Origin of the sequence: Pseudolactococcus reticulitermitis, from assembly GCF_002260845.1 — a bacterium.
In the GTDB taxonomy this organism is placed as follows: domain Bacteria; phylum Bacillota; class Bacilli; order Lactobacillales; family Streptococcaceae; genus Pseudolactococcus; species Pseudolactococcus reticulitermitis.
Genome location: NZ_BEDT01000002.1, coordinates 343,637 through 400,655, shown reverse-complemented (window position 1 = coordinate 400,655; position 57,019 = coordinate 343,637). Strand labels below are relative to the sequence as shown.

Annotated in this window: 60 protein-coding genes, 1 pseudogene, 1 riboswitch and 1 other annotated feature (2 of these 63 cut by a window edge); of the genes and pseudogenes, 28 read left to right on the top strand and 33 right to left on the bottom strand. The window is 39.7% G+C overall.

What is annotated here, in order from left to right; all coding sequences use genetic code 11:
* From RsY01_RS05825 to plsY, 5 genes are all read right to left on the bottom strand, one after another.
* Positions 1-233, bottom strand: the start of a protein-coding gene (locus RsY01_RS05825) for an HAD-IIB family hydrolase (protein ID WP_238594953.1). Its footprint begins 466 nt before the window's first position; 233 of the gene's 699 nt are visible here — the first part of the coding sequence; its start codon is at positions 231-233; its stop codon lies off the left edge, out of view.
* A gap of 7 nt (positions 234-240) precedes the next feature.
* Positions 241-2,394, bottom strand: coding sequence for a class 1b ribonucleoside-diphosphate reductase subunit alpha (nrdE, locus tag RsY01_RS05820; protein ID WP_094784606.1), 2,154 nt, complete (start codon positions 2,392-2,394; stop codon positions 241-243).
* Positions 2,395-2,397: 3 nt separating this feature from the next.
* Positions 2,398-2,754: a class Ib ribonucleoside-diphosphate reductase assembly flavoprotein NrdI gene (gene nrdI / locus RsY01_RS05815; RefSeq protein WP_094784605.1), complete on the bottom strand. Its 357-nt coding sequence runs from the start codon at positions 2,752-2,754 to the stop codon at positions 2,398-2,400.
* Positions 2,751-2,969, bottom strand: a complete 219-nt coding sequence (gene nrdH, locus RsY01_RS05810) for a glutaredoxin-like protein NrdH (protein WP_094784604.1) — start codon at positions 2,967-2,969, stop codon at positions 2,751-2,753. The genes nrdI and nrdH overlap by 4 nt, the downstream gene beginning before the upstream one ends.
* Before the next feature lie 103 nt (positions 2,970-3,072).
* Positions 3,073-3,750, bottom strand: coding sequence for a glycerol-3-phosphate 1-O-acyltransferase PlsY (gene plsY, locus RsY01_RS05805; protein ID WP_094784603.1), 678 nt, complete (start codon positions 3,748-3,750; stop codon positions 3,073-3,075).
* A gap of 99 nt (positions 3,751-3,849) precedes the next feature.
* Between plsY and RsY01_RS05800 the strand changes: the two genes are divergently transcribed.
* From RsY01_RS05800 to RsY01_RS05785, 4 genes are all read left to right on the top strand, one after another.
* Positions 3,850-4,542 carry an XRE family transcriptional regulator gene (locus tag RsY01_RS05800; protein ID WP_094784602.1) on the top strand — a complete coding sequence of 231 codons (693 nt, stop codon included), beginning with the start codon at positions 3,850-3,852 and terminating at the stop codon, positions 4,540-4,542.
* A 121-nt stretch (positions 4,543-4,663) separates the two neighbouring features.
* Positions 4,664-6,481 carry a glutamine--fructose-6-phosphate transaminase (isomerizing) gene (glmS, locus tag RsY01_RS05795; protein ID WP_094784601.1) on the top strand — a complete coding sequence of 606 codons (1,818 nt, stop codon included), beginning with the start codon at positions 4,664-4,666 and terminating at the stop codon, positions 6,479-6,481.
* Positions 6,482-6,618: 137 nt separating this feature from the next.
* Positions 6,619-7,809, top strand: a complete 1,191-nt coding sequence (locus tag RsY01_RS05790) for an MFS transporter (RefSeq protein ID WP_094784600.1) — start codon at positions 6,619-6,621, stop codon at positions 7,807-7,809.
* 11 nt (positions 7,810-7,820) lie between these two features.
* Positions 7,821-8,129, top strand: a complete 309-nt coding sequence (locus tag RsY01_RS05785) for a hypothetical protein (protein WP_094784680.1) — start codon at positions 7,821-7,823, stop codon at positions 8,127-8,129.
* Positions 8,130-8,167: 38 nt separating this feature from the next.
* Here the strand turns inward: RsY01_RS05785 and gatD are convergent, their stop codons facing one another.
* Positions 8,168-8,944, bottom strand: coding sequence for a lipid II isoglutaminyl synthase subunit GatD (gatD, locus tag RsY01_RS05780; RefSeq protein WP_094784599.1), 777 nt, complete (start codon positions 8,942-8,944; stop codon positions 8,168-8,170).
* On the bottom strand, positions 8,941-10,287 hold the full coding sequence (murT, locus tag RsY01_RS05775; RefSeq protein ID WP_094784598.1) for a lipid II isoglutaminyl synthase subunit MurT: 1,347 nt from the start codon (positions 10,285-10,287) through the stop codon (positions 8,941-8,943). The genes gatD and murT overlap by 4 nt, the downstream gene beginning before the upstream one ends.
* Positions 10,288-10,344: 57 nt before the next feature.
* On the opposite strand from murT, the gene RsY01_RS05770 reads away from it, so the two are divergent.
* From RsY01_RS05770 to RsY01_RS05730, 9 genes and pseudogenes are all read left to right on the top strand, one after another.
* Entirely contained in the window at positions 10,345-11,211 is an 867-nt protein-coding gene (locus tag RsY01_RS05770; protein WP_174655192.1) for an NAD(P)-dependent oxidoreductase, read from the top strand.
* Positions 11,212-11,385: 174 nt separating this feature from the next.
* Positions 11,386-11,931: a 5-bromo-4-chloroindolyl phosphate hydrolysis family protein gene (locus tag RsY01_RS05765; protein ID WP_094784596.1), complete on the top strand. Its 546-nt coding sequence runs from the start codon at positions 11,386-11,388 to the stop codon at positions 11,929-11,931.
* Between the two features lies 1 nt (position 11,932).
* On the top strand, positions 11,933-12,937 hold the full coding sequence (locus tag RsY01_RS05760; protein WP_094784595.1) for a hypothetical protein: 1,005 nt from the start codon (positions 11,933-11,935) through the stop codon (positions 12,935-12,937).
* Between the two features lie 133 nt (positions 12,938-13,070).
* Positions 13,071-13,568: a GNAT family N-acetyltransferase gene (locus tag RsY01_RS05755; protein WP_094784594.1), complete on the top strand. Its 498-nt coding sequence runs from the start codon at positions 13,071-13,073 to the stop codon at positions 13,566-13,568.
* A gap of 179 nt (positions 13,569-13,747) precedes the next feature.
* Positions 13,748-14,746: an ABC transporter ATP-binding protein gene (locus tag RsY01_RS05750; RefSeq protein ID WP_167373235.1), complete on the top strand. Its 999-nt coding sequence runs from the start codon at positions 13,748-13,750 to the stop codon at positions 14,744-14,746.
* A complete protein-coding gene (locus RsY01_RS05745; protein ID WP_094784592.1) occupies positions 14,739-15,557 on the top strand; it encodes an ABC transporter permease in 819 nt (272 codons plus the stop codon). The genes RsY01_RS05750 and RsY01_RS05745 overlap by 8 nt, the downstream gene beginning before the upstream one ends.
* 2 nt (positions 15,558-15,559) lie before the next feature.
* A complete protein-coding gene (locus RsY01_RS05740; protein WP_094784591.1) occupies positions 15,560-16,345 on the top strand; it encodes an ABC transporter permease in 786 nt (261 codons plus the stop codon).
* 44 nt (positions 16,346-16,389) lie between these two features.
* A pseudogene (locus tag RsY01_RS05735) lies at positions 16,390-17,237 on the top strand (putative PEP-binding protein).
* Between the two features lie 241 nt (positions 17,238-17,478).
* Positions 17,479-17,991 carry a GNAT family N-acetyltransferase gene (locus RsY01_RS05730; RefSeq protein ID WP_094784679.1) on the top strand — a complete coding sequence of 171 codons (513 nt, stop codon included), beginning with the start codon at positions 17,479-17,481 and terminating at the stop codon, positions 17,989-17,991.
* A 217-nt stretch (positions 17,992-18,208) separates the two neighbouring features.
* On the opposite strand, the gene RsY01_RS05725 is transcribed toward RsY01_RS05730, so the two are convergent.
* Positions 18,209-19,783: an IS1182 family transposase gene (locus RsY01_RS05725; RefSeq protein ID WP_094784590.1), complete on the bottom strand. Its 1,575-nt coding sequence runs from the start codon at positions 19,781-19,783 to the stop codon at positions 18,209-18,211.
* 376 nt (positions 19,784-20,159) lie between these two features.
* On the opposite strand from RsY01_RS05725, the gene RsY01_RS05720 reads away from it, so the two are divergent.
* The 13 genes from RsY01_RS05720 to rnhB all read left to right on the top strand — a co-directional run bounded on the left by RsY01_RS05720 (position 20,160) and on the right by rnhB (position 33,045).
* On the top strand, positions 20,160-21,638 hold the full coding sequence (locus tag RsY01_RS05720) for an aryl-sulfate sulfotransferase (protein ID WP_094784589.1): 1,479 nt from the start codon (positions 20,160-20,162) through the stop codon (positions 21,636-21,638).
* Positions 21,639-21,667: 29 nt separating this feature from the next.
* Complete coding sequence (locus RsY01_RS05715) at positions 21,668-22,732, top strand: ABC transporter substrate-binding protein (RefSeq protein ID WP_094784588.1); 1,065 nt, start codon at positions 21,668-21,670, stop codon at positions 22,730-22,732.
* Positions 22,719-23,501, top strand: coding sequence for an ABC transporter permease (locus tag RsY01_RS05710; RefSeq protein WP_202971655.1), 783 nt, complete (start codon positions 22,719-22,721; stop codon positions 23,499-23,501). The genes RsY01_RS05715 and RsY01_RS05710 overlap by 14 nt, the downstream gene beginning before the upstream one ends.
* Before the next feature lie 12 nt (positions 23,502-23,513).
* Complete coding sequence (locus RsY01_RS05705) at positions 23,514-24,284, top strand: ABC transporter ATP-binding protein (protein WP_094784586.1); 771 nt, start codon at positions 23,514-23,516, stop codon at positions 24,282-24,284.
* Between the two features lie 168 nt (positions 24,285-24,452).
* Positions 24,453-26,069 carry a nitrite/sulfite reductase gene (locus tag RsY01_RS05700; RefSeq protein ID WP_094784585.1) on the top strand — a complete coding sequence of 539 codons (1,617 nt, stop codon included), beginning with the start codon at positions 24,453-24,455 and terminating at the stop codon, positions 26,067-26,069.
* Positions 26,059-27,048, top strand: a complete 990-nt coding sequence (cobA, locus tag RsY01_RS05695; protein ID WP_094784584.1) for a uroporphyrinogen-III C-methyltransferase — start codon at positions 26,059-26,061, stop codon at positions 27,046-27,048. The genes RsY01_RS05700 and cobA overlap by 11 nt, the downstream gene beginning before the upstream one ends.
* Positions 27,045-28,544 (top strand): amino acid permease, encoded by a 1,500-nt coding sequence (locus tag RsY01_RS05690; RefSeq protein ID WP_094784583.1) that lies wholly within the window; start codon positions 27,045-27,047, stop codon positions 28,542-28,544. Before cobA ends, RsY01_RS05690 begins: the two co-directional genes overlap by 4 nt.
* Before the next feature lie 32 nt (positions 28,545-28,576).
* Entirely contained in the window at positions 28,577-29,314 is a 738-nt protein-coding gene (locus RsY01_RS05685) for a sirohydrochlorin chelatase (protein WP_094784582.1), read from the top strand.
* Entirely contained in the window at positions 29,286-29,726 is a 441-nt protein-coding gene (locus RsY01_RS05680; RefSeq protein WP_094784581.1) for a precorrin-2 dehydrogenase/sirohydrochlorin ferrochelatase family protein, read from the top strand. The genes RsY01_RS05685 and RsY01_RS05680 overlap by 29 nt, the downstream gene beginning before the upstream one ends.
* On the top strand, positions 29,713-30,606 hold the full coding sequence (gene hemC / locus RsY01_RS05675) for a hydroxymethylbilane synthase (protein WP_094784580.1): 894 nt from the start codon (positions 29,713-29,715) through the stop codon (positions 30,604-30,606). Before RsY01_RS05680 ends, hemC begins: the two co-directional genes overlap by 14 nt.
* The gene (locus tag RsY01_RS05670) at positions 30,594-31,193 is read left to right on the top strand and encodes a uroporphyrinogen-III synthase (RefSeq protein ID WP_094784579.1); all 600 of its coding nucleotides are present in this window, start codon (positions 30,594-30,596) and stop codon (positions 31,191-31,193) included. The genes hemC and RsY01_RS05670 overlap by 13 nt, the downstream gene beginning before the upstream one ends.
* Positions 31,194-31,412: 219 nt before the next feature.
* The gene (gene ylqF, locus RsY01_RS05665; RefSeq protein WP_094784578.1) at positions 31,413-32,288 is read left to right on the top strand and encodes a ribosome biogenesis GTPase YlqF; all 876 of its coding nucleotides are present in this window, start codon (positions 31,413-31,415) and stop codon (positions 32,286-32,288) included.
* On the top strand, positions 32,275-33,045 hold the full coding sequence (gene rnhB, locus RsY01_RS05660) for a ribonuclease HII (protein ID WP_094784577.1): 771 nt from the start codon (positions 32,275-32,277) through the stop codon (positions 33,043-33,045). The genes ylqF and rnhB overlap by 14 nt, the downstream gene beginning before the upstream one ends.
* On the opposite strand, the gene RsY01_RS05655 is transcribed toward rnhB, so the two are convergent.
* The gene (locus RsY01_RS05655; RefSeq protein WP_094784576.1) at positions 33,042-33,788 is read right to left on the bottom strand and encodes a mechanosensitive ion channel family protein; all 747 of its coding nucleotides are present in this window, start codon (positions 33,786-33,788) and stop codon (positions 33,042-33,044) included. The genes rnhB and RsY01_RS05655 overlap by 4 nt on opposite strands.
* Before the next feature lie 143 nt (positions 33,789-33,931).
* Here RsY01_RS05655 and RsY01_RS05650 point away from each other — a divergent pair, with 143 nt between their 5' ends.
* Positions 33,932-34,963, top strand: a complete 1,032-nt coding sequence (locus tag RsY01_RS05650; RefSeq protein WP_094784575.1) for a branched-chain amino acid aminotransferase — start codon at positions 33,932-33,934, stop codon at positions 34,961-34,963.
* 153 nt (positions 34,964-35,116) lie between these two features.
* Positions 35,117-36,460, top strand: a complete 1,344-nt coding sequence (gene brnQ / locus RsY01_RS05645; protein ID WP_094784574.1) for a branched-chain amino acid transport system II carrier protein — start codon at positions 35,117-35,119, stop codon at positions 36,458-36,460.
* A gap of 53 nt (positions 36,461-36,513) precedes the next feature.
* Here brnQ and RsY01_RS05640 read toward each other — a convergent pair whose 3' ends face one another.
* From RsY01_RS05640 to trmFO, 24 genes are all read right to left on the bottom strand, one after another.
* Positions 36,514-37,152, bottom strand: coding sequence for a VTT domain-containing protein (locus tag RsY01_RS05640; RefSeq protein ID WP_094784678.1), 639 nt, complete (start codon positions 37,150-37,152; stop codon positions 36,514-36,516).
* Positions 37,153-37,253: 101 nt separating this feature from the next.
* Complete coding sequence (gene xerS, locus RsY01_RS05635) at positions 37,254-38,324, bottom strand: tyrosine recombinase XerS (protein ID WP_094784573.1); 1,071 nt, start codon at positions 38,322-38,324, stop codon at positions 37,254-37,256.
* A gap of 128 nt (positions 38,325-38,452) precedes the next feature.
* Positions 38,453-38,758 carry a nucleoside triphosphate pyrophosphohydrolase family protein gene (locus tag RsY01_RS05630; protein ID WP_094784572.1) on the bottom strand — a complete coding sequence of 102 codons (306 nt, stop codon included), beginning with the start codon at positions 38,756-38,758 and terminating at the stop codon, positions 38,453-38,455.
* A 25-nt stretch (positions 38,759-38,783) separates the two neighbouring features.
* A complete protein-coding gene (locus RsY01_RS05625) occupies positions 38,784-39,047 on the bottom strand; it encodes a TfoX/Sxy family DNA transformation protein (RefSeq protein ID WP_094784571.1) in 264 nt (87 codons plus the stop codon).
* Between the two features lie 135 nt (positions 39,048-39,182).
* On the bottom strand, positions 39,183-41,792 hold the full coding sequence (locus RsY01_RS05620) for a WxL domain-containing protein (RefSeq protein WP_094784570.1): 2,610 nt from the start codon (positions 41,790-41,792) through the stop codon (positions 39,183-39,185).
* Positions 41,773-42,099 carry a hypothetical protein gene (locus tag RsY01_RS05615; RefSeq protein WP_094784569.1) on the bottom strand — a complete coding sequence of 109 codons (327 nt, stop codon included), beginning with the start codon at positions 42,097-42,099 and terminating at the stop codon, positions 41,773-41,775. Before RsY01_RS05615 ends, RsY01_RS05620 begins: the two co-directional genes overlap by 20 nt.
* 95 nt (positions 42,100-42,194) lie before the next feature.
* A complete protein-coding gene (locus tag RsY01_RS05610) occupies positions 42,195-43,310 on the bottom strand; it encodes a WxLIP family cell surface protein (protein WP_094784568.1) in 1,116 nt (371 codons plus the stop codon).
* A 37-nt stretch (positions 43,311-43,347) separates the two neighbouring features.
* Positions 43,348-44,127, bottom strand: a complete 780-nt coding sequence (locus RsY01_RS05605) for a WxL domain-containing protein (RefSeq protein ID WP_094784567.1) — start codon at positions 44,125-44,127, stop codon at positions 43,348-43,350.
* Between the two features lie 44 nt (positions 44,128-44,171).
* The gene (locus RsY01_RS05600) at positions 44,172-44,936 is read right to left on the bottom strand and encodes a WxL domain-containing protein (RefSeq protein WP_094784566.1); all 765 of its coding nucleotides are present in this window, start codon (positions 44,934-44,936) and stop codon (positions 44,172-44,174) included.
* A 312-nt stretch (positions 44,937-45,248) separates the two neighbouring features.
* Positions 45,249-46,712 (bottom strand): helix-turn-helix domain-containing protein, encoded by a 1,464-nt coding sequence (locus RsY01_RS05595; RefSeq protein WP_094784565.1) that lies wholly within the window; start codon positions 46,710-46,712, stop codon positions 45,249-45,251.
* A 250-nt stretch (positions 46,713-46,962) separates the two neighbouring features.
* Positions 46,963-47,328 carry a 50S ribosomal protein L7/L12 gene (gene rplL / locus RsY01_RS05590; protein WP_031365550.1) on the bottom strand — a complete coding sequence of 122 codons (366 nt, stop codon included), beginning with the start codon at positions 47,326-47,328 and terminating at the stop codon, positions 46,963-46,965.
* Between the two features lie 103 nt (positions 47,329-47,431).
* The gene (gene rplJ / locus RsY01_RS05585; protein WP_003140120.1) at positions 47,432-47,932 is read right to left on the bottom strand and encodes a 50S ribosomal protein L10; all 501 of its coding nucleotides are present in this window, start codon (positions 47,930-47,932) and stop codon (positions 47,432-47,434) included.
* 26 nt (positions 47,933-47,958) lie between these two features.
* Positions 47,959-48,093 (bottom strand) — a sequence feature (ribosomal protein L10 leader region).
* A 57-nt stretch (positions 48,094-48,150) separates the two neighbouring features.
* The gene (locus RsY01_RS05580; protein WP_094784564.1) at positions 48,151-48,744 is read right to left on the bottom strand and encodes an ECF transporter S component; all 594 of its coding nucleotides are present in this window, start codon (positions 48,742-48,744) and stop codon (positions 48,151-48,153) included.
* A 64-nt stretch (positions 48,745-48,808) separates the two neighbouring features.
* A riboswitch (FMN riboswitch) is annotated at positions 48,809-48,937 on the bottom strand.
* A gap of 102 nt (positions 48,938-49,039) precedes the next feature.
* A complete protein-coding gene (locus RsY01_RS05575) occupies positions 49,040-49,756 on the bottom strand; it encodes a pseudouridine synthase (protein ID WP_094784563.1) in 717 nt (238 codons plus the stop codon).
* A complete protein-coding gene (scpB, locus tag RsY01_RS05570; protein WP_094784562.1) occupies positions 49,746-50,318 on the bottom strand; it encodes an SMC-Scp complex subunit ScpB in 573 nt (190 codons plus the stop codon). Before scpB ends, RsY01_RS05575 begins: the two co-directional genes overlap by 11 nt.
* Positions 50,311-51,060, bottom strand: coding sequence for a segregation/condensation protein A (locus RsY01_RS05565; RefSeq protein ID WP_094784561.1), 750 nt, complete (start codon positions 51,058-51,060; stop codon positions 50,311-50,313). The genes scpB and RsY01_RS05565 overlap by 8 nt, the downstream gene beginning before the upstream one ends.
* A gap of 15 nt (positions 51,061-51,075) precedes the next feature.
* The gene (gene xerD / locus RsY01_RS05560) at positions 51,076-51,798 is read right to left on the bottom strand and encodes a site-specific tyrosine recombinase XerD (protein WP_157905784.1); all 723 of its coding nucleotides are present in this window, start codon (positions 51,796-51,798) and stop codon (positions 51,076-51,078) included.
* Positions 51,779-52,246 (bottom strand): cyclic-di-AMP-binding protein CbpB, encoded by a 468-nt coding sequence (cbpB, locus tag RsY01_RS05555; protein ID WP_094784559.1) that lies wholly within the window; start codon positions 52,244-52,246, stop codon positions 51,779-51,781. The genes xerD and cbpB overlap by 20 nt, the downstream gene beginning before the upstream one ends.
* Positions 52,243-52,761, bottom strand: coding sequence for a metallophosphoesterase (locus RsY01_RS05550; protein ID WP_094784558.1), 519 nt, complete (start codon positions 52,759-52,761; stop codon positions 52,243-52,245). Before RsY01_RS05550 ends, cbpB begins: the two co-directional genes overlap by 4 nt.
* Before the next feature lie 7 nt (positions 52,762-52,768).
* Positions 52,769-53,695: a nucleoside-triphosphate diphosphatase gene (locus tag RsY01_RS05545; RefSeq protein WP_094784557.1), complete on the bottom strand. Its 927-nt coding sequence runs from the start codon at positions 53,693-53,695 to the stop codon at positions 52,769-52,771.
* Complete coding sequence (gene racE, locus RsY01_RS05540; protein ID WP_094784556.1) at positions 53,692-54,486, bottom strand: glutamate racemase; 795 nt, start codon at positions 54,484-54,486, stop codon at positions 53,692-53,694. Before racE ends, RsY01_RS05545 begins: the two co-directional genes overlap by 4 nt.
* 162 nt (positions 54,487-54,648) lie before the next feature.
* Positions 54,649-54,885 carry a YneF family protein gene (locus RsY01_RS05535; protein ID WP_003140136.1) on the bottom strand — a complete coding sequence of 79 codons (237 nt, stop codon included), beginning with the start codon at positions 54,883-54,885 and terminating at the stop codon, positions 54,649-54,651.
* Positions 54,886-54,949: 64 nt separating this feature from the next.
* Positions 54,950-56,200: a diaminopimelate decarboxylase gene (locus tag RsY01_RS05530; protein WP_094784555.1), complete on the bottom strand. Its 1,251-nt coding sequence runs from the start codon at positions 56,198-56,200 to the stop codon at positions 54,950-54,952.
* Between the two features lie 88 nt (positions 56,201-56,288).
* Positions 56,289-57,019, bottom strand: the 3' portion of a protein-coding gene (gene trmFO, locus RsY01_RS05525) for a methylenetetrahydrofolate--tRNA-(uracil(54)-C(5))-methyltransferase (FADH(2)-oxidizing) TrmFO (protein ID WP_094784554.1). The gene runs 616 nt beyond the window's last position; 731 of the gene's 1,347 nt are visible here — the last part of the coding sequence; the start codon falls outside the window, past its right edge; it ends in the stop codon at positions 56,289-56,291.

Genomic DNA, 57,019 nt, shown 5'->3' with positions numbered 1-57,019 from the left:
CTCGCTGTAACCTCAATACAACCCTTTTGTCGAATCATGCTACCATTGCCACCAATCAAATCATTATCAGGAAAATCAGGCAGTAGCGGGAGCATATCCCGAATAGGGCGGGCGGATGCGAAAATAATCTCGTAGCGTTGGTTCAACGCCTTTAAAATCGCTAGAAGATCCGGCTTAATCTGAATCCCGTCAAAGACAATCGTGCCGTCGAGGTCAAAAACTAAAATGTCCACAGTCACCTTAAATCACACAAGATTCACATTGGTTAGCGCCGACTTCATCACCGTTATCGGTAAAGGTGCGGATGTAGTAAATCGATTTAACCCCTTTGTGATGGGCATAATTACGCAGAATGTTCAGATCACGCGTCGTTTGCTTGGTATCCGTTTTCCACTCATAAAGCCCAACAGGCATCTCGCTACGCAAGAATAGCGTCATTGACAAGCCTTGATCGACATGTTTCGTAGCCGCCGCATAAACATCAATCACGCGCCGCATATCCATATCATAAGCGCTCGTATAGTAAGGAATCGTATCCGTCGCTAAATCGCGCGCAGGATAGTAGATTTTCCCCGTTTTCTTTTCTTGGCGTTCTTCGATCCGTTGGGTAATGGGGTGAATACTTGCAGAAACGTCGTTGATATATGAAATCGAACCATTTGGCGCCACTGCTAGACGGTTTTGGTGGTAGAGACCGTGTGTCATAACATTTTGACGCAGCTCACGCCAGTCCTCAGCAGTCGGAATAGGAATACCTTCAAATAAAGTCGCAACTTTATCAGAAAGGTGTTTGTCTTCGATATATTGGTCGAAATAAGTGCCATCAGCATAAGCCGATTTGTCAAAATCAGCAAAAGTTTGCCCCTTTTGACGTGCCAAATTCATAGACGATTTCAACGTATAGAAATTCAGCAACATAAAGTAGACGTCTGTAAACTCAATAGATTCAGGCGAGCCATAAACCAGATGATGTTTGGCGAAGTAGGAGTGAAGTCCCATGGCACCAAGCCCAATCGTATGCGCTTTACGGTTGCCATTTTTAATGGTTGGCACAGCATCAATCTCAGAATGATCCGTGACAAAAGTCAAGGCTTTCACCATGCTATCGATTGATTTCTCAAAATTAGGCGATTGCATGAGGTTGACCACGTTAGTCGAGCCAAGGTTACATGAAATATCAGTGCCCAAAGTCTTGTAAGTCTGGTCTTCATTAAGCTCTGAAGCGGTTTGCACTTGCAAAATCTCTGAACACAAGTTACTCATGACGATTTTCCCATGGATGGGGTTGGCTTTATTCGCCACATCAATGTTGATGATATAAGGATAGCCAGATTCTTGTTGGAGTTTGGCGATTTCTTGCTCTAAATCACGGGCGCGAATACGATATTTTTTGATGTCATGATTGGCAAGGAGGTTATCGTATTCTGCCGTGATATCCACATAGCTAAAAGGTTGACCATAGACGCGTTCGACATCATAAGGACTAAACAGGAACATATCAGCATTTTCACGCACGAGTTCATAGTATTTATCTGGAACGGTAACACCGAGCGACAATGTTTTCACACGAATTTTTTCGTCAGCATTTTCTTTTTTAGTTGATAAAAAGGCCATGATATCTGGATGAAAAACACTGAGATAAGTCACACCAGCTCCTTGACGTTGGCCAAGTTGGTTGGAGTAGGAGAAGCTGTCCTCGTAAAGTTTCATCACGGGAACAACCCCACTGGCCGCATTTTCAATACCTTTAATCGGCGCACCCGCTTCACGGAGGTTAGAGAGATTAATCCCTACACCACCACCAATGCGAGAAAGTTGCAAGGCAGAATTAACAGAACGCCCAATGCTATTCATATCATCAGTTGCTTGGATCAAGAAACACGAGACGAGCTCGCCACGACGTGAACGACCAGCATTTAAAAAGCTTGGGGTCGCAGGCTGATAGCGTTGATGAATGAGTTCATCAGCTAATGATTGGGCTAATTCAGTATCACCATCCGCAAAATACAAGGCATTCATCAAAATGCGATCTTCAATATTTTCCAGGTAAAACTCACCATCGTTGGTTTTCAAGGCATATTGTTGATAAAATTTATAGGCTGCCATGAATGATTTGAACTGGAAATTTTGGGCATAGAGCCAATCAGACAGTTCCGTGATAAAATCAATTGTGTACTTTTTGATAAAATCTGGTTCGATATAATCATGCTCGAGTAAATAAGCGATTTTTTCTGCAACTGTTGGAAAGGTTTTAAGATTAGGGCGCACATTTTCTTCGAAAAAGGCAAGCAAGGCTTCGTGATCCTTGTGCAAGGGAATTTGCCCATTGACAGGAATATTAATTTCATTATTGAGACGGAAATAAGACACATTTTCCAAAGTTTTTAAAGACATAGGTTAATAGCTTTCTAAGATAGAGTGGACAGCAGTGACATCTTCATCAGTCCCATTGAACTCAAAATCATATAAAATCGGCACGTGAAACTCGGCCGATAGATCTTTAGCGGAATAAATATAAAGCTCAGCAAAATTGCGGTTGCCGCTGGCGATGATGCCTTGGCAATAGGCGCTATTCTCAGCCATAAAATCCCAAACTTCTTGGAGAATTTCCTTTTCATAAGTTGGGATGATGAGCATAAAAGGCTCTGACAGCAGGAGCGTATCAGAAACCTCGACAGCTTGATTTGCGGCTAAATTTAATTTTTTAACGAAACGACTGACTTGTCGCGTCACGCTGTAGTAGGCAATTTTCATACCAATTTCGCCAATTCAGCAGGCCGGAAACCTGAGAATGATAGGTCATCTTTGACGATAATCGGTGCGGCCATAAAGCCCATGGCTTTAATTTGCTCGATATATTGTGGTTCTTCGTCGATATTAATTTCTTTAAATTGGACGGCTTTATCGGCCAACCACTTTTTAACCATGTTACATTGCATACAATTATTTTTTGAAAATACGGTTACCATTTGGATACCCCTTTTATTAGTTATTGTCTCTATATTTTAGCAATAAAAAAATATCTAGTCAACAATTTAAACTAGATATTGTGATGTTTTTTTGGACAAGCCACTAGATGTTGTGTTTTTGGCGTTTTTGGCGTTTTTGGCGTTTTTGGCGTTTTTGGTGGGTAATGTTCAAACCAAAGTTGAAAATATTTTCAGACTTATTTCGAATTCTCGTGATATTCTCACGATGGCGAATGATGATGAAACAAGCCAGAAATAAAACAATACTTGTAAAGAGCCAGTCATAAGAGGTAAAAATCAAGTGGAAAGCAGGCAGGATGAGGACCAAAATCGCTGCAACACCTGCGCATAAAACGCTGGCAAATGACACCATGCTTGTTAGATAGAAGGTAATAAAGAAAACAAAAGCTAATAACAGAACAAACCACGGACTATAGCCCAAAAGCATGCCCGCTGCCGTTGCGACCGCCTTGCCGCCTTGGAAATGATTAAAAATAGAAAAAGTATGCCCCAGCACAGCAAATAAACCAAATAGGGCCGGCGAAATCGTCTCTATCCCAAACATCAACGGTAAAACCGTCGCAAGCGTGCCTTTAAGCAAGTCCATCACAAAGACGACTGTTCCTGCGCGCTTGCCTAAAATTCTAAACGTATTGGTCGTGCCAATGTTACCAGAACCAAAGTCACGGAGATTTTTGTGGAAGAAATAGTGACCAATCCACAGACCTGAAGGGATTGACCCTAATAAATAGGCGACCAGTAATAATAATATCATTGTCATCTCTACATTATATCAAAAAATCTGATGATTTGACATGGCAGTAAAAAAAATATATACTAGTGTTAGTTTAAAAAACTAACATAACAAACGGAGGTCATGATGGCAATCGCAAATAATTTAGTGCAAATAAGGGAAGCAAAAGGTTTATCTCAGCGAGAAGTCGCCAAACAGATAGGAGTAGCCAACACCTCCTATTTTGCTTGGGAACGTGGTAAAACCAAGCCTAAGAAAGAAAATTTATTGAAACTTTCCGATGTCTTTGGTGTGCCTTATGAAATTTTAGTCAAAGATGAGGAGACAGACTTACTGTCAGCTTTTCATCAATTAACAGAGCAACGAAAGGAAAACGTCATGCGCTATACACAAAACCAATTATCAGAACAAACTCAAAAAGAAAGTGAAAAAATCGTCAAATTATTTCCCTATAAAGTCTACGAAAAGTTATCAGCCGGAACGGGATTTTCTTATATGGACGACGGTAGCTATGACACCGTCTATTTTGACGCGGAACTTTCCTATGATTTTGCTAGCTGGGTCTACGGCGATTCGATGGAACCGGTTTATGCGGATGGCTCTGTTGCCTTAATCAAAGACACCACTTTTGATTATGATGGGGCGATTTATGCCATTGACTGGGAGGGGCAAACCTATATCAAAAAAGTCTACAGAGAAGAAGGCGGCTTGCGTTTAGTTTCGATTAATGACAAATATCAGGACAAATTTGCGCCTTTTGATGAAGAACCGCGTATTGTTGGGAAAATCATTGGTAATTTTTTCCCAATTGACGCTTAACTCAACTAGACCAATAAACGAAAGTTATCGCTTGACATTGCCTAAACTTTGTTTTATCATACATATATCAAGTTCGTAAAACGAATAATTGAACTATACCAATTTAAAAAGAGGAAATAATATGTGTGGCATTGTCGGAGTAGTCGGAAATAGAAACGCGCGTGATATTTTGATGCAGGGATTAGAAAAACTAGAATATCGTGGCTATGATAGCGCTGGGATATTTGTCACCAATCCAAATCAAAACGCAACATTGATTAAATCAGTGGGCCGGATTGCGGAGTTACGTGAAAAAATCGGCATTGATGTGGCAGGGACCGCTGGCATTGGTCATACACGTTGGGCGACTCATGGTAAGCCATCAGAAACTAATGCGCATCCGCATACATCAACGGACGGTCGCTTTGTTCTCGTTCATAATGGGGTCATTGAAAACTATCTTGAGATTAAACAGGACTATCTTGCTGATGATACTTTCAACGGTCAAACCGATACAGAAGTTGCGGTACATCTGATTGCCAAACTTGCTGAAACTGAGAACATTAGCACACTTGATGCGTTCAAAAAAGCTTTAACGCTTATTGAAGGGTCTTATGCCTTTGCGCTGATGGATGCGACTGAGCCAGATGTGATTTATGTTGCTAAAAATAAATCACCGCTTTTAATCGGTCTCGGAGACGGTTATAACATGGTTTGTTCAGATGCCATGGCCATGATTCGTGAAACCAGTGAGTTTATGGAAATTCACGACCATGAATTGGTGATTTTAACCAAAGATAGGGTTGAAATCCATGATTTAGACGGTCATGTTCTATCTCGTGACAGCTATATCGCTGAGCTTGACCTTTCTGATATCGGTAAAGGGACTTATCCTTTCTACATGCTGAAAGAAATTGATGAACAGCCTGCTGTCATGCGGAAACTCAGCCAAATCTACGCAGATGAAACAGGCAAAGTTGTGATGGATGATGCCATTATTCAGGCTTTGATTAAAGCAGACCGCATTTATATCATTGCAGCAGGCACATCTTACAATGCTGGTTACGCTAGCAAATATTTATTAGAAGAATTGGTCGAAAAACCAGTGGAACTGGGTATCGCATCAGAGTGGGGGTATAACATGCCACGCCTATCTGAAAAGCCATTCTTTATCTTCTTATCACAGTCTGGTGAAACCGCAGACAGCCGTCAAGTTTTAGTGAAAGCAAATGAACTAGGCATTCCAAGTTTAACCGTCACTAATGTACCGGGCTCAACCTTGTCACGTGAAGCAAATTTCACATTGCTCTTGCATGCTGGGCCTGAAATTGCTGTTGCCTCTACAAAAGCTTACACGGCACAAATCGCTGTCTTAGCATTTTTAGCAAAAGCCACAGGAACGGCGATTGCAAACAAAAAAGCAGCCAACTTTGATGTTGTCCATGAATTGTCGCTTGTCGCCCAATCAATTGAGGCAACCTTGTCTGAAAAAGCCTTGATTGAAAGCAAAGTAACAGGATTGCTGGCAACAACGCGTAACGCCTTTTATATTGGGCGCGGACAGGATTACTATGTGGCGATGGAAGCCAGCCTCAAGCTCAAAGAAATTTCCTATATTCAGTGTGAAGGCTTTGCAGCAGGCGAACTCAAACACGGCACAATCGCTTTAATTGAAGAGAATACGCCAGTTTTAGCGCTCATTTCAAATAACCCGAAAGTTGCCTCCCACACCCGTGGCAATGTGTCTGAAGTCGTTGCACGTGGGGCAAACGTCGTCACGATAGTCGAACAGGATGCTGCTATTGAGGGCGACGATATTGTGATTAATAACGTCCATCCTTATCTATCGAGTATTTCAATGGTTATTCCAACACAACTCATCGCCTATTACGCGAGTTTACACCGTGGCTTAGATGTTGATAAACCACGAAATTTGGCGAAATCTGTGACAGTTGAATAGACAAATCAAGACAATCTTTCGAGGTTGTTTTTTGTCTATTTTGAATTTCTAACCTAAATCTTTGATTAAGCAAACGATTACACGTATAATATAAACATGGTAAAAACGTTTTCATCAGATAAAAAGGTAAGGGAAAAATGATAAAAAGACTTTGGCAGCAGTTCTATCTTTCAGCAAATCTCGTCACGTTCACACAAATTAGCTTTAGGCTAATCATCGTTTTGTACGCCTCTAGTTTACTGACGGATGCTGGCGCAATCGGAACACTGATGATTTTTGACACCCTCCCATTTTTAGTGCTTGGACCCATCATTGCGAAGATCGTTAATCATCATAATCGGAAAAGCCTACTTAAATTGACGGTGCTTTTTGATGTTCTACTTGCTTTAGCGTTACTAGCGATAATGGCAACAGGCTATCAGCATCTATTCGGATTTGCTTTGTTATTAGCGGTTAATAATGTGGTAACCTCCACCTATCAAATTTCGGAGAGTTCCTTTTTCCCTTTAATTCTTGACGATATGAGATTAGCTAAATACAACTCAGCTATCTTCTTTTCAGGTAGTCTTGCCATGATTATCGCACCTAATATCTCTGGCTTTATTCAGCAGACTGGACTCATCAGTTTACTCATCGTGGTGTCTGCTGGGATATTCTTACTGGCCTTGATGAATTTATTTTTCCTTGCAGAAGTTGCAGATGACCATACGACTGAAAATAAAGCCATAGCAAACGCTTATTCGTTATTGAGATCCTTTACTTATATCTTTGAGGACAAGAAATTACTGATGGCTTTGGTTTTATTAGCCTTGGGGAATTTGTTCGATGCGCCGATGGATACTTTGATGATTACCAAATACACGGAGCTGTCGCAACTCACAAAAGTCGGCTTGATTTTCTCAATGGCGGGGATTGGTAGTTTGGTCGGTTCATTCCTTTTGTCTGCCTTTTCTAAACATAAGACCTATTTTCAGCGCATGATGTTCGTTTCAGGCATTGGGATTGCCTTGAGTGGCATTCTCCTTTGTTTTAATGACTACCTGCTTTACTTAGTCGCGACTTTTATCCTATCTTGTTCCCTGTCAATTCGGACGATTTATATCATTACTTTCAGGCAGATTCAGACGCCCAAAGCCATTCTAGGCAGTGTCAATACAGCGTTTAAGTATATCGCCTTTGGCATTTATCCTTTAGGGATTTGGCTGGCAACTTATCTCCAAAAGCTAGTACCAGTCAATGTCATCATTGCCTTTTCGGGCATTGGCTTTCTATTTGTCGGTGTACTTACTGCTTATTTGGTTGGTAAGGAAGAAGTGACCATTCAATGAAAGGAAACAAAATGGACATCGCAAAAATCATCACAATATGTGGTAGTCTAAAATTTATAGATGCCATTCAAAGGCAAGCCGAAAGATTGGAATTTGAGGGGAATTGTGTGCTCAGCATCACCTATCCAACCAAGGCAAAAGATGCCTATACCGAAGATGAACTTCAACTTTTAGGGACGTTGCATAAACAAAAAATTGCCCTATCAGATGCGATTTATGTGGTTAATGTTGATGGCTATATCGGTGAGAGCACCCAAAGTGAAATCGAATACGCTAGAGCTATTGGGAAAGAAGTGCTATTCCTTGTAGATGATTACTGAGTATAGTTGCTTAATAGTATAAGAAAAGTTGAGAAACCTCATTTCTCAACTTTTCTTTTAACATCTGCAATTTTCTGTCCCTTTGTTTCATCGGCCAGGATGGTTTCAAAGGCAGGCATAGCAACATCTGGATATTTTTGATGGAAGGCAGTCGTCACAATGCGATAAGCGAGAAGGGCATTGCGCGACAAAATCGGACCGTGAAAGTAGGAACCAAAGACATTTTTATAGGTCATCCCTTCTGTGCCATCTTCATTGTTATTGCCTTGACCGATAATAACGCGTCCCAGTGGTTTTTGATTGTCAGCCAAGAAGGTGCGGCCTTGGTGATTTTCAAAACCATAGTAAGTTTCATCAAATTCATCATTATGAATTTCGATATCACCAATAAAACGATTGTTTTTTTGATTTAGCGTGTAATGTTCCATGGCTGAAATGCCGTCAATCTTACGACCACTTGCCTCAATGTAATATTTACCAAGGAATTGGAAACCGCCACAAATGGCTAACATGGTGCCATCATTTTCGATAAATTTTTTGATTTCAACGGCTTTTGTCGGTAAATCTTGACTGATGATAAATTGTTCGTAGTCTTGACCGCCGCCGAAAAAGACCAAATCATAGTCGTCTGCCTTAAAATCATCTTCAAGCGAGACGATGTCGAAAGTCATGCGAGCGCCTAGTTTCTCACCGACGTATTTGAGCATGAGCACATTGCCATTATCGCCGTAGGTGTTCATGAGATCCCCATAGAGATGCGCAACATGCAGGTCATAGGGAAAATCGCCTTGAGATTTGATAGAAGTATAGGTCATTTCATTTCTCCATTCACATAGTGGCGATTGGCCAGAATGTCACGCATTTCAAGCATGGCTGTATAAGTCGCCAAGATATAGACGTGTTCACTGTCTTGCTGTTCAATGAGGTCAAGCACGTCGGCGAGCTTTTCGCTCTCCGTAATTTTGTCAGGATTGAAACCAGACACACGGATACGGCGTGCCATCTCAGTATGTCGGACACCACCTGTAATCACACTCGTGACATCCAAGTCGTGAATCGTCTCGAAATTCGCATCCCAAATCCAACTGGTGTCAATCCCATCCGCATAGTTGGCATTGAGTAAAGCGACTAAGGCGAAAGGATAGGGGGCTAATTTCATCATATCTAAGACCTGGTTAGCACCCACTGGATTTTTAATGAGGACAAGCGTGCATTTTTTATTGCCAACCTTGAAAGTTTCCTGACGACCAAAGACAGCATGAGAATTGTCAAAACCTTGGGTAATCAAAGAAGCGTCAAGACCGAAGAACTCAGCAACTGAAACGGCTGCAAGGGCGTTATAGATATTATAAAGACCGCCAACATTGATATGATAGGTCGCACCGTCAATGATAAATTCTGACGTCGTATTGGTAATATTGATCAACTCGGTCAAGCGATAATCAAGTTCAGGACGGTGGAAACCACAGTTCTGACAGATATAGTCACCCAGATTGGCATAGGTGTTCATCGTGTAATCTAGGATATGATGACAGTTTGGGCAGACGATACCTTCGGTGTTGTAATGTGCGCGCTTAGGTGCATGGTGCTCGTGGTCAAAGCCATAATATTTGACAGGGTTTACCAAGGCTTTCGAATTAAAAAGCGGACTGTCACCATTCAGCAGAACAGTCGCATTGGGCGCTTTAGCAGCCCCCTTGATAATGAAGTCATAAGTCGTGTAGATTTCACCGTAGCGATCCATCTGGTCGCGGAAAATGTTGGTGAAGACGAAGAGACTCGGCGTGATATACTCAGTCACAGCAGGGAGACTCGCCTCGTCAATCTCAAGTACGGCAATGTTTTTACCCGTCTTGTTTCGTTTGGCGGAAAGAAAAGTCGAGACAATGCCAGTAATCATGTTGGCGCCTGTCGTATTGGTCGCAATTTGGCCAAAGGCATTTTCGAGAATGCCCACAGTTAGTGCTGTTGTCAGCGTCTTGCCGTTGGTACCGGTCACGACGACAATCTCATAATCACGCGCGATTGTGTCGAGGATTTTTGGATCAATTTTAAGCGCCAAACGACCAGGGAAAGTCGATCCGCGCTTGAAGCATTTTTGAAGTATAAATTGGCTGGATTTTCCGGCGAAAACCGCTAAACTTGATTTAAATGTCATGAGACTATTTTACCACATTTTATGTTAAAATTTGAGTGGAGGTGTATCATGACAGAAATTAAGAAAATTGGGTTTATCGGTTTGGGTGTGATGGGGCATGCCATCTCGGCTAACCTCATGGCTGACGGCTACGAGCTCTATGTTTATAACCGTACAGCCTCAAAAGCAGATGATTTGGTGGCCAATGGTGCCAGCTACTTGCCAACGCCAGGTCAAGTTGCAGCAGCGAGCGACCTCGTCGTGACCATGGTAGGTTATCCATCTGATGTGGAAGACGTTTATTTTAATGACGCAACAGGAATTTTCTCAGGCATTTCAGCTCAGAAAATCGTGATTGACATGACGACTTCAACGCCTACCTTAGCTAAAAAGATTGCTGAAAAAGCAGGTGAACTAGATGTTTTGACACTAGATGCACCAGTCAGCGGTGGTGATATTGGTGCCAAAAATCGCACATTGACGATTATGGCAGGTGGCGATAGGTCAGCATTTGAAGAAGTCACTGAGATTTTTGGGAAGATTGCCAAGAAAGCACGGTATTTTGGGCCTGCAGGCAGTGGACAACATGTCAAAATGGCCAATCAAATCGGGATTGCGGGGACGATGACAGCTATGTCAGAATTACTGGTTTATGCCAAAGCAGCAGGTCTCGATTTGCCAGCAGTCATTGACACCCTATTAGCAGGTGGCGCCAATACCTGGTCACTAGCAAATTACGGCCCTCGTATTTTAAAAGATGACTATTCTCCTGGCTTTTTTGTTAAACATTTTGTCAAAGATTTAAAAATCGCCTTGGACGAGTCTGCCAAAATGGGCTTAGACTTACCCGCAACGCAGGGTGCGTTAGCTTTGTATGAAAAATTAGCGGATAAAGGCTATCATGATGCGGGAACGCAAGCCCTGATTAAGCTTTGGTGGGCGTAGTAAAACATAGATAACAAATTACGACTATAGTTAAGATAATATATATAATGGTTATAAATTAATGGAAATAATCATGAGTGTTTAGCTTGATTAGAGTTATTTTTTGGGATATTAGTCATTATGACAGATTAAATCAAGAAAGGTTACATATAAAAAAATATGTAAAATGTCGTTATGTATTATATTATTTTGATCTCAATTTTGATTCTTGTACTTCTTTTTATTGCATTTCAATTTATTAAAAGAGTAAAGCTAAAAGTTGAGCAAGTCAAAAAAGTTGAACAATTTCAATCAGAGAATACCCTAAGCACTCGTGAACTTGATATTTTCAAGACCGAAATGAAGACAACAAAAATGCAAATTTTGGCTATTTCAGCTAGTCTTTCTCTTTCAGAAGAACTTGCGCAGGAAGTGCAGGTCGTGAAAGCATTTAAAGCTAGTCAAGCTATCTTCGTATATTTGATGAATCAACCCAAGAAAATGATTGATTTTGGTGATTTTTTGTATAGAAGTTTGCCGTCGTTTAAAAATGCTATTGAAAATTATAAAACGATTGGCGTGACTGATGTCACAACTGATGAGATTAATCAGTGGCATCACACGATTTTACTGAATATCCTTGATATTAGTCAATCTATCATTACTGACTATGAGAAAAATGTAGAAAATCATTGGCAAGAAACTGTTTTTGATAAAAAAATGACAGAAAGGCAGGTGTGATATGAACATTTCCAATGAAGATCTTGATAATTTTTCTGCTAAGTTTGATGATTTATTTGAAAAGCCTATTGTAAAAGCCATTGACGATAAAAAAATTAGATATCTTTTATTACTTGCTGTGATTGCTGTCAGTTTATCAATTGTTGTGCCATCATTATTTGCTATACAGATGGCAAAAAATATGCCGGATATCCTAGAAGCGACGCAAAAGATGATGGAAAGTGGTCAAAAAGCACTTGACAAAATAGAAGCTAAACAATCATGGACAGATATAGAAATCCTTAAAGAGAAAGTCTATTTGGAGCATAAACCAGATTACAAACACGCTAAAAACTATAATATCCAGTTTAAAGGCAATACTTTGGATTTCGGAAATGGTTACATCATGAAACTTACTGATTTTGATGAAGTTGATACATCTGAACTGGCTGATGTGCGGGTCAAGGCGACTGAGGATTACTTAGGAGATCAAAGATTATTGCAAATTTCAAAAGAATATCCTTTCAGAATGCGAGAAATCGATTCAGATACACAAGAATTATATGAAGTAGAAACTGATGTGGAAACTGAATTTTTCTCACTTTTCATCAATGGTAACATTATTGATGAATTAGAAGTGCAGAAATCGAAAACTGAAGGCTCTTTTGTGAAAGTTCTCCCACAGGATACGATTGGTGAGGTCAAAACTGGGTTAATCCTTACTTATGAACCTCATACTACATATTATAATCCAGAAACTAACGTGCTTACCAACAAAGTCTCGAAAGATGACATGACGCCCGATATCAAAGAATATCCAGAAGGTTTCTTAACGATTAGAAAATACTGGATTTTCCCTGACGGTGTTGGTGTTGAAACTTATATGAGCAGTTTTTACTTAGGTAACTTTTCTCTAGATGAAAGTTCTAAGACATCTCAGAGTGATTTAGAAAAACTCAAGACCTATACAAATGGTGCCTCTGAGAGACTTGAAAAATTGTTTGTGATGTCTAGGAGAAATGATTGAGTCTAAAAACCAAAGAGTCAGAATCAACATGAATAAGTCTGAAGTTCGTTTACTTATAAGCTGAGAGTAAAACTATTAGCAATATATCGTTTTAAGAAAGAGCACAAAAGACCAAGAAAAGGAGCAAATACTGATGCAAATCAGACCCTTAGAAAGAAACGATCTCCCCTTTATCCATCAACTTGATAATCACCAAAGTACCATGGCACTCTGGTTTGAAGAACCCTATGAATCAATTGATGAATTGACCAGTTTATATGACAAACATATCCATGATATTAGCGAACGTCGTTTTGTCATTGACCTTGACGGTGCATTTGCTGGTGTGATTGAACTTGTAGAGATTGATTATATCCACCGCACGACAGAAATTCAGATTATTGTCAGAAAAGCCTATCAAGGTAGAGGGCTAGCCAAACAAGCCATTCGTAAAGGCTTGAACTATGCTTTTAATATGCTCAACATGCACAAAGTCTATCTTTATGTCGACGTTGATAATCATGTCGGCATTCACATCTATGAAGGCGTAGGCTTTGTCCAAGAAGGTCGCTTACGTCAGCACTTTTATGCCAATGGTGAATACCACGATAGTTTGATTATGGGTATTTTTAGAGATGAAGTTAAAATATAATATTATAGAACACCTCAGAGCAATATAGCTTTCTGAGGTGTTTTTATTTTAAATTATCCTGATTATTTATTGATTTTATGCACCGTTTAAATTATAATATAGTAGCAACAAAGGAAAGCGTTTGCATAACAAGATTTTTCATCAAAAATTTAAACTAGGAGAGCGATAGCATGGACAAAATGATAACCGTAACACACTTACAGAAAACGTTCAAGAAAACTGTGAAACAACCTGGTTTAAAAGGTGGCATTAAAGCTTTATTTCGCCCTGAAATCGAAACCTTTGAAGCGGTCAAAGACCTAAATTTTGAAATCCCCAAAGGTGAGATTTTCGGCTTTATCGGTGCTAACGGCGCGGGAAAATCGACAACGATAAAGATGCTGACGGGTATTCTGACACCAACCAGCGGCGCTTGTCTGATCAATGGTAAAAATCCACAGAAGAATCGAACGGCATATGTCAAAGATATTGGTGTTGTTTTTGGTCAGCGGACACAGCTCTGGTGGGACCTTGCCTTGCAAGAAACGTATAGCGTCCTCAAGGAGATTTATGGCATTTCAGACTCGGCATTCCATAAAAGAATGGCTTTTCTAAATGAGGTATTAGACCTAAACGCCTTTATCAAAGATCCCGTCCGCACCCTTAGCTTGGGTCAGCGGATGCGGGCGGATATTGCCGCAAGCCTCCTCCATAATCCCAAAGTCTTGTTTTTAGATGAGCCAACCATTGGGCTAGATGTTGCCGTTAAGGACAATATTCGCAAGGCGATTAAGCAGATTAATCAGGAGGAGCAGACGACGATTTTACTGACAACGCATGATTTGAATGATATTGAGCTGCTTTGTGATCGGATTTTTATGATTGATCGGGGGCAGGAGATATTTGACGGGTCTGTGACACAACTCAAACAACGCTTTGGTAAAATTCACGAAGTGAGATTTGACATGACGCGTCAAGATGATGTCGATAAACTGAACTATCAGGACCTCTTTTCAGATTTGGAAGTTAGAAAAGAAGGTACGCAGGTAACGGTGCAATTTGATGCAAGTAAAATCGCCATTCCTGATTTGATTAAGTTCACGCTAACGCAAGCTGATGTCACTGATATTGCGGTCAAAGATGCGGATATTGAAGAAATTATTCGGCGTTTTTTCAGAAAGGAGATTGAAAATGTTTAAACCTTTCCGTCAATATCGCCCGTTTATCGATGCTGGCATTCAACAAAGTATCACGTATCGCCTTAATTTTGTGATTTTTCGTCTGGGAGATTTGCTAGGTGCAGTCGTGACTTATTTTCTCTGGCGTGCCATTTACAATGCCTCGTCACACGCCACGCTAAACAATTTTACCTTTCCTGAGATGAGTTTATATGTTTTTCTAAGTTTTTATGTTGGCACTTTTACATCATCAAATAGCAGTGAAGTCGTTGGCGATGAGGTGAAAAGCGGCACGATTGCCATGCGGTTATTAAAGCCCATTAGCTTTTCAGCGACTTATTTGTATGAAGAAATCGGGCATAAACTGGTTCAAATCATCACGATTTCTGTACCACTTTTAGGCGGTATTTTACTCTTTCAGATTTTAAACGCACAGGCGCTCCCCTTTAATCTGATTAATTTTATCCTCTTTTTTATCAGTAATCTCCTCGCTTATCTCTTGAATTTTTACTTTAACTTATGTTTTGGCTTTTCATCTTTTGTGTTAAAAAATCTCTGGGGCGCGAATTTTATGAAAAATTCAATTATTAATTTTATGTCAGGGACATTGATTCCGCTCAGTTTCTTTCCAGACATCGTCTCGCGCATTCTCCAATTTTCGCCCTTTGCCTCGATGATTTATACGCCTGTTACCATTTATCTGGGGCAATATACGTTGGGCGTTGCGCTCGAACTCATCGCCTTACAACTTTTCTGGGTGCTCTTTTTCTACGGCCTATCTCAACTCATTTGGCGCGTCTCAATCAAACATTTAACCGTTCAAGGAGGCTAAACATGAAGAAATTCCTCAGACTGGAAGCCATTTTCATTAAACAATATCTGAAACAGCTCATCGAATACAAAAGCGACTTTTGTGTTGGCATGATTGGCATGTTGCTCACGCAAGGCTTGAATATCCTCTTTATCAGCATTATTTTCGGTCAAATCCCCTCTCTCAATGGTTGGAGTTTTAAGCAAATCGCCTTTATTTATGGTTTTTCGCTGATTCCCAAAAGCATCGACCATCTCTTTTTTGATAATCTTTGGGCAGTTGGTCAGCGCTTAGTCTGGAAAGGGGAGTTTGATAAGTATATGACTCGTCCGCTTAATCCCTTGTTCCATGTCTTAGTAGAACATTTTCAGGTCGATGCCTTTGGCGAATTGATTATCGGAATCTCACTTTTAACGCTAAATATTAGCGTGGTGCAGTGGGATTGGCTGAAAGTGTGTGTGTTTATCATCGCTATCCCTTTTGCGACACTGATTTATACCAGTCTAAAAATCATCGCCGCCAGCATGGCCTTTTGGAGCAAACAGGCAGGCAGCATCATGTACGTTTTTTACATGATGAATGATTTTTCAAAATATCCTTTGAGCATTTATAACAAAGGCATTCGCGCTATCATCAGTTTCGTCATTCCCTTTGCTTTCACCGCCTTTTATCCCGCCAATTATCTGATTACTGGGCAAAATTTTGCTTTCCATATTGGTGGTTTACTTGTAATTTCAGTTTTGCTATTTTGCCTAGCCTTGAAAATCTGGGATAGGGGACTGTGTGTTTATGAATCTGCTGGGTCGTAGTACACTCCCTTTATTAAAAGCATACAGAAAGAAAGTTGAAAAACATGAAAAATGAATTAGCCCTAAGTGGTGAGAGGATAAGTGAAAAGATTTATCCAGATTTATTTGAGACTATTGGGATGATTAGAGGAGAGTATCTCATAAGAGAGCTTAATCAAAGTGTTCTGAATGTAGTGACTCAAGAAAAGATAGGTCAATATCTAGAGGAGTTATGTCAACTATACGTTGATGAAGTAGTTTGGTATAGATTTTCTGAGCTAACCCTAATCGAAGCTAATGTTTTAGAAGGAACAAGAACACAATTAGAAGATCAGCATCCCTTGTTTGGTTTAAGAGGCCTGCGCAGACTACTTGAGTTTTCAGATGAATTTCTAGAAGAGCTAAAGATAATGGTTTCAGTCTATCAATCTCATCACAACCTGTCTATTTTTCTTCCTTTTGTTAATGACGCCGCCCAACTTTCAGAAGCTATCAATTTGATCAGAGGCATTGGATTTCAAGGTGATATCGGTTGTATGATTGAATTGCCATCAGCTTATTTTGATTTGGATAATATTTTACAAACTGGCATTAAAAAAATAGTCATTGGGATGAATGATTTGACCTCATTTATTTACGGGCGGTTAGAGAAACGCAATGGCATAATATGAATAGTGATACGATGCTAAAGATTATTTTTGATTGTCAAGATAGCTCTAAAAGGAATGGTGTTGCATTTTCAGTAGCAGGATATTTATCTAAAAAAATAGTTAAAACTTTGAATGACAAAGAGATTAAGTGTATTATTCATTACAATTCAATTCCTGAAATTTTTGGTAGAGAGATTGCTCATCCCAACCATCTGGCTAACATCAAAAAATTAACGAAAGCGAAAATGTCAGAGATAGTATAGAAAAGAGAAAAAAATGACAAGAACTTTAATCAGTGCTATTGACGGTACGTTAGTTAAAGAATAGAAAGTAGCAGACTTCAAGTAATTGACGACGGCGAAAATGCTCTGCCCATGTTTGAAACGACTGAGGAAAGCTACATTTTTATGATGCACCGAATGTTGTAAAAGATAAGGCTAACTTTTTGGTTACCTTTTATGATGAGATTTTTGAAACACGATACTAATGAACGAGGCAACTAATATGAACAACGTTATATATAGAAAATTACACACAGATGAAGCGCAGCTCTTTTGGAACCTGATGAACGACTTAGATCATGAAACAAAATTCATGATGTACGAACCAGGCGAAAGAACCAGTACACCTTCTGACATCAAAGCGATAGAAGACTTGATACAAAGCGCAAGTAATAATAAAAACTATTTGCTAGTTGCAGAAGTAAATCATCAGATTATTGGCTATATTTTAGCGTTACGTGGCACGCCTAAGCGAATTCAGCATACCGCTTATATTGTCACAGGTATAAAAAAAGACTACCAAGGAAAAGGTGTCGGAAAAACATGCTTTACTTATCTGGATAATTGGGCAAAAGAAAACGGGATTAAACGCCTTGAATTAACAGTCATTTCCACCAATGTTGTGGCTAAACGATTATACGAATCAAAAGATTTTGTAGTCGAAGGTGTAAAGAAAAAGGCGATGAGGATTGATGGTGAGTATGTCGATGAGTTTTATATGGCTAAAATATTCTAGCTTTCAATAATTGGATTGCCTTGCTGATATCTATGTTACACTTAACTTAAGTTAAGTGTAACATAGCAAAGAAACCATCTGCATTATTTTCAAATATCTGTTCACATTTTTTGATATGATGAAATAAAGATGTTGGGACAAAAGTCCACAGTCACTGAAAGAAAAAAGCAAGCTAATCCAATCAATTTTGATTGTGCTAGCTTGCTTTTTCTCTATTCTATGTTCGACAGGTTACTATCAGTTTTCTGAGATTAATCGCCATCAAAGCTAAACCAATCTCCTGTCTAACTTTGTCTTTCCCTCTGACTGAAAATCGACTGAAGCCCAAATTAGCCTTCAGACGTGCAAAGGCAGGCTCTACATCAATCTTACGTTTGCCGTAGAGTTTTCCTGTCTCTTTTTCTGAAAGCAATTCTTTGATCGTTAATTTAAATGACTCCCACTTAGGATTAATCTGAAGCTGTCGGTTATTGTCACTTTTAGCTCGAGTACATGATTTGCGAACCGGACAATCTTGACAATCTTCGCATTCATAGATTTTCAAATCTCGTGTCAAACCATATTTATCCGTTCGGTGGCTCTCATATCGATAAGTCGCTTTTTGATGATTCGGGCAGATGAAGTAATCTTGTTCAGAGTCATAGGGCCAATTCGTTGTTTTAAAGGGGTCTTTCTTGAATTTTCGTTTTTGTTCTTTTTCATAAGCATTGTAGGTAATCAGAGGTGTGCGTTGATAAGTCTCTAAGACGGTTTGATAATTCTCTTCCCCACCATAACCCGCATCCGCTATGATATAGTCAGGAAGTTGTTGGTATTTATTTTGATAGTGTGCTAAAAAATCAGGCAAAGTTCTGGTATCAGTCGGATTAGGATAGACTTCATAGTCCAGAACATATTGATTCTCCGTCGCAATTTGAAGATTATAGGCTGCCTTAAGTTGACCATTCCTCATATAGTCATCTTTCATCCGCATAAATGTCGCATCTGTATCTGTTTTGGAATAGCTATTTCTTGCGCCCATTATCTCGAAATCTAGCTTGTATTTTTCTTTTCTTAAGATGAAATTAGCGACTTGTTTACGTGCTAATTTGATTGGTTTTCTTTGAGAGCGTATAGCTTTACGTTTTTGTCCGTTTGATTCCTTATTAATTTCTTGTGTGAGCGTCTCAACTGCTAGAGATAACTCGTCTTCAATGGCCATCAATTCTTGTGTTGATAATTCAGCTTCATTATCAATTTCAATCGCAGGAATAATTTCGTTGCTCAAAAGCTCTTGATAAATGGCTTTGGACTTTTCGATAAGCGCCGTACTAAAACGTTCAATGGATTTTTTCCAGACAAAAGTAAACTTGTTGGCATTGGTTTCAAGTTTTGTACCATCAATAAAAATGGCTGTTTCATCAATCAAATTTTCTTGTACAAGGAGATTTCTAAATTGCACAAAACAATCTTGAATGATCGGTGCCATCAAAGGATGGACACGATAACGATTGATTGTCCGATAAGAAGGGGTCTCGCCTTGCGCTAACCACATCATGCGGATACTATCATGAAGAGTGTTCTCAATCTTTCTTCCCGAAAAAGTTGATTGGGTATAGGCGCACAAAATCAGTTTGAGCATCATTCTAGGGTGAAAAGAGGGGCGGCCTGTTTCTTGCTTAAACGTTGTGAATTTTTCCTCAGGCATGCTTTCAATCAATTCATGAATGGCAAAACAAATATCATCTTCTGGCATAATTATTTCTAAATCAAGTGGTAAAATGACTTGTTTCATGTTATAATTTTTAGGCATAAAGAACAACTCCTGACTTTTGGGATTAGACACTTTAATTGTACAGGATTTTATTCTTTTTGTCGAAAAGTTACACAGAAATAGGCCATGAACGTTTCCGATTAACATCGAAAATGATTCATAGCCTATTTTTTAGTGGACTTTTGTCCCAGCCTCTTTTGTTTTCCCTCATTTCCCTTATAAGTCCTAATAGATTATTAAAAAACTGTAGTGATTAAAAAATTTTAACCCCTTGATAAGTTTTAGGTATCACGTGATGAATTATATCAGGTTAGAATATGATTAAATGTGAAAAGGGGACTAACATTATCATTAGTTCATTCTAAAGATATAACATATCCATAACATTTAATAATTGGTAGAAACGGAGAGTAAAATGGGGCATCCAAGTATTTATCCAACGGGGACAACGATTTACAACAAACAAAAAGCGCAAAATGGTTACACAATTTTTCCATCAGCAAAAGGGGCGCTTTTGATTGACATGAATGGCAAGGAAGTCAATTTATGGGCAGGATTAGCCGGTTTTCCTAATAAAATTCTCCCAGGTGGTTATGTTTTGGGTTCGACCGGCACACGAACAGGTCCTAAAGCATATCAGGACAACCTGGATTTAGTTCAAGTTGATTGGGATGGCAATGTCGTCTGGAAATTTGACCAAACAGAATATTTTAAATCTGATGGCGAAAATCCACAACATCAAGCCAGACAACATCATGATTATCAGCGCGAGGGGTCTCCTGTAGGCTACTATGCACCAGATTTAATACCTAAGGCTTTAGAAGGTAATACTTTAATTTTGGTTCATGAAAATGTTTTAGTCCCTGAAATTTCTGATCATGAACTGATTGACGATAAAATCATAGAAGTCGATTGGGATGGAAATATCCTTTGGTCTTGGTTGGCTAGTGACCATTTTGATGACTATGGTTTTGATGAAGATGCGAAAAAAGCCATTCGCAATAATCCTGGTCTTAAAGGCGAGGCAGGTGGCGATTGGTTTCATATCAATTCAGCATCTACACTGGGGCCAAACAAATGGTATGACCAAGGTGATGAACGGTTTCATCCAGATAATATTATCTTTGATGGCAGAAACACCAACATTTTAGGCATTATTAGTAAAGAGACAGGCGATATCGTCTATCGTATCGGACCAAATTTTCGTGAAACAGCAGCATTAAGGCAATTAGGCTGGATTGTTGGGCAACATCATTTTCACTTAATTCCCAAAGGCTTACCGGGGGAAGGTAACTTTTTAGTTTTTGATAATGGTGGTCAAGCGGGATATGGTAGACCTAATCCATCATCAGAAGATGGAACAAACAATGCAGTTCGGGACTATAGTCGTGTCTTGGAATTTGATCCAATTACTTTAGAAATTATCTGGCAATATACACCAGAAGAAGCTGGAAACACTCTCTTTACAGATGGCTATAAATTTTATTCGCCTTATATTTCATCGGCACAACGTTTAGAAAATGGTAATACCTTGATTACCGAGGGATCCGATGGTCGCTTGATTGAGGTTACGCCAGATCACGAAATTGTTTGGGAATACATTAATCCACATATTCAAAAACTAGGCGAAAAGTTTAAGCTCAATATGGTCTATCGTGCTTATCGTGTCCCTTATGATTGGGTGCCTCAAGCAGAAAAATCGAAAGAAATCAGTATTGTTGCGGTCGATCCAGCACACTTTCGGATTAATGACGCCGCACAAAATGCTGATACAGGCAAATTAACGATAATAGATGGAATCAACCCAACTAAAATCAGTATAACTGGCATGGCACAAGAAGATATTGAGACAGGTAGAGCTGATTTTTGTGCAATTAGTTTAGATACAGAATAAAAAAATTAAAAGATAAAGGAAAATAATACATGAAAAAATTTAAAAAAATGACTTTAGGCATCAGCCTAGCGGCTCTTGTATTAGTAGTTTTTGTGGGCTGTGGCAGTAACAAAAAAGAAGCAAGTTTCGATAAAAGTCTTCCGACAACAGGTGAGTTAAAAGAAGTTTCCATCGGCTTTCCTTCAGGTGGTTCAGATTGGCCGAGTGGCGTTCTAGGGGTGGGAAAAGAATATGGTTATATAGATGATTATTTAAAACCATTAGGCTACAAGGCCAAGTATGAAAGTTTTGTTGGGGCAGCGCCAGCAATTCATGAAGCACTGGTTTCGGATAAACTAGATTATGTCCTTTATGCCGGTTTTGCTGGCGTCTTAGGTAAATCAAAAGGCATCAACATCACCTTACTCTCTGCGACAACTTTTGATTCTTCTTGGAAATTGATTGTCAGCGAAAAATCTGGGATTAAAACACTTAAAGATTTGAAAGGGAAAAAGATTGCCTACACACGTGGTGCAGCGCCACAGGCATACCTCATAAAAGTTTTAAATGAAGCAGGCTTAACTTTTGATGAGATTGAGGGGATAAATGCAACAATTCCAGATGGTGTAGCTGGTGTCACAACAGGGACAATTGATGCTACAGTTGTTGTTGCTGGTCAGGAAAAAGAACTGGTCGACAAGGGAGTTGCTCAAGTTATCCATTTTGGTTTTGAGGCAGATCCCAAAACTTACTACGAGCCATCAGTTTTTGTTGCCAATACAAAGTCTTTAAAAGAAAATCCAGATGTTGCTGTCGCCATTTATAAAGGCTTGCTTAAAGCACGTGATAAAATTTCAGAAAATCCTGAAAATTATTATGAGTTAAGCGCAAAACGTTCTGGCTATGATATTTCAGTGATTAAGGAAATTGCTAATCCTGATATTAAAGCAGCTTTCCCGTTAAGTCTGGCTGATCAATATATTAATTCTTTAAAAAATATTAGTCAATTTGAACTAGACAACAAATTGGCGGAAAATAAAGTTGATTTCAAGACATTTACGGATAAAAGCATTGGCACTCAAGCAGAAAAAGAATATGCTGATGAAAAAAAATAAGCTGTTAAGAAAACTTGTCAGATACAGTATTCCCTTATTATTCCCTTTATTAATTGGTATCGCTTGGTATGCGACCACAACATTAGAAGTTGTACCAACACTCATTTTACCTAAATTGAAAACAGTTGCAATCGAAATGAAACATCAATTAATCGGTGGAACATTAATTGATGACTTGCACATCAGTCTTCTACGCATTGCAAAAGGTTATCTATTAGCTGCAACAACTGGTATTTTTCTAGGTGTATTGATGGGAATGAGTCCCAAAATTTATCGCTTTTTTTCCTTGACGTTTACAGCTATTCGACAAATCCCAATGATTGCATGGGTGCCTTTGCTTGTCATGTGGTTTGGCATTGGTGAAGCATCAAAAGTCGCAGTCATTTTTATGGCATCATATTTTCCAATTTTGATTAATACAATGAGTGGTATTGGGCGAACGGATAAGAAATTATTAGAGGTTGGGCAGATGTATCAACTTTCCAAATGGCGCCTTTTTACAAAAATCTATTTACCGTCAGCTCTACCATCTATTTTTATCGGCTTAAAACTCGGTTTAGGTATTTCATGGATGGCAGTTGTCGGGGCAGAAATGATTGCAGCCAGTTCGGGAATTGGTTTTCGACTTAATGATGCCAGAGCACTGATGCAATTTCCAATTGTTTTTTGTGGCATGATTGCTATTGCTGTGGTCGGATTAGGTTTAGATGCTATTTTAGAACTTATAGGCAAAAAAATGACACCTTGGGAACATCTACAGATGCATTAATATGGAGGTATAATGTCAGAAAAAGTCGTGATGAAACAGATAACAAAAAGTTTTTCTGTAAATGGAGAGAAATTAGAAGTCCTTCAAGCCATTGATTTAGAGATTAAAAGTGGGGAATTTATCGTTATCGTTGGCCATAGTGGCTGTGGCAAAAGTACACTTTTAAAAATTATTGCGGGATTAGAAACTCAAGATTCAGGAAGTTGTGAGATGGATGGCAAAGCAATAACCAAACCGGGATTTGATCGAGGGATGATTTTTCAAGAGCATCGCTTACTTCCGTGGTTGAGTATTGAAAAAAATGTCGCTTTGAGTTTAGAAGCTTATGATAAAGCAGAACGTGCTATTCAGGTAGAGAAATATTTAGACTTGGTGAAATTGAGTGATTTCAAGCAGGCCTATCCTGCACAATTATCAGGTGGCATGAGCCAACGAGCAGCCATCGCTCGAGCAATGGCACCCAATCCTGATATTTTGTTACTAGATGAGCCATTTGGCGCTTTGGACGCGATGACAAAGATAGAATTGCAAGATGAAGTCAAGGCACTCCATCAAAAAGAAAAAAGCACCATGATTATGGTAACGCATGATATTGAAGAAGCGGTTTATTTAGCTGATAGAATCGTTGTCATGGCGGCTAATCCAGGACGTATTAGAGATATTGTAACAATTAATCTAGGAAAAGAACGAGATCGAGGAAGTATAGATTTTACAATTTATCGTAAAAAAATTTATGACTATTTCTTTGAATCTAAAGTAAAAGAGCCTGAATATGTTATTTAAGTTTTACTGTCGAATACAGTCCAGCGAATGCTGGTCATAAAAAAGAAAAGGGATAATTGAATATGAAATTTAAGAAAATTGGTTTATTAGCGACTGTTGCTTTAGCAGCAGTAACACTAATCATTGCGACATGACTTAAAATAGGGATACCCCAAAAGGACGATTGATATGACTTATACAACGAAATGGGCAACTGAAAAACTCAATAAAAATGAAATTGCCAAGCTCTCCAAAGACGGTTTGACTGTTTTCGATGATTTTCCTAACATCATTAAGCAACCTTGGGAAGAAATTCCCAAAGATTATTATATGTATTTCAAATATGCTGGTTTAACAGTGCAAAAACCTCAGTCTGATGGAAAATTTATGCTTCGTGTTAAAGTTCCTGCAGGTATCATCACGGTTGACCAAGCCAAAATGCTGGCAAAATTGGGGGCAGAACGTGGTGGTGGCTTCTTAGACATTACAACCAGACAATCAGTCCAATATCACAACATTAAATTCGCTGAACTGTTGAATACATTTTCTGAAATTGAAGCTGTTGGGCTGACGACGCGTGGTGCAGAAGGCGATATTAACCGAAATGTCATCGGAAATCCATTGGCAGGCATTGATAGATTTGAACTTTTTGATGCGACACCAACTTTGCTAAAGGTTCACAACTTTTTTCAAGACAACACGGATTACTCTAACTTACCACGGAAATTCAAAATCTCCATTTCGACATCTTCGGTCAATTCAGCAAATGCTGAAATCAACGATCTCGCCTTTTTACCTGCCACAAAAGCAATCAATGGTCGAATTTATAAAGGTTTCGCTATAAAAGTTGGCGGTGGTTTGGGCGCCAAACCCTATCTAGGAAAATATCTGAACTTATTTATTAAACCATCTCAAGTGGTCAAAGTAGCTGAAGCAGTTGTCAAAATTTATCGGGATAATGGTTATCGGCGCAGTCGAAGCAATGCTCGATTGAAATTTCTGATAGATGATTGGGGCATTGATAAATTCACGGATGAATTACTCGAAATCACAGGACCTCTTGCAACATCAGGCAAAAATTTAACCAAATATTGGTCAAATGGCTTAGTGTTAGGCATTCATCCGCAGCGGCAACGGGGGTATTCTTACATCGGTGTTAGCGTGCCAACAGGGCGGATTGCAGCAGAAGATTTAGCGACCTTTGCGGCAATAGCGGCGCAATACGGTCGGGACGAAATTCGTTTTGACCACTCACAAAATCTGTTGCTACCATTTATCAAAAATACAGATTTAGCAGAGATTATCACACACCCAATTTTTGATAAATTTCCGATTGAAACATCGCGTTTCCAAGATTTTGGCATGACTTGTACAGGAAATGAATATTGTAATCTAGCGTACACCAGCACAAAAGATATTTCGCGTGACCTGCTATGGTATTTGGATGAAGAGTTTCAACTGACGCAGCCTATTCGGATTGTTTTGACAGGCTGTATGAATGCTTGCGCCCATAGAAATATCGCTGATATTGGGATACAGGGGATGGCAGCGCGTGACAAAAATCGCCAGCCGATTGAAGCCTTTTCCATTGCTATTGGCGGAACTTTACTAAATGACGGTCACTTTAACGAAACACTCAAGGGAAAGGTGCCTAAAGCCATTTTATTACCAGTTATTAAGGATTTGGTGTCCTTTTACGTCAATGATAAGTTAGAAAACGAAACATTTTTCGACTTTTTTAACAGACTTGGTTTAGTATCATTCCAAGAAACATTATTAGATAGTTTGACAGCCTATGACAATTAAAAATCAAAGTAAAGTCTATTTAGTTGGTGCAGGATCTGGAGATCCGGAGCTTATCACCATTAAAGGCTTACGTTTATTGCAAGCTGCAGATGTCGTTGTCTATGATCGCTTGGTCAATCCAATTTTACTTTGTTTAACACGCCCACAAGCAAAATTAATCTATGTCGGTAAGTCACCTAATGTACATATTAAAAGTCAGACCGAAATTGAAAACTTATTAGTCAACTTGGCAAAGTCTGGGCAGTCTGTTGTCCGCTTAAAAGGTGGTGACCCTGCGATTTTTGGTCGTGTCGGAGAAGAAATGACACACTTACAATCTGAGGGCGTTCCTTATGAAGTTGTACCAGGTATCACAGCAGGTAGTAGCGCCAGTATCTATGCTGGCATTCCAATGACGCAACGACAGGTTGCGGAGCGTGTCTTGATCATGACGCCCCGTGAAATCTTAGATGATTTTTCTGAATTGGATCTGATTAAGACCTTGAAATCAACAACACTTGTCTTATATATGGGAGTTGGCGCGCTACCTGATTTGGCAAAGGTCATGAAAACGCAAGGCGTTTCTCCTGAAATGGCTCTAGCAATCGTTGAAAATGGGACTCATGCTAAGCAGCGGACGATGATTACAACCTTAGGGACTGTAACGGAAAATCTTGTGAAGCAACCACCGAAAAATCCAGCGCTGATTATCATTGGACAAGCTGTCAAGCTAGCACCTGACATTTCATGGTTTCAAGCATTACCTAGATTTGGACGGAGAATTTTATTAGTTAGGACGACATCACCTGGAATGACTGATATTTCAGCTTTCACATCGCAAGGTGCAGATGTCTGGGTGACGATCATAGGAGATAAACGTCAAGATAGATTTGATACCTTAGATGTCATCAAACTATCAGAGCCATTTGACCAGATTATTTTTCAAGAAGGTACCCAACTAAAAGATTTAGAGAATTTAAAAGCGAGGTTAGCGATATGAGCAAAGAAATCTATACTTCCAAAAGAATTGTTCTTGTGATTGCAACAACTGTATTCTCATTTTCCAGCTCAACAATGGCTTTCTTTACCATTGGTCTTAAATCATTGATTTGGTTAGCAGTCGTAGCGGTTCTCTATTTTTTGCCATTCGCCATTATCAACTCAGAGTTGACCAGTGCCTATCCCAACTCTAAAGGCGCTTTGTATACTTGGCTAGCAGATAATTTGTCACCTAGAATTGCTTTTATCACGACCTTTATTTGGTATGCTAGTTATTTTGTTTGGATGACATCGCTGTTTTTGAAACTTTGGATTCCCTTTGGTCTACTCGTTTTTGGGCAAGATATTTCTCAGATGATGACACTTTTTAATATGCCCGCTAAAGTGGTACTGACTTTCCTGTCTATTTTGGGTATTTTTATTTTGACCGTAATCATTCATCACGGATTTTTGAATATTGCTAAGCTCATGTATTTTTCAGGTATTCTAATGATTGGACTTATTGCCTTAACAGTCGGGACTAATCTTTTTTTATCACTGCAACATCCTGAAATGATTTTACCAAATCTCAAAATCGCAGCAACTTCTCAAACGTTTTTTGAATCCTCAAAATTAACAGGATTTTTATCGCAGATGCCTTTTTTGATTTTCGCGATTACAGCTTTTGGCGGCCTTGACACGGTATCAAGCTTGGTCGAAAAAGTTGGCAATCAGCAGCATAAGTTTTCTAAAGCTTTATTAATAGGAGGCGGTGCAGTTTTAATTCTTTATTTTTTAGATATTGTATCCTGGGGTATGGGGACGAATTTCGCCTCAATTCGTGAGACGTCAAACACGCATCTGGGCAATCTTATGTATGGTTTGATCTCCCATTTGTCTAGTCAAGTCAGCAACAATCCACTGGTACATGAATTTTATACCCGCTACACTGCCCTGACCATGTTTTCGGCTTACCTTGCCTTACTTGCCACTATTGGTTATGCCCCTCTTAAAGTCTTACTCCATGCAGGTGAGGATATTTTCCCAGCTTCGTTTTTAGCAATAAATCAAAACGGTATCCATTTTAAGGCAGTTAAAGTGCAAGCTATGATTATAGCTACTTTTGTCATACTTATTTCGGTTGGCACACCTCTTGTTACAACTTTGTATAATCAGCTGACGCTGATGACTAATTTAGCCAGAAGCCTACCCTATCTTATCGTCGCAGCAGCCTATCCATTTTTTAAAGCAAAAGTTTCAGGTGATTACCTGAAACTCGTTAAACATCGCTTTCTTGCTAAATATTTAGCTTTATCAGTGGTTGCTACAATCTTCATTGCCATTGCTTTTGAAATCTATTCTGTCATTCTTTCGGATGGTCTTGTGGCTGGCATATTTTTACTGCTTGGTCCTGTCCTTTTTGCTGTTTTAGCCAATTATTTATATGTCGTTAATACTAAAAATAGCAGATCACGTTTGAGCTCTTTTTTATCAATCAGATCAATATCTAAACGATAAATTTTATCAAATCATGTCAAGGAGAAAATCAAATGAAAGCAATCCTCTATGTTGTTCATGGCAGTCAAATCCCAGAGAAAAATCTGCATTTGAGTGATTTAATCGGCAAAATAACAAAAACCACACAAGACATCACTGCTTTACAGGATATTGCCTATTTGGAGCGCAAAGCTGATACTATTGAAGTCGTATCAGAACGCTTGATTGAACAAGGGGCAACTGAATTAATCGTCATGCCAATGTTACTTTTTCCAGCACTTCATACCTTGGTCGATATACCAGCTGAACTTGCTTTTATAGCTGATAAATATCCGTATGTCGTGATTAAAATACTGAAAAATTTTGGAGATGAGGCAGAAATATTAGACATTTTAGTAGATAAAATAGAGATGATACCATCAGAGGAGGTGATATTATTAGCGCATGGTACCCGACATTTTGCAGAACCTGCTCAAATGCTTGTGTCCATTGCTGAAAAACTATCGAAAAAAACAGGCAAAACGATTCGAGCGGTTGATTACTTAGGTAAAAAGACTTACCATGACGTTATTGAAAAAAATGTCAGACGAGGGATAAGTCAGACTGTCCTCCCTTTTTTTCTCTATGAAGGTGATTTAGTCAAAAAACGCGTTCAAAAGAGCATTTGGGCGATTGATCCCGATATTCCCTTTACAGCCCCCCTCGATTTTGACCCGCGCATCATAACGTCAATAACTAAAATTATCAGAAAAGAGAAGCAGTATGTTACCAATTTTACTAGACTTACGTGATAAACAAATCCTTGTCGTAGGAGGAGGAAAAGTGGCGACACGTAAAATTTTACGACTATCTCAGGAAAATGGTACTATCACTGTGGTTGCACCTGATATTTCACAAACGATAGCTGAGCTAATCCCTGTCAAACAGATACAGCGCAGGACTTACCAGATAGGAGATGTCACAGGATTTGATATGATTTTCATCTGCACCTCTGATCTTGTCACCAACCGTCAAATTGTTTCAGAAATACAGCACCATCAACTAGTCAATAATACGACAGACCATCAAAACTCAGGTTTTTATTCTATGGCAGAACTCATATCTGACGATGTCACCATTGCCCTGAGTTCGAAAGCTGTTAACCCCTCTAAAATGAAGCAACTCAAAGAAAAATTGGTAGCCTATTTACATGAAAAAAATTAAAATTGGCACGCGAAAAACTCCACTTGCAATGCGTCAAACCCAGATTATCATCGACCTACTCCGAAAAAAGATGGGTCTTTTTGACTATGAGATTGTTTCGACCAAGACGTTAGGGGATAAGTTGCAAGACGTTTCTTTAAAAGAAATCGGGGGCAAAGGTGTCTTTGTTAAAGATATTGAAGCTGGACTTCTAACGGGGGAGATTGATTTGGCGGTACATTCGGCTAAAGACATGCCTTTCAAACTCTTAACCGGCTTGACCATTGGGGCGCTTGCGCCAAGAGCTTCTGCGCATGATGTCGTGGTTTTTAGAGAGTCTACTATTCATACCCTAACCGGCTTGCCACCAAATGCGGTTATTGGGACATCAAGTTCTAGACGAGATTTGCAACTTTTAACTTTGCGGTCGGATATTCAGATTAAAGATATTAGAGGTAAGATAGAAACGCGTCTATCCAAGCTAGAGAACGGCGATTTTGATGCGCTTATTCTCGCTGAAGCTGGATTGTCACGCATGAACTATCTCAAAGACTTGCGTTATCAACGCCTCAGTATTTCAGAATGTGTCCCAGCTGTCGGACAAGGCGCACTTACTGTAGAATGTCGTGCTGATGATACTGAAATATTGAACCTATTAGGACAAATCAATGATGAGCTGACTTCAGAGGCGGTCAAGATAGAACGCGAATTTCTTGAAGTCTTAAACGGTAATTGTGATTTGCCGCTTGGTGCTTACGCACATAAAATCGCTGGTGGCTGGCAATTGACAGCCTATCTGGCTGAAAATCGTGATGTTACAGGTGAAAAAATCGTTTTATTAAGTGATACATCTGATGGTCTGGGGCGAAATGCAGCAGAGAAATTGTTATGGAGAAAATGATTTATACAGGCATTCCTCGTCAGTTTGAGAAAAAGAGAAAACACTTTGCCAAACGCGGTTTTGATTTAATTTCAGTGCCCTTAATTCAAATTATACCAAGAAAATTTGATTTACCATCCTGTGATTGGGTATTGCTAACTAGCCAATCACCTCTTGAATTTCTGCCAGATGATTTTCTTCAAGATAAAAAAATTGCGGTCATTGGCAAAGAAACCGCAACGGCAATTAAAGGAGAGGTTGATTTCATCTCAACTCACGCTAATAAAATTGATTTTGTTCAGTCTTTTTCTGATTTTAAACCGACAGGGATTTGCTTTTACCCCAAATCAAATTTGGCAGATGATTACATAGAAAAAAATGTGCCAAACGTTTTGTCTGCTGTTATTTATGAAAATTGTTTACCTAAAAATGTGGTAGATCAATTAACATTTCAATTGACCCAAAATCAGGTGAAACATCTATATTTTAGCTCACCCTCAACTTTTCAGAGATTTATGTCATTAAATCTAGTGATTGATGACTTATATTTTCATGCAGATGGTGCGACAACGCGGAGTTATATTGATACCGTTTTGAAGTATAGATAGATTATATTAAAATAGGATGATGCAGCAACAGGAATAACTTCTGAAAATAAACAAAAAATATGGTAAAATTAGTATCGAGTGTAGTGATATATTTTATCATTTTTTAATACATAAAAATAACAAAAAAACTGGGTTTAGTGATCTAAATTCTCGCCCATTATTTACAAAAAACAGAGACACCAAGGCCATCAAGCCTTGGTACACAAGGAGTTATAAGAAATGGTAGTAATCCAATGGTTTCCAGGCCATATGTCAAAAGCGCGTCGGCAGGTTCAGGAAAATTTAAAACATGTTGATTTGGTGATGGAGTTGGTGGATGCTAGACTGCCTTTGTCAAGTCGCAATCCTATGTTAGATAAAATTATCGGTACTAAGCCGCGTCTTGTCATCATTAATAAAAAAGATTTAGGCGATGACTTAGAAATTCAAAAATGGGTTCATTATTTTGAAGCGCAGGGCATTTTAGCGGTTAAAATCAATGCCAAAGAGCAGCAAACGGTCAAAAAATTGACCAAGGCTGCCAAAGAAGTCTTAGCAGACAAGCTCAAACGCGCTTCTGAACGGGGCATTCAAAATAAAGCCATCAGAACGATGATTATCGGTATCCCGAACGTTGGTAAATCAACGCTTATGAACCGGTTGGCAGGTAAGAAAATCGCCATCACAGGTAATAAACCCGGGGTCACTAAAGGTCAACAATGGCTGAAAACCAATGAAGAATTGGAAATCTTAGATACACCAGGTATCCTTTGGCCGAAATTCGAGGATCAAACAGTTGGCTTAAAATTGGCATTGACTGGAGCGATTAAGGATGATTTAATTCCCAAAGATGAGATTACGATTTTCGGTCTAGATTTCTTTAAAACTAACTACCCAACTGAACTTCAAAATCGCTTCAAATTAACAGACGAGCAGATGAGTTTATCTGCTGTTGATTTAATCGTTTTATTGACTCAAAAATACGGCTTCCGTGATGACTATGACCGTTTTTACGACATGTTTATCAAAGATGTTCGCGACAGTAAACTCGGCACCTACACCCTAGACCGTGTGTCAGACCTGAACAAAGAGGACGCGCAAGATGATAACGATTAAAGCAGTAGGAGAGCTACTCCAAACAGCGCAAACCCTATCAGACCCTTTATTTGACGAATGGTCGCAGGATACGCGACAAGGGGTGCAAAAGTTAATCGCCAAGCGACAGCGTGACATTCAAGCGAGCCTAGATGAAGCAGCCCGACTTGATAACTTACTAGCCTATGAACGACAACTCTATGCTCAAAACATCACTTTAATCGCTGGTATCGATGAAGTTGGCCGTGGCCCGCTAGCTGGACCAGTTGTCACAGCAGCCGTCATTTTACCTAAAAATTGTCAGATTACAGGTTTGAACGACAGTAAACAAATCCCTAAAGCCCAGCATCAAGCCGTTTATGACCGCATCATGACAAAAGCCCTAGCAGTTGGCATCGGCATCATTGATAATCACGTTATCGACGAAGTCAATATCTATGAGGCGACAAAATTGGCCATGTTACAGGCGATTGAACACCTTGAGCTAAAGCCAGAACATCTGTTGATTGATGCCATGTCTTTGGCTATTGATGTGCCTCAGACTTCTTTGATTAAAGGAGATGCCAAGTCCATGTCCATTGCGGCAGCGTCAATTGTTGCTAAGGTAACACGAGATAAGATGATGGCTGATTATGATCAACAATATCCCGGCTATGATTTTGCCCATAATGCGGGTTATGGGACAAAAAAACATCTGGAAGGGCTTGCTAAGCAAGGCTTCACAGATATTCATCGGCAATCTTTTGAACCCATCAAGTCGATGGTTGGTCGTGTTTAATTATCTAAGCCATAATACTGAGATAAAATCTGAGCTTTCTGTTCTGAAATCTCACGATAGGTGCCGGTCAGTTGTGACCGCAAATACACTTTTTCTTCAGCTATCTGAACTCCCACAAATGCTGTGTTCGGATAGCTTTTGTTTACTCTGAGTATCCGTTGTTTGAGCTCTGCCACATTTTCCTCAGTCACTGGCACATCTAGAAAAATGTGATGTTCAAGTCGAGAGAGGTTGGCGAGCGCTGTGATGTTTCGATTCGGCACAAAAACGAGGGCACCTGCAGAAGTGGTGAGGGTCAGAGAGCGGATGCCAATTACCGTGACGGTTCCTGTAATGTCCAAGTTCTTGAAGTTGACGGTATCGCCGACATTGACCTGATGCTCAACGATGATGAAGAAGCCGTTGATAATATCGGTCATCAAATCTCGACCCGCAAAGCCAAGACCAACGCCAATAATCCCAGCACCAGCAAGCAAACTCGCAACTGGCAAACCAAAAATCCCTAAAATGGTATAAATATAGAGAAAAACGGTCAGATACTGGAAGACCGATAAGGTCAGGCGTGAAAGGGTCAGGACACGCGCGCTGTCAGCGATATTAATGCGACTATAGTTGTCAAATAAATGCTTGATAATCCGTCTTAAAATGCGGTAGAAGATAAAAAATAAGATGCTTGCAATCACGACGTAGATGATTTTTTCCGCTGCCGTGTCAAACAAGGTTTCTAGATGTAAATATTTCAAAAGGACACTCCAAATCAATAATTTTCAGAAAATTGTAATAACTTCTTGCAAAAAGACACAAAAAGTACTAAAATAAGTATAACAAATTTTTAGACGACATGGGTTTCAAATATCCATTACATGATAGATGAGAGAGGTTATTGATGACGCTTAATATTGATTGGGAAAATCTTGGTTTTACCTATATGAACTTACCCTATCGCTTTATTGCCCACTTTAAAGATGGTCAATGGGATAATGGGGGATTAACAGAAGATGCGACATTGCATCTTTCGGAGTCATCTCCTGCCTTACATTATGGTCAACAGGCCTTTGAGGGCTTGAAAGCCTACCGAACAAAATCTTGTGAGATTCAATTGTTTCGTCCTGATCAAAACGCTGAGCGCTTGCAAAGAACAGCTCGCCGTTTATTGATGCCCGAAGTACCGACTGAGCTTTTTATCAATGCTGCCAAAGCAGTGGTTAAAGCCAATCATCAATATGTGCCACCTTATGAAAGCGGTGGTAGTCTCTACCTGCGTCCGCTACTGATTGGCGTAGGAGATGTGATTGGCGTGCAACCGGCTCAAGAATATATCTTTACCATTTTTGCCATGCCAGTTGGTAATTACTTCAAGGGTGGTTTGACACCGACTAACTTTATCGTTTCACGAGATTTTGACCGTGCTGCGCCACACGGCACTGGTGCAGCCAAAGTCGGAGGAAACTACGCCGCTAGTCTATTACCAGGTCAAAAAGCGCATGATGCGGGCTATTCTGATGTCATTTACTTAGATCCTGCGACCCATACAAAGATAGAAGAGGTTGGCTCAGCCAATTTCTTTGGGATTACTAAGGATAATGAATTTGTGACACCACTTAGTCCTTCCATTTTACCGTCAATTACCAAGTACTCTCTGCTTTACTTGGCAGAACACCGCTTAGGACTGAAAGCCTCTGAAGGCGATGTTTATGTCGATGACCTTGAGAAATTTTCGGAAGCAGGCGCCTGCGGAACAGCAGCAGTGATCTCTCCCATTGGTGGTATCCAAAATGGAGATAACTATCATGTTTTCTACAGTGAAACAGAAGTAGGGCCAATTACCCGTCAACTCTACAATGAATTAGTCGGCATTCAAAAAGGAGATGTGACAGCACCTGAAGGCTGGATTTATAAAGTTGAGATTGATGAATAATAGATAATCACGCGACTATTTTACATAATAAAAATTATGTAAAATAGTCGTTTTCTCTTACTACCTAACTACAAATCAAGCAATACCCTTATTGTAATTTATGTCACATTTTGATATGCTATATAAGATACTATTATTTTTTAAGGGAGTTTTATGGATAAGAAACTGAAAATCAGTGATTATTTACTGATTGGGTCAATGTTATTTGGGTTATTTTTTGGTGCGGGTAATCTCATCTTTCCCGTTCATATGGGACAAGAAGCAGGAGCCTCTATCTTTCAAGCCAATCTCGGCTTTTTAGTAACCGGTATTGGTTTACCATTTTTAGGGATTATTGCGGTTGGCTTGTCTCAAAGTTCTGGTCTTTTTGAAATGGCCTCACGCATCAATCGCAAGTATGCCTATATTTTTACAACGCTATTATATTTAGTCATTGGTCCGTTTTTCGCATTACCCCGTTTAGCAACGACATCTTTTGAAGTTGGTTTATCGCCTTTCCTTGCAGATACTGTTAAAGAACCATTTTTAGCGATGTTTAGTCTTTTATTTTTTACGGCTGCTTGGTTCTTTTCACGGAAACCGTCTAAAATTCTAGATTATATTGGGAAGTTTTTAAATCCTTTGTTTCTAACCTTGCTAGGTCTTTTGTTGGTGATTGCTTTTACTCGGCCAATGGGGGCTGTCAGTCCTGCTCCGGTTGGCAAAGCCTATCAATCTTCAGCTTTTGTTACTGGCTTTACGCAGGGGTATAATACACTGGACGCGCTTGCGGCGTTAGCCTTTGGGATTATCATCGTCACAACCATTCGCCAGCGTGGTGTAACGAACCCGAAAGCAATCGCGCTTGATACGATTAAAGCGGGTGCGATTAGCGTTGTCTTGATGGGAATTATCTATACGTGTCTGTCTTATCTGGGGACAATGAGTCTTGGCAAGTTTGCGATTAGTGAAAATGGTGGGATTGCGCTGTCACAAATTTCAAAATACTATTTGGGGACTTTTGGCACTATCATCTTAGCTCTAATCATTGTTATTGCGTGTTTAAAGACGGCAGTTGGCTTGATTACAGCCTTTTCAGAGACGTTTGCTGAGCTGTTTCCTAGATTTTCGTACAGCTTTTATGTGGTTGTCGTGAGTATTTTACCGTGTTTGTTTGCCAATGTCGGTTTGACGAATTTGATTAAGATTTCAATTCCAGTTTTGATGTTCTTATATCCACTTGCCATTACTTTGATTATCTTGGCATTGCTTAGTCCTTTGTTTCATCATTCTAAACGGGTCTACCAAGTAACGACTGGTTTTACACTGATTGCGGCTATCTTTGATGGGCTTAACGCTATGCCAATGGGAGAGCACCCCAGTGTCTTGATGACAAATTTGCTAGACTTTGCGAAGCATAGCCTGCCCTTCTTTTCGATTGGGATGGGCTGGATTGTGCCAGCAACTCTTGGCTTAGTTGTTGGCTACATCTGGAAACTTGTAGAAAATAAAAAATAAAAAAATTCCTCTAAGTTACGACAATTTAGAGGAATTTTCATATAGCTTAGTGATTAAGCTATAGAACGCACCATTGATTTCAGGAAAGCGACAAAACTTGGGAGTAAAGTCACAACGATAATGCCTAGAATGATCACTGAAAAATGCGTTTTGACAAAAGGAATATTACCGAACAAGTAACCCGCACCAGTTGCAATCAGCGACCACGACAAGGCGGCGATGAAAGCACGCCTGATGAAGTCGCTGGCTTTAAACTGGCTGATGCCTGCGACAAATGGCACAAAAGTCCGAATAATCGGGATATAGCGGCCTAGAATAATGGCAAGTGAGCCATTTTTTTCAAAATAAAGCTCAGCTTCCTCGATATGCTTAGGTTTAATGAGTTTACTGAAAAATTTGTGTTGAATCAGCTTGTATCCCACCGTATGACCGATGAAAAAGTTACAGGTATCACCTAGAAATGCGGCGAAGAAGAAGAGGACGAGGAAAAGCCAGATATTGAACGGCATATCAGGATTGGCAGCCAAAGCACCCGCTGCAAAAAGGAGACTATCGCCTGGTAAGAAGGGCATGACGACAGCAGCAGTCTCAACGAAAATGATGAGAAAGAGCAGTAGATAGGTCCAGCCACCAACGGCTTGCGCCATTGTATAGATGTGTTGGTCGATATGTAAAATAAAATTAATGAACATAGTCATAGTGGGGGAGAACTTTCTATTTTTGAATCAAAGTAAGGTAAGAACTAATAAATTATAGCACTTTTTCAGTATTTCGCAACTTGAAACGTGCTGTCTCACAGCTTATCCAAGGCATCTTTTTGCTCCTCATCAACGATATGCGTATAAAGATCGGTCACCTGAGTAGAGGCATGCCCTAGCTGATGACTGACCAGAACCTGAGAATTGGTCTCAGCATACAACCTTGTCGCCAAGGTATGGCGGAGTTTATGCGGGGTCACACGGACTTTGAAGACTTTAGAGTATTTGGCGACCATTTTTTCAACACTGGAATTGTCGATGCGATTAGCCTGCTCTTTATAGGAGGTCAAAAATAAGGCGACATCCCTTTTGCTGGCATGATAGCGTTGCTCGCGAATTGCCAAATATTGTGTCAAATAAGGTTTGGCAAAGCCTGCGATATTGACCGAATCACGTTTACCACCTTTTCTCGTGACGTCGACAACCATTGTTCTCAAATTCAAGTCGTTAAGATCAATATTCACCGTTTCAGACAGACGTATCCCAGATGCCAAAATCAGGGCGATAATCGCCAAATCACGTTCTTTATTTTTGATGAAAGAAGATTTGGCACGATTTGACAGCTCGATTTCATATTCTGTATCAATAAAATCTAGAAAACCTTGCGTTTCATCGCCTAAAAAGAGTTTATTTTTGATATTTTCAGCACGTGAGGCAAGCGTTTCTTTTTTCTTATGGGTTGCCACCTTCTTCATCACATTGCGATAGAAGTAGGGTTCGCCATTTTCATCCTCAACTTCCTCAGTCAAGTACTTATAGAGACTCGAAAGGGCAGAAAGTGTCCGATTAATCGTCGTTTGCGACACGCCAGAGGTCGTCGAATAGGTATTCAGTCTAGGTCGCTCACGAAGATATAAAATATAGCTCTCAAGATCATGCTTGGTTAATTTTTCCAAGGTTTCCAGTGACATCTCAGACAGTTTTGTGACATTTGTGATGTCAGCATCTATGAGCCAGCTAAAAAAACGCTGATATTCTTTGAGATATTCATACAACGTATTGAGTGAGTAGGGAACAGCGGACTTAGAACGGTAGTATTCCAGTACGAAATCAGGCATAACGTTCTTTAAGTCCTCGATATTTTCAATTAAACGTTCTCGTTTCATAGTTATAGTATAAGGGATACATCAACATTTGTCAAGAAAATTATAGTTTTTCGGAAAGATGTTGATGGTGTTTTGAGAGTACGCGATCATAAAGCTTTCAGCGCCTTCTATTAAGTAATTTAAATAAACTAGTCTTTGGCCAAAAAATCTGCCAAATTCAGAGACTGATTATACTTTACAGATGCTAGTTTATCTTTTTCAATAATCGCTTTCGTCAAATCAATAGCATTGACATTGGCAATCTCAACAACATAATCTGTGCTTGCTTTATTGCCTTTTTGCTGACTCAAAACCTCAGCAACTTCGCCAATTTCTTCAACTAATTTGATGAATAAATCACTTGTTGAGGGGCTGCTGATATTTTTTCTTTGACATATCGCATCGTATTTGATAGTTAAATAATCTTGTAAAGACTTAAAAGTTAATTCTGTCATGATTTGGTATTTCTCCTATTATTTCTTATTTCTCTGAACACACTTGCCGATAAAATGCTTGTAGCGCTGTTTTTCGTTCCGATGTAATCTCTTTTTTGGGTACGTCTTGAATGGCACCTTCAAGCGCCAAGAGGAAATTCATGCAAGCACCGTCATCTACCAAATCACGAACCTTCAAAAAAGCCTGCTCAGTACCTAAACGAATCAAGCTTTCTGAGTTCATAATGCCAACTTGATTTAATTTCGCTTCATTGACCTCACCCAAGTTTTTCATTTGTGAAATTTTCATACCTAGCCTCTTTCTATTTCTGCGATATGATAAACTTATTATCATTAGTTTATCATATTATAACTCATTTTTCACCCTCAACTTAAAAAACGCCCATTCCAAGAAATGAACGTTTTCTAGTGTATCAGTAATTCATTACTTAAAGGCTTGATCAACTAATGTCCAAGTCACAACTGACTCAAATGTCCCCACTTTTGCTTGGTTTTGTGGTATATCAAGCAAGACATTGTCTGGTTGCCAGAATAAATCGCTCCAACCTTTGACTTGTTTGCCATTTTCATTACCAAACAAGGTCGTTGTACTGGTATTTTGGTCATCAGCTAAAATTTCAATGCCAGTTTCATTTCTTAGTCCGCTGTTGGAGCTCGGGTCTGTCGTCCTTCCCTGCAGATTAGTCAGAATAATTTTAGCGCCTTGTATCTCTTTTGCTGCCCCCGTTACATTTTTTTCTTTAAATGTCGTGGCTTTAGCAGTAACCGACCAGTTGACGCCTGATTTAAAGACACGACCATCGAAAACTTGTAGCATTTGATCGCCAACCAAATCTGTCACATCATTAGCTGCTTTGTTCAGCGCTTTTTTCTGAAAGCCTTTGGCCTGTGTCAAAGCGCTGAGGTCAATCGTACCAAAATTAAAGGTTTTTGGCCACTTGGTAAATCTGAGGTCTAGCGCGCCTGTATTTTGTTCCTGATTAGGATTCTCAAACGCATTACCACTGGTGTGGGGCTGATTCGGGTTGAGCATCAGCCCGTTCTCATCAAAAGTCACCCTGCCATCAGTTGTCAAGGTTTTGGGCGTCTGTCCTGTTTCTTCAAGCGTCCACTCCAATGTGAAATAATAGCTATCTTTTTCCGCTATTTGACGACTACTTGAAACGAATACCCCTTCCTGAGCACCAAATGTTGTCGTGAAATGAAGGCCATCCGCACTTGCCATTTGCTGATCTGTCAAAAACTCCAGAGGTTGATTCGGTACAAGCGGTATATCCCCGTTAGCTGTCCGATAAACCAAGTCATGCGGGAAATCTACCTGCGACGTTTTCAAGGTCACGTTGACCTTAAAGGCGTTTTTGGCAAGTAAATTCACTTCAAAGTCTTGTGTCAACTGACTCGTCCGTGAAAAGAGTTTCGCTGCACCATAGATATCCATGTCCTCCAAATTATACGTATGTTGCAAGGTTTCCTCATCACAGACCGACCAATCCGTTTTTGGCGTGACTGGTGGTATAACGATGGGTAATGGTGGTGGCGTGACTGGTATACTAGGTTCTTCAGGCTGTTTCACATTGGCATCTGCCGGAGCAATAATGATGTAATTGGATTTATTATAATTATCAAGAGCTGGTTGTGGCTCGTTTTTACCAGGCATATACGACACGATTGCATTGATGTCCGCACATAAAACGTCAATATCTCTGGTTGCATTATAACCAGCTCCCATTACCCATCCTTGTCGGCTGTTCGGTATGGCATAAAAACGCAGGCGTTTCCCAGCTGACTGCATATCCTTTTCCAGATTAGCATATAGTTTAAAGTTAGGATTACTATTCAGCATATCCTGGTTTGCACTAGACATGACAAAGGTTGAGACTTCCGTTATAGCTGTGTAAATCCGATTTTCAGAATAGTAAGGTTTTTTAGGCCACCTGCTACTGTTTGACGCTGAAACAAGGTGGTCGTCACTATCAAGAAGTGTCACAGAATCTTTAAAGGCTCGGAAATAGAAAGAGCTTTTATCTGGTGCACTGACATTCTCAGAAGTCAGAACTTCTCCAGTTTTAGCTGGATCAACCTCAAACATCTCTAAATCCCAAATGTTACTTTTGCTGTAGATAAAGGTCGTCGCCTTTTCTCTCAAAAAGAAACGGACTTGCCAGAAGCGACTTTTGGTCGTTTTGAAAGTTGTCGTTCGACCGAAACGCAGTACAACCGTTCCTTGATTATCGAAAATAAATTTCTTGTCTTTAGAAGCCGCATTATGCTCAATCCAACCATAATTATTGCCCTGTCCTAGCCACTTTAGTTTAGCGCCAGCTTTGACCTCTAAGCGCATTTCAGGCGCTTGGTCATTGCCAGAATACCAGAGGGCTTTATTACTCGAACCCATTTCACTAATCCCTGTCGTCCCTTTTGTCACAATCAGCGAATTGGCGATGAGTGAGTTGACATTATTCTCGGCACAGTAGTTAAATGTATTTTTCCCTTCAAAATAGGTCTCACCAGTCTCTTGGATCAAAAATCGATTGGCACTGGGAATATTTGCTGCATCCCAATTGATATTTTCAAAGGTTAAGCTTTTCAGCTGGGCACCATGTGCTTGTAGACCCGAAACGATTCCAAAAGCATTGGTATAATAAGCCGTCATCTCCCCTTTACCATTTAACTTTGGTGCTCCGCCATATGTCAACTCTGCCGTTTTTTTGGCATCATGAGTGACAAAGGCATTTTGAATCCGGACGGCACAGTTATTTTTCCCAATCAGCGCTGGTGTCTGATTATCTTCAAAAAAGAGAACTGCTTGATTGAAATTAATCGTAACATCATGCGTAATGTCCGTGTTTTTAGGTAGCGTCAGCATCGGAGAGGTCACGGTAATCGAACTTTCTCCTTGTTCAAGTGCTTTTTTCAGCTCTGTCCCAGAAGCGACATCTTTGGCTTGCACTTTGCCGCCGATAGCTATTAAGGAAACGAAGAGAAAGAAAACTGATAAGTATCGCCAAACTGTTTTATTGCTTGTAATTTCCATCGTTTTCCTCCTTTTCCTTAGCTCGCTTTTTTTGCCAAATTATCAAGCATGATGTTAAAATGACAGCACCAACGATAGATGCTATACAAGCTGCTTGTTCACCCGTTACTGGTAGTGCCCCTTTTTTCGTTCCCGTTGTAGGTAATGGCTCGCCACTAGGTTGACTTTGTCTAGGTGGATCTGAGTTTTTGACTTGACCACTTGACTCTAAAATAAATGTTGACGCCGTGTCTGCAGATACAGACAATAAACTAATCTGACTACAAAACAAGATAGAGACTATCAACATCGTGAATTTTTTAATCAATCACGTCACTCCTTCCTATCCAGAGTTGTTTGTTTTAGAATAAGACATTCATCTTACTTAGAAATACCTTATCTTTAACTTTTTGTTAGCGATAATCACTCATCTTTCATCGCTAGTAAGTGTTCTAACAATTTCTTTTGTGCTAAAAGTTCTGCTGCTTCCTGTTGACGTTTTTTACGTTTCATCAAAAGGAAAATAAAACAAATGATGAAGAGGACGATAACACTACCAGCCAAAATCAGCCACAAAATCCAATTTGTTTTCGCTGTCACATCATTAATGGCTTGCTGATTAAACTTCTTAGCTTCATCTGCCTTAATCGAAAAATTTTTGGTCCATTCCCATGTTTTTTTCTCCCACTTTGGATCTGTTGTAGTGGCTTTTAAGTGATAGGTATAGTTGCCAGCTTTAAATTCATCATCTTTTAGAAAAATAGGGAATTGATAAGACGACTGAGGTGCCATTTTACGCTTTTGAAGCTCATTTTGATACAGGGCTTTGGTTTCGCCCTGTTTCGTCACATAACCTTCATAATCAAGATTAGTCATCAAAGCGGGTAACGGATTTTGCAGATGCGCAAAAAATGCTTTTCGATAATTCGAAAGACCAATAGAAGCACTCGTAAGCGTCAGCTCAGGCTTGGCTACTTCTTGGTTGACTGTAATTTTCAGAGCAATGGCGTAATTGATTTTATTTTTGATACTCGTGCCTTTGTTAGTCTCATTTTCGTCAATCTGACCATCTTTATCAAAATACCAAGAACCCAGTAGGGCACCATCACTGATATCATCGGGCAGGGCAATGTCAGCCAAAACAACTTTTTGTGACTTGGCTGGCACTTCCACTTTGAGATCACTCGCACGAACCTTGGCAATATCGCTTAGCTTCACTTGCATGCTCTCATCGTAGTGGTCTGCCTGCGACGTATATTCGATTTCTCCATTGGCATTGGTATAAGTCGTGAAAATATCATCACTCACTGTGATGGGCTGATTGCTATCATTTCTGACCGTCACTTTAATCGTCCGTTTTTCACCCGGTGTCATCAGCAAATTAAAGATAGAAGAGTCTTCTACTTCTTTTCCTGCCTCTAACTTAGCAATCGAATAGCCTTGCGAAGCTGCCGTTTCTGCCTTGGCGTCTCCATTGGAGACAAACAAGGCGAACACTAACGCTCCCATCATCATCACTTTTATATTTTTTTTCAGCATTAGTTCCCTCTTAACTAATTATTTCCGCGTCAGCGACTTATTTAAAAGCAGCATCTGTCAATGTCCAAGTGACAACAGATTGAAACGCTCCAACTTTAGCTTCGCTTCCCGCCATTTGGAGTTCAACATCTGTCGCATCCCAAGATAAATCAGTATGTCCTTTCGCTTGATTACCATTTTCAACACCAAATACTGCTGAAGTTGTTTGACCATCCGTTGCGATAGCGATTGTTGGCGCTACCGTAACATCTCCTGCTTTATCCCGCACACAAGTTTTTGCACTGTTTGCATTGTTCAGGTGAAGCGTTGCGCCCACTAAAGTTTTTTGCGTTGCTTTATCTGTAAATGGTGTTGCTTTAACTGCCACTTGCCAGTTATCAAGATTTGAACCCGCAGGACGGCCATCGTAGACTTGAAGGGTTTGAATACCACCTGTAAATGGTATTTTATTATTATCATCTGTATCTTGGTTCAAAGCTTTGACTGTATAAAGGCCTTGTGCTTGGATTTTTGCAGAAACATTTTGCATCCCAAAGTTAAAGACTTTTGGATTTTTTGTGAAAGCTAAATCGCCTTCTTTTACCACGTGGTTGGCATCAGGCTCACCCGGTTTTGGATTTGGATCTTTTGGATCAATCGGTGTATCCTTATCTGTTCCGGGATCTTTTGGTAAAATATCCGTATCACCACCGGCTTGCATCTTGATGATACCGTTTGTTGTTTTGGCATCTCCATTTTGCAGTGCATCTACTTTTACAGTACCTGCCAAAGCAACAGTTCCTAATGCAGCCACACATAATAATGTCATTTTTTTCATGTTTTTTCTCCTTTTTAAAGTACACACGTCTTTTATTGAAAGACTTATTTTTCCGATTTTGCAGTTAATGTCCAAATGATTGTTGTGCCATATTCTCTGGTTTGTCCGACACCACTTGGCACACCGATTTTCACATCCTGCGTGCGCCAAACCAGTGTATTGACCCCCTTACCGCGTAAAGCACCACCACCAGTCGTTTCTGCAATGGTTGCTGAAACATTGGGCAACAACTCTGTTTCATGAGTCAAAAAGTTTAAACTATCTACTTTTTGAGGCTCAGCATTTAAACTATTTCTCACCTCTGGCTTTGGCAAATGAATAATCGCCCCTCTTAATTTATGCACTGCCTCATCTTTTGATGTGAAATGATCGCTCAATTGAGCTGTTAAAGTCCAGCCAGTCTGTCCGCTTTCTCGATTATCTGTGAGTTGCACATGATAAAGCTCCTGTTCATAGAACTTCTTTTGTCCAATGCCAGAATAGAACTGGTGATCATTTGTGATTTGACCATGTTCAAAACCAAAATGGGTCGGAATATGATCCAGTGACAGCGGTCCCTGACTACCAGTACCAACCAAGACAGGATGATCATCAGTTGCTTGATTGATGAGTTTTTCATCAGTTGTAAACTCAACCTTGTGATCACCATCTGTAAAAGGTAAGGATGGATTTTGGGGCATAACTGGTTGGGCTATGTCACGATTTTCCGCAAAACTCATGACAGCGTCTGATTCTTCAGCCTGCACATCTACACTCCCTAAACTAGCAGTTAACAAGGACAGCAATAAAAGACCAACTTTTTGATTCACAGCACACCTCCTTTCTGTGATTTAACTTTGTTCATTTTTTAGTAAATAATGTACGCTAAGTGCCTCCAAAAAATTTTTTTGAAGGCACCTTTTCATTACGTCATATTCTCTCGAAACAAAGTAGAGGGGAAAATATTTATTTGTCCCAATCAAATATGAGAGGTTAATAGCGAGGGGGCTACTAACATCTCTTATTTTATCTTTTTTTAATGATGAAGTAAGGTACATCTTTTCCAGATAAAACAAAAATAATACCCTTGAACACAAGGATATTATTTGTTTATGAAAACGATTGTCTTAGAGCCTTATGTTTTAAAGCGATTCACGCCACCTAATGATTAGATTCTCTATATTTTTCCAATCTCGTTTATTAAATGGTGTGTCCACAAAACAAATAAAAGGATTGACATTTTCTCGGTTTTCTAATGCTAATTCGCTAATGACAATATCAGCTTCTTTAAGCGAATTGACAAAATCAACCTGAATCGTTAAATTTCTATTTTTCAAATTTGCCATGGCGATTGATTGTGTGATGGGCGAATAGCACAGTAAAAAAACTTTACAAGGAATCTCTTTTGAAAAAGAAATGGCATTAAAAATACGTTGCAAAAAGAAAGGCATATTGGGATGTTCTAAAAACAACTCTTGATAAACAGGATAGTCTTGCAATGCTGCAGTAATGCGATGCCAGAGCAACATATAGCGACTATTTCTATCCATAAACCGCTTCTGCTCAGTAAACAAGTGTTGAAAAGAAAAGGAGACATGAAACATTTGATGCCAGACCATACATTGTCGATGCGCATAACTCATAAACCGTTTATCTGATTTTGTAAACGTCATCCCAGATACTTGCTTCACTGTCTGGTAAAATATTTCAAAGGTTTTACAAGTTTGGCTTTGATACTCTAACTGTTCTAAGATATCAGACGGCTGAAAAATCAAAGTCGAAAACAAAAAGTAAAAAAATTCAACTTCTATTTTTTTCTGTTGCGCAGTAAGTGCGATATCGGCAAATAAAGGCGCTACTTTTTCGCTAAATACCGCAAGTGATAAGCCAGGATAATCACAATAGTCTGGGAATACCATATCGTCAGGCAATAAGTGGCCCTTTTCAATTCTATCTAAAGCAATGCGATAAAAAATCTTTAACTTTAAATAAGAAGATGGGAGAATATAAGGGAAAGCCTTCATCATATTATCTAAAAATAGCGTCAGCTTAGGATTTTCTGACTCAAAAAAAACATGACATTTGCTTTGAAACTTGGAAAGAATCATACAAAAAAACATGAATCTAACCTGCTTTTCCTCTCCACAGATTAGATCCGTTACCTTCTTTTTCATACAAAGGCCAAGTGAAAAGTGTTTCAGATACTGTTTACAACTTACTAATTTTTTCTTACCAGTTTCGTAGCTGATAAATTTAACATCTGTCACAGACATCAAGCAAGAAAAACGTTCATGATACACTTCTTGAAAAAAATATAGAAAAAAACTATCTGAAATATAAGCATTTTTTAACATCTGAAAAGAAACGGAGTGAGCAAATTCTAAATATAATGTATCACTTGTTTTGACAAGTGAATATTGGCCTTCTCCAAGAACTTGGGCCAAGATGTCTCTCAATTTTTCAATGGCATAATTGATGGTTGTTTTAGACAAGCTTATTTCTTGAGAGATTTCTTCAAAGCTCATCACACCATGATCTTTGTTTAATAAAGCACTGCATAATTTAAAAACTTGTTGTTCTTTTTCAGTTAAAATAAAATGCTCCATTTGCCATCTCCTCCTCTAGACAATTTATTTATCAGGTCAATATCTTTTCAACAAGATACTATTATACTATTTTCAATTAATATTTCAACTCGAATTTTAATAAAACATTAGATATATAACTTTCTGAAACATTTAAAACTCAGCATCTTCACATTATTTTAGAATGCCATAGTCCTCTAAAATAACTTAAAAAATATCAACCAAACAAAAAAGATACTCCGAAGAGTATCCCTTTTTTATAATCAAAAGATTATTTAAGACCGGCAGAACCACCAGCAGCACCGATAGCTTCAACGATTGCTTCAGCTTCAGCTTTTGGAAGACCTTCTTTGATAACAACTGGCGCGCTGTCAACAAGATCTTTAGCTTCTTTAAGTCCAAGACCAGTCGCTTCACGAACTGCTTTGATTGTCGCAACTTTTTTGTCGCCTGCTGAAGTCAACTCAACGTCGAATTCAGTTTTTTCTTCTGCTGCAGCTGCACCAGGACCTGCTACTGCTACTGGAGCTGCTGCAGATACGTCAAATTTTTCTTCGATTGCTTTTACAAGCTCAGAAAGTTCAAGAATAGTTGCTGTTTCAAGTTCAGCAACGATGTTTTCAATGTTCAATGCCATTGTTGGAATCTCCTTAGAATTTTTAATTTAATGTGCAAGGATAAGATGCGACTTGCGCGCATTTAAGTCAGCAAGGCAAAATTTTCGAAGTAGTTCGAAAAAATTAAGCTGCTTCTTCTGCTTTGTCGGCAACAGCTTTGACAGCGTATGCGACATTGCGAACTGGTGCTTGAAGTACTGAAAGGAGCATAGAAAGCAATCCTTCGCGGCTTGGAAGTGATGCGATAGCAGCGATTTCTTCTTTTGAAGAAACTTTGCCTTCGATAACACCAGCCTTAACTTCGAGTGCGTCAGCTGTTTTAGCGAAATCTGATAAGATTTTCGCTGGTGCAATTGCGTCTTCGTTTGAAAAGGCGATGGCAGATGGTCCTACGAATTGATCCGTAAGATCAGCATAGCCAGCTTTTTCAGCAGCACGACGCAAGATTGAGTTTTTGATGACTTTGAACTCAACACCTGCTTCACGTAATTGTTTACGCAATTCAGTGTCTTGTCCAACTGTAAGTCCACGTGAATCTGCAACGACGATACCAGATGCGTCTGCAAATTTTTGGGCAACAACGTCAACTAACTCAGCTTTTTTAGCGATTGTAGCTTCACTCATTGTTTGTTTTTCCTCCTCTATTATTTGATGACGTAAAAAAACTCCACGTCAACCATAGACATAGAGAGTACAAAAATTCATTATCAACTAATAAATAAATGTCCTCGGCTGGATTTACGACGTCTGTCACCAACTGTCTTCGGTCATGTTGTTTCCACAACTATTTTATTATAGCAGAGTTTTTTTACTTTGACAAGTAGTTTTATTTAATTTTTATTTTAATGACTGACTTTTGTCTTTTTAGCAACATTTTCCAAAATAGACTTAATAGCAACAAAGACAATCGCAAAGCTGACTGAGAAGATTGCACCTTCTAACAAGTTAAAAGGCACAACCATCGCTAACAAGTATTTACTAGCCCCAAAGATTTGATTGATGTCAAAATGGGCAAACTTGGTATATAAAGGAATGGCGTAAACAAAATTTGCCACTACCATTGTCGCTGTCATCGCAAGTGTTGCTAAAACACTCCCCAAGACATAAGCTCTTGTCCCGCTATCTTTCTTAAAGAAGATAGCAAAAATCAAGAGAAATGAACCGACAGCTACGATATTCAGTGGTAGACCAATCCAAGTATTGACACCTTCATTATTTAACAATAATTTGAGCGCAGAGCGCAAAATTAAGATTAAAAAGGCAGCAGGCAAATCAAAGAGATAAAGCCCAACTAAGATGGGAATGATTGAAAATTCAACTTTGAGAAAGTCCGCCGCCGGAATCAACGGAAATTGCGGAAAAATCATCAAGATGAAAGAAATAGCGGCAAGCATGGCAATAAACACCAGTTTGCGTGTGCGAGTTGTGTTTGTCATTTGGGGCACCTCCTAAATTTTATTTAGAAGACTTGAAAAAGCCATATTTGATTATGGTCGATTTTCTTGTCTCCTCTTTATCCTGACTTTAACAGTTGGTATCGGAATTTCACCGATTCGGGCTTGAGTTCTATACTCAAGCTTCATGGACTTTACCACCAGTGGGGAAACGACCCCCGCCCTGAAGACCTCTTAACTATATCAAAAGACTTGCAGTTTAGCAAGCCTTTTGATTAAATTTTTATGATATAGTCGTTCAAAAGTTTCATTTACATAATTTAAAATCTGTAAACTATCATCCACGAGCAGCATTGACCAGCTGACTCACTTCTTTTTTAGACAGGCGCCGGAATTCCCCTGGCTGTAAACCTGTTAAATCAAGCGTGCCGTACTGCACACGTGATAGTTTTTGGACTGGTAGACCAACTGCTTCAAACATTTTCTTAACTTGATGATTGCGACCTTCATGAATGGTCAACTGAACGACTGATTTTTTAGTCGAAATATCTTGTTTGATAATCTGATAGACCGCAGGCTTTGTTTTACGCCCATCAATTTTAACCCCTTGGGTCAATGGTCGCAGATTTTCTTTATTGGCTTGTCCTTCTACTTTTGCAATGTAGACTTTTTCAATTTCATGACGGGGATGGGTCATCAAATTAGCAAATTCACCATCATTTGTCATCAGAATCAGCCCACTTGTATCCCAGTCAAGACGACCGACTGGATAAATCCGCTCAGGAATATGACGGAAAAAGTCCATCACCGTCTTGCGATCTTTCTCATCAGAGACAGACGAAATCACACCACGCGGTTTATTCAAGATATAATAGACAGGTTCTTCTTTGTAGATTTGTGTTTGTTTGACCTCGACTGTATCGCCAGATTTAACTTGATAAGCTAGGTCTGTCATGACCTCGCCATTGACCGTTACATCGCCTGCTTTGATCAAGTCTTCTGCTTTGCGGCGACTGGCAACGCCTGCATGTGCCAAATATTTATTAATTCTCATCTGTAATGATTTCCTTTTCATTGAAAATATCGACATCATCAATATTCATTAGTAATTCTTCATTTATTTCGGGCAATTCTTCTAGCGTGTTGATGCCGATATAATCCAAGAAATGGTTAGTTGTTGCGTAAAGGTTGGGGTTACCAATGACTTCTTTCTTACCAATGACTTCAATCAAATCAAAGGCTTGGAGCGTCGCCATTGTTCCTGATGAATTGACACCTCGAATGGCATCGACTTCTATCCGAGTTAGCGGCTGTTTATAGGCAATAATTGCTAAGACTTCTAACGCTGCCTTGGACAGCGATTGATTCATTGGTGTTTTGGCATAATGCTGAAGTAAGTCGTTAAGTTCAACTTTTGTGGCTAAACGATACTTCCCAGCCGTTTCGATAATTGTCAATGCAGAGTCAGATTCTGCTTGGTATTTTTGAGATAGCTTTTCGATTTGTTGGGTAACGGCACTTGGCGTGATCGTTAAGAGACCGGATAAGTCTCTGAGACTAAGTCCCTCTTCACCTGTTACAAAGAGCAAGGCTTCAAGTTCTGCTGTCTTATTCATGTGGTAGCGCCTCGCTTTCAGTTTTGGTTAGGATAATATCGCCAAATGTGTCATCTTGTTGGAATTGCAACGCATGATTTTTAATCAACTCTAGCATGGCTAAAAAGACAGTTACCACTTCATCTAAAGAATGAGAGGGCTCGAACAATTGCGTAAAACTAACTATTTTTTCATGCTTAAAAAGGGTTAAAATCGCTTTTATTTTGTCTTCCACTGAAAATTCATCTGAATTAATCGTATGATGGTGATCCCGAAATTCTGATTGTTTGCGTTGAATGACGGCAGAAAAGGCAAAATATAAGTCTAGGACGTTTTTATCATTGGCTAATGCAACTTCCTCTGCCGCAATTTCCGTTTTGCTTTTAGAGTAAAAATGGCCACGGTCAGCGTGTTTACCAGCTAATGCCAAACTTAGTGCCTTATATTTTCGATACTCATCGATTTGTGCCAAAATCTCTTGCTCCAAATCAATTGTTTCTTCTTCAAAGGCTTCTGAAACAGTGGGTAAAAGGCGACGCGACTTGATTAAGACCAATTGACTGGCAATGACCAGATATTCTGATGCTAAGTCCAATGCCTTTTCTTTCATGGCGTCAAGATAGGTTAGATATTGTGTAATGACTTCAACTAAAGGGACTTCGTAAATATCGACCTTATATTGATTGACCAAATGCAATAATAAATCTAGTGGTCCTTCAAAATCATGGATTTTAATATTGATTTCTTTTTTTACATAATTCATTTTATGTAAACTCTCTTATCTATAGTATTTATCAAGGGAGTGAATGGACTTCAATCCTAGATTTTTGGCTAAATCATAGATAGAGACCCTTTCTGCCACGCGTTGTAGAATATATTGCTCTCGAAGTTGAGCCGAGCTTAAAGCACTCGTTTTTTTGAGTTCATAATGGAGAAATTGTCGAGATTTTGAAAATAACTCATCTGCGTTTTTGATCGGGCGTGCCAATCTCGCAAATTTATCTCGAATGGGCAAAATACGTTTAAGCCCACCTGTAGCAACGGTTAAAATTTTGAAATCCCAGTTGAACTCTGACCATTTTAAACCTTGTATTTCTGATGGTTTGAGCCCAAACTCCAAAATCAGTAAGGCAATCAAATCCCCTGGCTTTTGCACTTGCCGATAGTACTGGCTCACATCCAATAGCTGAGCTCGCTCTTTCTTAGCGTTCTGTTGGTCCTGATGTTGATAGGGTACAACGTGCAGTTCGTAGAAATGAGCCAGCTCACCATTTTGATAAAGATATTTCAAAAAAGTATTGATATTCGTGATTTTCCGATGCTGAGAAGAGGTCGCAAGGGTCTGCAGCTCCAGCTGATACAGATTTAACTGGGTTTGGCTCAGCTCTTTGCCATCTAAAAAAGTCACAAAAGCCCGTAAATCATAAAAATAAGCGAGTTTTGTATTTTCAGATGCCTTTTTTCGACTGTCGATGAAGATTTTAATCGTTTTTTCGTTCAATAATCTCGTAATCCTTCGTAAATGTATGGGCAAAGGCATTGACAGCCTTGAGGACTTCTTGACGTGGAATGATACCGTAGAATTCTTTGCCTTTTAGAACAGGTAAGAACGGCTCGCCAACCAATAAGTGTAAGATTTCTTCTAAATCATAATCTTTTTGAACCGTACAAATTTTTGTGTTGACGATTTCAGAAATCGGGGTTCGATCTGATTTTTCATAGAAAAAATCGTGTTGCATCTCAAAGTTGATAATGTCCGTCCAGCCTAAAATGCCGACAAATTCACGGTTTTCATTAACGACAGGAACTTTAGAATACTTGTACTGGCTCAGCAATATCTTAGCATGTGAAATATTATGCTCATTCAATAAAACGGCAACTTCGCTTGCTGGTTTTAAAAAGGTGTTACTTTGCTTCATGAAAAAACGTTCAATATTTTTATCAATCATTTGCTTGACCTCGGCAATTCAAACTGTAAATTCGGGATAGGCTGATGATCGATATCTAGGTAACTGATGCGATAACACTTCCGAGTTGGCTCAATTTTAGCATACATTTTGATATTATAGCCACCGCGCGGCTGTGAGACACTACCTGGATTTAAGCATAAAACGCCAGCTTCAATCGTTGCAATCGGCGTGTGGAGATGGCCAAACAAAGCCATCTCACAATTATTTTCACGTGCAGCAGTCGTCAAACGGGACAGACCAAAATTAACGCCAAACAGATGCCCATGCGTTACGAAAATCCTTTCATGGTCTGCCTGTAAGACAGTTGTTTCAGGGAAACCATCATCAAAATCACAATTGCCTTTGACAACTGTGATGCCATCCCAGATGGCATCTGTCGCATCTAATTCTGAGTCGCCACAATGGATAATGGCACTCGCTGTATTTTGATACCTAGCTTTTATTTCTTGAACAATCTTAGATTCACCATGGGAATCACTCATCACAATTATCATAAAAACCTCATTGCTTTAGCCATTCAGGCCATTGCTTCATCAAATTTTGTAAGGCACGAGCTCGGTGTGACACTTGATTTTTCTGCGCTAATGTCATCTGTGCAGCCGTTCTACCTGTTTCTTCATCGACAAATAAGGGGTCATACCCAAAGCCGTCATCTCCTCTTGAAATCGTCGCAATCGTTCCCGGCCACTCGCCTTCAACAACAAGAGATGCTTTTTCAGGTGCTGCGACGACCAAGGTCGTGTGAAATTTAGCTTTGCGTTTTTCAGGCGAAATCGCCGTACTTGCCAGTTCATGCAAGAGTTTAGCATTATTGGCAGCATCTGTCGCCTGTTCGCCAGCAAATCTGGCAGACCAAACACCCGGCAAGCCACCTAAGACATCAACCATCAAGCCGCTATCATCCGCCAAGACCATTTCCCCTGTTAATTCTGAAATCGTCTCCGCTTTTAATCTCGCATTTTCTTCAAAAGTCATACCTGTTTCAGCGACTTCTGGTAAGTCAGGAAAATCATTGAGATTTTTAATAGCATAGCCTAGTTGGCTGAACATTGCCTTAAATTCTCTTGTTTTACCTTCGTTTCGTGTGGCAATGAGTAGCGTTTTTGGAGCTTGACGCTCAAGATTAACCGTCTCAGAATGGAGGATTTGACCTGCTAACTCAACTGTCAATACCTGACCTAAACGATACTGATAATGCTGCCCCGTCACCTCACGCAAAACTTGAAAAAATAAATCCATCACATCAGCAGGTGTTTCATCTACTGCGACGATTTTCAAGCCCTGTCCTGCCGGAAAATAGTTGAAAAATACTGAGTAAACCGGGATTTCTAGCGGCTCACCAAAAATATTTTCAATGACGAGCGCCCTTTGTTCCTCTAAGACGTAAGCAAAAATATCCGTTGTCTGGTGCTTATAGAGTTTTTTCATAATTTTAATGTCCTTGATTTGATAGGGATTTGTAGCCAATTTTCAGCAATTTCATCAAAGGCTAGACTACTGGCTGTTGTATAAAATTGATGGGTTTTGGTCGCAATAGTTCGCTCCCGATTAATCTCGAAATAATTCAGCAAGACCGAAATATCTCGCACACACTCAGCCCCACTATCAATGAGTTTGACCCCATTTCCCATGACATTTTGGATGATGGGTCGCAGCAAGGGATAATGTGTACAGCCTAGTATGAGCGTATCCACACGCCCAACCAGCGGTTTCAGCGTTTCATAGACAATTTTCTTAGCCACGCTTGACGTCGTTTCATTGGACTCGACAATTGGCACAAACTTGGGACACGCTAAGGAAGTCACGGTCAAATTTGGCGATAGGAGTTGTACTTTTTTACGATAAATATCAGAAGCAACGGTCATAGCTGTGCCAATCACACCGATGTGCCCCGTTGTCGTTGCTTTAATCGCCGCACTTGCACCCGGTAAAATAACACCTAAGACTGGAATGTCAAGCTGATTTTTAACTTCTTCCCAGGCCACAGCTGTCGCTGTATTACACGCAAAAACAATCATCTTCACATCTTTTGATAAGAGAAAATTAACCAGCTCCCAAGTAAATTGTCGAATTTGTGTCGCTGGTCTGGGGCCATAAGGCGCGCGTCTTGAATCTCCAATATAGATGACTTCTTCGTCGGGTAATTGGCGCATTAACTCTTTGACAACCGTCAGACCGCCGACACCTGAGTCTAAAAAACCTATCGGGCGATTATCCATCTTACTTACCTCATAAAAACAAAAGCCGAGACAATCTCAGCTTTTTCGGGAAACTCTAAAAATATGTGTCAGTTTTGAGGTCAGATGCAAGAACGACAAAGCCTGCTAGTCTATCTCTTGCAACGAAACCCAAAATCTGAGTTTTTAGAGAGCCCTTAAACCTTATTTTTTCTTATCAGCTTGCTTCGCAGCTGCGCGAATTTGGCGTAAAACTTGTTGCACTTGTGTTTCGCTTGGTTTGCGACCCATCGAACTCATCATCGTCCGAACAGCATCTTCATTCAATGGTGGGTTTTCCATCAACATCTGTTTCACTTGGCGACGACTCAAGAACAAGCCCAAAGCAAAGCCGCCCAAAGCGGTAACAATCATTAATAAAATAGCAAGTAAAATTGGCATTTTTATCTCTCTTCTTTTTTGTTATTCGGTTTATTATATCAAATTTTACATAATCTGTCTATTTTTACTCGAAATCAAAGCCATATAAAGTTGCAAAATAGTCTTCTGCTGTCTCAGCTCTCCGAATTTGGCGCGTTGTCCCATCTTCTTGCAGCAAAATTTCTGCGGAACGGAGCTTGGCGTTATACTGATAGCCCATCGAAAAGCCGTGCGCGCCGGTATCATGAATAACTAGTGTGTCACCGACATGTACTTCAGGCAACAGCCTTTGTTTGGCAAATTTATCGTTATTTTCGCAGAGCGAGCCGACGACATCGTAAGTGTGGGTTTCTGGTGCTGTTTCCTTTCCAGCGACGCTGATATGGTGGTAGGAATCGTACATGGCGGGTCTCATGAGGTTGACGGCGCTGGCGTCGACACCCAGATAATCACGATAGGTCTGTTTTTTGTGGATGACCTTGGTGATGAGGTGACCGTGAGGGGCGAGCATGAAGCGCCCGAGTTCTGTGAAAATTTTGACATTGCCGAGACCATTAGGCGTCAGCACTGCTTCATAGGCCTGACGAACACCATCACCGATTTTAGCAATGTCGTTTTCAATGTCGTCGGGCTTGTAGTTGACACCGATACCACCAGATAAATTGATGAAATCGAGGTCAACATCCGTCGCTTGGACGACTTCAACTGCCAGTTCAAACAATTCCTTGGCCAAAACAGGATAATAATCATTTGTCAGGGTATTGGAGGCTAAAAAGGAATGAATCCCAAATTTTTTCACGCCGAGTGCTTTCAGGTCTTTGAAGGCTTGAATCAGCTGATATTTCGTCATGCCAAATTTTGAAGCTTCTGGATGATCCATGATGTCTGTCCCTAGAGCAAAGACGCCTCCGGGATTGTAGCGGCAAGAAATTATCTCTGGAATCGTCGTCACGTTTTTCAGAAATTCGACGTGTTCATAGGCATCTAAATTGATTGTCGCTTCTAGTTTCCTAGCGTATTGGAATTCTTGGGCTGGCGTATCGTTAGAGGAAAACATGATGTCTTGCTTTTCAAAACCTAGTTTGTGAGACATTAATAACTCGATTTCTGAGGCACAATCAACCCCGCAATTTTCTTCTTGAAGCATTTTTAGAATGGCAGGTGTTGGTGTCGCTTTGACCGCAAAATATTCCTTAAACCCGGGATTCCAGCTAAAAGCTTGATTGACAGCGCGCGCTTTTGCTCGGATACTTTTTTCATCATATAAATGAAAAGGTGTTGGATATGCTGCAGTGATTTGATCAAGTTGTGCCGATGTCACAAAGGGTGTTTTCATGGTTGCTCCTCTTATCTTCTCTATATCACACATCTGGTGCTAGTCAAACATCAAATAACTTATTTTACATAATTATAATACTGTAAAATCAAATATCTAGGTAATCCGACAAGTCTCTCAAGGCACGTTCAGCGATCGCAGTATAGCGTTCTTTCTTATCGCGAATGCGTTCGCCTTCAAGTTCCTTAATAATCCCAAAATTGACATTCATCGGTTGAAAATTTTTACTGTTAGCGTGGGTCACATAATACGGCAATGCACCAATGGCTGTCGTTTCAGGAAAAACAACAGGTGCTTGACCTTGGAACAATTTAGCAGCGTTAATCCCAGCCACCAAACCTGAGGCAGCCGACTCAACATAGCCTTCTACACCCGTCATCTGACCCGCAAAGAAGAGATTGTCTTGCTTCTTAGATTGAAAGGTTTGGGTCAGAAGATTAGGCGAGTCCATGTAAGAATTGCGATGCATCACCCCATATCTGACAAACTCAGCATTTTCAAGACCTGGAATCATACGAAAAATCCGTTTTTGCTCGCCCCATTTGAGATGCGTTTGGAAACCAACGATATTATAGAGACTTGCAGCTGCATCATCTTGCCGGAGTTGCACCACTGCATAAGGCACAGCTGTTTCGTAGGTTGACCCATCTCGCTTGGTCACCGTATAGGTCTCATTCGGATTTTCAAGTCCCACCGGTTTCATCGGGCCAAACAACATGGTCTTAAAACCACGCGCCGCCATGACCTCAATCGGCATACAGCCTTCGAAATATTTTTCTTTCTCGAAAGACTTGATTTCAGCGACTTCTGCATCGACCA

What these genes read in the sequence shown, in the direction of transcription:
- nrdE (WP_094784606.1), bottom strand. Translation starts at nt 2,394, where the DNA reads ATGTCTTTAAAAACTTTGGAAAATGTGTCTTATTTCCGTCTCAATAAT.
- nrdI (WP_094784605.1), bottom strand. Translation starts at nt 2,754, where the DNA reads ATGAAAATTGCCTACTACAGCGTGACGCGACAAGTCAGTCGTTTCGTT.
- nrdH (WP_094784604.1), bottom strand. Translation starts at nt 2,969, where the DNA reads ATGGTAACCGTATTTTCAAAAAATAATTGTATGCAATGTAACATGGTT.
- plsY (WP_094784603.1), bottom strand. Translation starts at nt 3,750, where the DNA reads ATGACAATGATATTATTATTACTGGTCGCCTATTTATTAGGGTCAATC.
- RsY01_RS05800 (WP_094784602.1), top strand. Translation starts at nt 3,850, where the DNA reads ATGGCAATCGCAAATAATTTAGTGCAAATAAGGGAAGCAAAAGGTTTA.
- glmS (WP_094784601.1), top strand. Translation starts at nt 4,664, where the DNA reads ATGTGTGGCATTGTCGGAGTAGTCGGAAATAGAAACGCGCGTGATATT.
- RsY01_RS05790 (WP_094784600.1), top strand. Translation starts at nt 6,619, where the DNA reads ATGATAAAAAGACTTTGGCAGCAGTTCTATCTTTCAGCAAATCTCGTC.
- RsY01_RS05785 (WP_094784680.1), top strand. Translation starts at nt 7,821, where the DNA reads ATGGACATCGCAAAAATCATCACAATATGTGGTAGTCTAAAATTTATA.
- gatD (WP_094784599.1), bottom strand. Translation starts at nt 8,944, where the DNA reads ATGACCTATACTTCTATCAAATCTCAAGGCGATTTTCCCTATGACCTG.
- murT (WP_094784598.1), bottom strand. Translation starts at nt 10,287, where the DNA reads ATGACATTTAAATCAAGTTTAGCGGTTTTCGCCGGAAAATCCAGCCAA.
- RsY01_RS05765 (WP_094784596.1), top strand. Translation starts at nt 11,386, where the DNA reads ATGTATTATATTATTTTGATCTCAATTTTGATTCTTGTACTTCTTTTT.
- RsY01_RS05760 (WP_094784595.1), top strand. Translation starts at nt 11,933, where the DNA reads ATGAACATTTCCAATGAAGATCTTGATAATTTTTCTGCTAAGTTTGAT.
- RsY01_RS05755 (WP_094784594.1), top strand. Translation starts at nt 13,071, where the DNA reads ATGCAAATCAGACCCTTAGAAAGAAACGATCTCCCCTTTATCCATCAA.
- RsY01_RS05750 (WP_167373235.1), top strand. Translation starts at nt 13,748, where the DNA reads ATGATAACCGTAACACACTTACAGAAAACGTTCAAGAAAACTGTGAAA.
- RsY01_RS05745 (WP_094784592.1), top strand. Translation starts at nt 14,739, where the DNA reads ATGTTTAAACCTTTCCGTCAATATCGCCCGTTTATCGATGCTGGCATT.
- RsY01_RS05740 (WP_094784591.1), top strand. Translation starts at nt 15,560, where the DNA reads ATGAAGAAATTCCTCAGACTGGAAGCCATTTTCATTAAACAATATCTG.
- RsY01_RS05730 (WP_094784679.1), top strand. Translation starts at nt 17,479, where the DNA reads ATGAACAACGTTATATATAGAAAATTACACACAGATGAAGCGCAGCTC.
- RsY01_RS05725 (WP_094784590.1), bottom strand. Translation starts at nt 19,783, where the DNA reads ATGCCTAAAAATTATAACATGAAACAAGTCATTTTACCACTTGATTTA.
- RsY01_RS05720 (WP_094784589.1), top strand. Translation starts at nt 20,160, where the DNA reads ATGGGGCATCCAAGTATTTATCCAACGGGGACAACGATTTACAACAAA.
- RsY01_RS05715 (WP_094784588.1), top strand. Translation starts at nt 21,668, where the DNA reads ATGAAAAAATTTAAAAAAATGACTTTAGGCATCAGCCTAGCGGCTCTT.
- RsY01_RS05710 (WP_202971655.1), top strand. Translation starts at nt 22,719, where the DNA reads ATGAAAAAAAATAAGCTGTTAAGAAAACTTGTCAGATACAGTATTCCC.
- RsY01_RS05705 (WP_094784586.1), top strand. Translation starts at nt 23,514, where the DNA reads ATGTCAGAAAAAGTCGTGATGAAACAGATAACAAAAAGTTTTTCTGTA.
- RsY01_RS05700 (WP_094784585.1), top strand. Translation starts at nt 24,453, where the DNA reads ATGACTTATACAACGAAATGGGCAACTGAAAAACTCAATAAAAATGAA.
- cobA (WP_094784584.1), top strand. Translation starts at nt 26,059, where the DNA reads ATGACAATTAAAAATCAAAGTAAAGTCTATTTAGTTGGTGCAGGATCT.
- RsY01_RS05690 (WP_094784583.1), top strand. Translation starts at nt 27,045, where the DNA reads ATGAGCAAAGAAATCTATACTTCCAAAAGAATTGTTCTTGTGATTGCA.
- RsY01_RS05685 (WP_094784582.1), top strand. Translation starts at nt 28,577, where the DNA reads ATGAAAGCAATCCTCTATGTTGTTCATGGCAGTCAAATCCCAGAGAAA.
- RsY01_RS05680 (WP_094784581.1), top strand. Translation starts at nt 29,286, where the DNA reads ATGTTACCAATTTTACTAGACTTACGTGATAAACAAATCCTTGTCGTA.
- hemC (WP_094784580.1), top strand. Translation starts at nt 29,713, where the DNA reads ATGAAAAAAATTAAAATTGGCACGCGAAAAACTCCACTTGCAATGCGT.
- RsY01_RS05670 (WP_094784579.1), top strand. Translation starts at nt 30,594, where the DNA reads ATGGAGAAAATGATTTATACAGGCATTCCTCGTCAGTTTGAGAAAAAG.
- ylqF (WP_094784578.1), top strand. Translation starts at nt 31,413, where the DNA reads ATGGTAGTAATCCAATGGTTTCCAGGCCATATGTCAAAAGCGCGTCGG.
- rnhB (WP_094784577.1), top strand. Translation starts at nt 32,275, where the DNA reads ATGATAACGATTAAAGCAGTAGGAGAGCTACTCCAAACAGCGCAAACC.
- RsY01_RS05650 (WP_094784575.1), top strand. Translation starts at nt 33,932, where the DNA reads ATGACGCTTAATATTGATTGGGAAAATCTTGGTTTTACCTATATGAAC.
- brnQ (WP_094784574.1), top strand. Translation starts at nt 35,117, where the DNA reads ATGGATAAGAAACTGAAAATCAGTGATTATTTACTGATTGGGTCAATG.
- RsY01_RS05640 (WP_094784678.1), bottom strand. Translation starts at nt 37,152, where the DNA reads ATGTTCATTAATTTTATTTTACATATCGACCAACACATCTATACAATG.
- xerS (WP_094784573.1), bottom strand. Translation starts at nt 38,324, where the DNA reads ATGAAACGAGAACGTTTAATTGAAAATATCGAGGACTTAAAGAACGTT.
- RsY01_RS05630 (WP_094784572.1), bottom strand. Translation starts at nt 38,758, where the DNA reads ATGACAGAATTAACTTTTAAGTCTTTACAAGATTATTTAACTATCAAA.
- RsY01_RS05625 (WP_094784571.1), bottom strand. Translation starts at nt 39,047, where the DNA reads ATGAAAATTTCACAAATGAAAAACTTGGGTGAGGTCAATGAAGCGAAA.
- RsY01_RS05620 (WP_094784570.1), bottom strand. Translation starts at nt 41,792, where the DNA reads ATGGAAATTACAAGCAATAAAACAGTTTGGCGATACTTATCAGTTTTC.
- RsY01_RS05610 (WP_094784568.1), bottom strand. Translation starts at nt 43,310, where the DNA reads ATGCTGAAAAAAAATATAAAAGTGATGATGATGGGAGCGTTAGTGTTC.
- RsY01_RS05605 (WP_094784567.1), bottom strand. Translation starts at nt 44,127, where the DNA reads ATGAAAAAAATGACATTATTATGTGTGGCTGCATTAGGAACTGTTGCT.
- RsY01_RS05595 (WP_094784565.1), bottom strand. Translation starts at nt 46,712, where the DNA reads ATGGAGCATTTTATTTTAACTGAAAAAGAACAACAAGTTTTTAAATTA.
- rplL (WP_031365550.1), bottom strand. Translation starts at nt 47,328, where the DNA reads ATGGCATTGAACATTGAAAACATCGTTGCTGAACTTGAAACAGCAACT.
- rplJ (WP_003140120.1), bottom strand. Translation starts at nt 47,932, where the DNA reads ATGAGTGAAGCTACAATCGCTAAAAAAGCTGAGTTAGTTGACGTTGTT.
- RsY01_RS05580 (WP_094784564.1), bottom strand. Translation starts at nt 48,744, where the DNA reads ATGACAAACACAACTCGCACACGCAAACTGGTGTTTATTGCCATGCTT.
- RsY01_RS05575 (WP_094784563.1), bottom strand. Translation starts at nt 49,756, where the DNA reads ATGAGAATTAATAAATATTTGGCACATGCAGGCGTTGCCAGTCGCCGC.
- scpB (WP_094784562.1), bottom strand. Translation starts at nt 50,318, where the DNA reads ATGAATAAGACAGCAGAACTTGAAGCCTTGCTCTTTGTAACAGGTGAA.
- RsY01_RS05565 (WP_094784561.1), bottom strand. Translation starts at nt 51,060, where the DNA reads ATGAATTATGTAAAAAAAGAAATCAATATTAAAATCCATGATTTTGAA.
- cbpB (WP_094784559.1), bottom strand. Translation starts at nt 52,246, where the DNA reads ATGATTGATAAAAATATTGAACGTTTTTTCATGAAGCAAAGTAACACC.
- RsY01_RS05550 (WP_094784558.1), bottom strand. Translation starts at nt 52,761, where the DNA reads ATGATAATTGTGATGAGTGATTCCCATGGTGAATCTAAGATTGTTCAA.
- RsY01_RS05545 (WP_094784557.1), bottom strand. Translation starts at nt 53,695, where the DNA reads ATGAAAAAACTCTATAAGCACCAGACAACGGATATTTTTGCTTACGTC.
- racE (WP_094784556.1), bottom strand. Translation starts at nt 54,486, where the DNA reads ATGGATAATCGCCCGATAGGTTTTTTAGACTCAGGTGTCGGCGGTCTG.
- RsY01_RS05535 (WP_003140136.1), bottom strand. Translation starts at nt 54,885, where the DNA reads ATGCCAATTTTACTTGCTATTTTATTAATGATTGTTACCGCTTTGGGC.
- RsY01_RS05530 (WP_094784555.1), bottom strand. Translation starts at nt 56,200, where the DNA reads ATGAAAACACCCTTTGTGACATCGGCACAACTTGATCAAATCACTGCA.